We start from the raw sequence: 55,690 nt of genomic DNA, 5'->3' as shown, positions 1-55,690 counted from the left end.
TGGTCGCCCAGACGCGCCGCGAACTTGCGGGCGTGGCCGGGGTGGACCCGATCGTCGCGCGTGTTGGTGGTGATGTAGAGGCGCGGATACTTCACCTCGGGCCGCAGCTGCTGATAGGCCGAATAGCGGGCGATGAATTCGGCGTCGCCCGGAATGCGCGGATCGCCGTATTCGCCCATCCACGAGGCGCCCGCCGGCAGCTCCTGATAGCGCAGCATGTCGATCAGCGGGCTTTCGATGACCGCCGCATTGAACAGCTCCGGATGCTGGGTGATGGACACCGAGGTCAGCACCCCGCCGTTCGAGCGGCCATAGATGCCCAGATGGCGCGGGCTGGTGATGCGCCGCTGCTCCAGATCGCGGGCCACGGCAGCGAAGTCGTCGAAGGCGCGCTGGCGGTTCTCGCGCAGAGCCGCCTGGTGCCAGCCGGGGCCGAACTCGCCGCCGCCGCGGATGTTGGCCTGGACGAAGACGCCGCCGTTCTCGAGCCACAGCTTGCCCATCTCGGGCTTGTAGGCGGGCGGGAAGCTGGCCTGGAAGCCGCCATAGCCGAACAGGATGGTCGGGCCGGTCCCGTCCATCGCCAGATTCTTGGGCCGGGTGACGAAATAGGGGATCTTGGTCCCGTCGGTCGAGGTGGCCTCGAACTGCTCGACCACATGGGTCGAGGCGTCGAACTTGGCCGGCGCCGATTTCAGTTCGCTCAGGGCGCCGGTGGCGACATCGGCCAGGCTGAGGGTCGGCGGCGTCAGGAAGCCTTGCGTCGAGACGAAGACCTGGCCCTTGGCCTTGGAACTGTCGCCCAGGCCCACGGCGCTGTTGGCGGGCACTGCGATGTCAGTCGCGGTCCAGCCGTCAGCCGTCGGAACGAAACGCTTCAGCGTGCCTACGACATTGTCGGCGATGACGGCGACGATGCTGTCCTCGAATACGCTGACGTTCTGCAGGGACTGACGCGCGCCCGGGGCGAAGATGGTCGCCGTCTTCGCGTCGATGCGGATGCTCTGGCGCACGTCGCCCAGCACGCCCATCGGCATGGCGACCAGAGACCCGGCGGCATAATCCTGACCGTCGAAGCTCCACGCCTGCTCGGGCGAGAAGATCAGCTTGTCGCCCAGCACGCCCTGAACCGCCACGCGCTCTGGCAGGTTGAGCCTGTAGGGCTTGCCGTCGGAGCCCAAAGCCCAGATTTCCGACCGGAAGGTGTCCAGCGGGCGGCTGAACAGCACGGCCTCGACCGCGCCCGCCTTGTCGCGGAACACCATGGGAGAGACGCCGTAGCCGCCGTCGCCCTGCTGGCCGCGATAGACCTCGGTCGCGTGGGCCAGCGGATGGCCGCGCGTCAGAGATTTGACGATGAAGGGATAGCCCGACTCCGTCAGGCTGCCGGGACCGAAGTCGGTGGCGATCAGCAGGGTGTCGCGGTCCAGCCAGCTGATGCGGTGCTTGCCCTCGGGGATGACGAAGCCGCCGTCCACGAACCGCTTGGTCGTCAGGTCGAACTCGCGCACCGTCACGGCGTCCTTGCCGCCGTCCGACAGGTTGATCAGGCAGCGGGTCTCGTCCGGCGCCAGGCAGTTGGCGCCCTTGAACACCCAGTCCTTGCCCTCGGCCTTGGCCAGGGCGTCGATGTCCAGCAGGGTCTCCCACTGGGGCTGGGCCGTGCGATAGGAGTCCAGCGTCGTGCGGCGCCAGACGCCCTTGGGATTGGCCGCGTCCTGCCAGAAATTCCCCAGGCCTTCGCCCAGGAAGCTGACGCCGGGGATGCGGTCGGTCGCGGTCAGGATGGCCTCGGCCTGCTGGCGGAAGGGCTCATAGCGGCGGTCGCCGGTCAGGGCCGCCAGGGCCTTTTCATTCGAGGCGGCGACGAAGGCGCGGGCCTCGGCGCCGTCCACCTCTTCCAGCGCCAGATGATCGTCGGCGGCCTTGACCCCCTCGGGCGACAGGTCGCGCGGGAAGTGCGGCGGCAGGGTCGTCGCCGAGGCGGCGGCGGGATCGGACGCGACGCTCTCAGCTAGAGCGGGCGCGGCGGCCAGCATCAGGGCGGGCAGGGCGACGGACAGAAACAGGGACTTCATCATGATCTCGGGCTCCGTCGATTACCGCTGGGCCGGCTGATCCATCAGCCGACGGGTCAGATAGGTGTATTCCAGCGCGATGCGGCGGGCCGTTTCGCGCAGGTTGGCGCCGGCCGCGTGACCGCCGTCGACGTTTTCATAGAAGAGGACCGGGTAGCCCAGCTCTTCCATCCGCGCCGCCGCCTTGCGGGCGTGGCCGGGGTGGACGCGGTCGTCCTTGGTCGAAGTGTGGATGAAGACCTCGGGGTAGGGCTGACCCGCCGCCAGCTTCTGGTAGGGCGAATACTGCTCGATCCAGGCCCGCTGTTCGGGGATGTCCGGATTGCCGTATTCGCCGATCCACGAGGCGCCGGCTAGCAGCTTGTGGAAGCGCAGCATGTCGAACAGGGGCACCTGGATGACCGCCGCATTGATCAGGTCCGGGCGCTGGGTCAGCATGGCGCCCATGAAGAGGCCGCCCTGCGAGCCGCCCATGATCCCGAGGTGCGGCTGAGAGGTGACGCCGCGCGTGATCAAGTCTTGGGCTACAGCCTGGAAGTCCTCGTGCGCGCGCTGGCGGTTCTCCTGCTGGGCCGCCTGGTGCCACTTCGGGCCGAACTCGCCGCCGCCGCGGGTGTTGGCGATCACATAGACGCCGCCGCGCTCCAGCCACAGCTTGCCGACCGTCGGCGAATAGCCGGGCAGCAACGACGACTGGAAGCCGCCGTAGCCGTACAGTAGCGTCGGGTTCGATCCGTCCATCGCCATGGCGTCCTTGTGGACGACGAAATAGGGGATCATCGTCCCGTCAGCGCTGCGCGCCTCGAACTGATCGACGCGCATGCCGCTGGCGTCGAACTTGTCCGGCAGGGCCTTGGTCAGGGCGACCGCGCCGGTCGCCGCATCGGCCAGATAAAGGCTGGATGGGTTCAGATAGCCGGTGACGCTGACGAAGATCTTGTCGTCGCGCTCCGACGCCGAACCGACGCCGACCGAGACGTTCTGCGGCAGGTCCAGGCGCGTGCGGCTCCAGTCGGCCGGGTCATAGACGTAGACCGAACCGCGCACGTTCTCGTACAGGGCGACGACCAGCTTGTTGCGGGTGGCGTTGACGCCCTCGATCGCCTCGCGCTCGCCGGGACGGATCACCAGTTGCGCCGGGGTCTTGGGATCGGCCAGCCAGGCCTGCAGGTTCCAGGCGATCACATCGCCGGTCTTGAAGTCCTGGCCCGACGGCGCGGTCCAGTCCTGGTCCGTCGTCACCACCAGCTGGCCGGCGACCAGGGCGTTGATGTTGGACTTGAGCGGCAGTTCCAGCCTGGTCGTCGAGCCGTCGGCGTTCAGGCGCCAGGTCTCGCTCTCATAGAAGTTGATCCCCCGGTTCAGCAGCACCGCCTGCACCACGCCGTCGGCGTCGCGCAGGGTGTAGCCCGAAACCGAGACGTCGGTCTGCTGACCGGCGAAGACCTCGACCGCCTGATCGACGCTCTGGCCGCGCTTCATCAGACGCACCGTGCGCGGATAGCCCGAGTCCGTCAGCGAGCCCTCGCCGAAGTCGCGCGAGATCAGCAGGGTGTCCTTGTCGATCCAGCTGGCGCCGCCCTTGGATTCCGGCAGGCTGACGCCGCCCTCCACAAAGGTTTTCGTGACGCTGTCGAACTCGCGGACCGTCACCGCGTCCTTGCCGCCGTTCGACAGGGAGATCAGGCAGTAACGCTCGTCCGGCGGCAGGCAGGACGCGCCTTTATAGACCCAGTTGGCGCCTTCGGCCGCCGACAGGGCGTCGATGTCCAGGATCGTCTCCCACTGCGGCGCGTCGGTGCGGTAGGAGTCCAGCGTCGTGCGGCGCCAGATGCCGCGCACATGCTCGGCGTCCTGCCAGAAGTTGTCGACGTGGCCGTCATGGGTGAAGCCGGGCGAGGGGATGCGGTCGCGCGACTGCACCAGGTCCAGCGCCTGCTGGTGCAGGCCCTCATAGCGCGGATCGCCCTGCAGCACGCCCAGAGAGGTCTCGTTGTGCGCCTTGACCCACGCCATGGCGCGGTCGCCCTCGACCTCCTCCAGCCAGATATAGGGGTCGGTCGCGTCGCTGGCGGCGAAGCCCGGAGCCGTCGAGGCGGCGCTTGCGGAAACGGTGGCTTGGGCCATGGCGACGGGTGCGGCTCCGGCGGCGAGAAGAAGGGCGGCGACGGACGCCAGCGAGCGGATGGTCATATGTGTCCCCAACGGACGAATGTTTTCGCGCGGCACCTTGGCGAGAGCGAGGGCAGGGGGCAAGCGTCTGTAATCTTACAGGCTTGTAATCTTTCGCCGCAGGGCGCGCCTCAGTCGCCGTCGTCGGGGATGCACAAGATCTGGCCGCAGGCCTTGCAGTGAACGGCGTCGGGATCGTGCTTCTGAAGCCCGCAGGTGGGGCAGGGGAACTTGACCTTATGCGGCCGGATCAGGGTCTGGGCCAGGCGGATGAACAGGGTGATGCCCACCAGCATGACGACGATGGAGATGACCCGCCCCCAATTGCCCGGCAGGGTGATGTCACCAAAGCCTGTCGTCGTCAGGGTGGCGACGGTGAAATAGAGGGCGTCCAGATAGCCGTTGATGTGCTCGGCCTTGCCCCTGAAATAGGCGTAGACGAAGCCGGTCACGACGAAGACGAAGGTGACCAGGGCGGTCAGGGCCCGTGTGACCTCCTCGACCCGCGTGTCGTCGAAGCGGCGGCCGATGGTGCGCCAGAACAGGTCGCTGTTCAGCAGGCTCCAGAACCGCAGCAGCCGCAGGAAGCCCAGATTGGCCAACCAGGCCGGGAACAACAGCGTCGCCAGAACGAACAGATCGACCCAGACGATCGGCCGCTTCAACCACGACCGGATGTCGGAATAGGCATAGGCCCGCGCCGCCAGATCCAGCCCAAGAACGGCGGCGATCAGATAGTCCAAGACATAGAAGGCCCAGCCCGCCTCCTTCAGGATCGGCGTGGCCAGGAAGAAGCCGATGATGGCCAGGTCGATGACGATGACCATCAGGCGGAACTTCACCGCCGCCGGCTGGGAGCCGTGATAGAGGTAGCGCAGGCGCGCCCTCAGCCGCAGCCCGTCGGATTTGGCGGTTTGGCTCTGGTCAGACGTCATCGCCGCCACCGATACATGAACCGGCGAAAAATCCTATATGAAGGCGATCATGAGCCAGCCCGCCCGACCCTACATCCGCATGAACGGCGCCGGAAACGCCTTCATCGTCGTCCAGGCCTTCGAAGAACCCTTCCACCCGACCGAGGATCAGGTGCGCGCCCTGGCCGATCCGGCGACGGGTCTGGGCGGTTTCGACCAGTTGATCGGCGTCGAACCGTCCGAGACGGCCGACGCCTTCATGCGGGTCTGGAACGCCGACGGCTCCATGGTCGAGACCTGCGGCAACGCCCTGCGCTGCGTCGGCTGGCTGCTGCTGCAGGCGACCGACAAGGAAGAGGTGGTCATTGACACCCTGGGCGGACCGACCACGGCGCGCCGGGCGGCGGGCCGCGTCGGCTCTGGAGACCCCGAAGGATCGACGGCCGCGACCCATCAAGTCACCGTGGACATGGGTGCGCCGCGCCTCGACTGGTCCCAGGTGCCGCTGTCGGAAGACATGGACACGCGCGGCATCGAACTTCAGGTCGGACCGATCGACGCCCCCGTGCTGCACACGCCGGGCGCGGTGTCGATGGGCAATCCCCACGTCGTCTTCTTCACCGACCGGCTGGACGACGCCTTCGTGCGCGGCTCCGGCTCCCTGGTCGAGCACCACCCCCTGTTCCCCGAAGGGGTCAACGTCGGCTTCGCTGACGTGCTGGCCCGCGATCACATTCGGTTGCGGGTGTGGGAGCGCGGAGCGGGCCTGACCCTGGCCTGCGGCACCGGCGCCTGCGCGGCCCTGGTCGCCTCGGCGCGGCGCGGCCTGACCGACCGAAAGGCCGCCGTGACGGTCGACGGCGGCGAACTGACCATCGACTGGGACGAGGCGTCCGGCCACGTTTTCATGACCGGCCCGGTCGAGGTCGAAGGGACTGGCTTCCTGCCTGCCGCGTGACGGAGAAACCACGCAATCGGCCTTGACCCAGCGTCAGCGGTTGTCCCCGTCCATCCCACGATCTAGGAACGAAATGCGCCTGCCCCTTCCCGAGATCGAAATGCCCGAATTGACCGATAAACAGACCTTCTCCGACGACGACGCTCTGGAGTTCCACAGCGATCCGACGCCGGGCAAGATCTCCATGGCCCCGACCAAGCCGATGGCGACCCAGCGCGACCTGTCGCTGGCCTATTCGCCGGGCGTGGCCGTGCCGGTCCTGGCCATCGCCGCCGATGCGGACAAGGCCTACGACTACACCGCCAAGGGCAACATGGTCGCCGTCATCTCGAACGGCACCGCCATCCTGGGCCTGGGCAACCTGGGCCACATGGCGTCCAAGCCGGTGATGGAAGGCAAGTCGGTGCTGTTCAAGCGCTTCGCCGACGTCGACAGCTTCGACGTCGAGGTGAAGACCACCGATCCGGATGAATTCGTCACCGTGGTTAAGAACATCGGCGACACCTGGGGCGGCATCAACCTGGAGGACATCAAGTCCCCCGAATGCTTCGAGATCGAAGCCCAGCTGCAGGATCTGCTGGACATCCCCGTCTTCCACGACGACCAGCACGGCACGGCCATCATCTCGACCGCCGGCCTGATCAACGCCGCCCATATCGTCGGCAAGAAGCTGGAAGACCTCAAGGTCGTCCTGTCGGGCGCCGGCGCAGCGGGCCTGTCGTCCATCGCCCTGATGAAGGCCGCCGGCGTCAAGGCCGAGAACACCGTCATCTGCGACCGTCAGGGCGTGATCTACAAGGGCCGCGACAACGTCTCCCAATGGCAGGCGGCGCACGCCACCGACACGCCGCTGCGCACCCTGGCCGAGGCCATGGTCGGCGCCGACGTGGTGCTGGGCCTGTCGGCCAAGGGCGCGATCTCCAAGGAGATGGTCGCCTCCATGGCGCCCAATCCGATCATCTTCGCCATGGCCAACCCGGACCCCGAGATCACGCCGGAAGACGTCAAGTCGGTGCGCTCGGACGCCATCATCGCCACCGGCCGCTCGGACTATGTGAACCAGGTCAACAACGTCCTGGCCTTCCCCTATCTGTTCCGCGGCGCGCTGGACGTGCGCGCGCGTCAGATCAACCACGAGATGAAGATCGCCTGCGCCCACGCCCTGGCGGCGCTGGCCCGCGAAGACGTGCCGGACGAGGTCGCCGCCGCCTATCGCGGCCGCAAGCTGAAGTTCGGCCCTGAATACATCATCCCCACCCCGTTCGACCCGCGCCTGATCTGGTACATCCCGCCCTTCATCGCCCAGACGGCGATGGACACCGGCGTGGCGCGCAAGCCGATCAAGGACATGGAGGCCTATCGCATCGCCCTGCGCCAGCGGGTCGATCCGTCCGCCGCCCTGATGCAGAAGATCCAGGCCAGCGTGCGCTCGGGTCCGAAGCAGCGCGTCGTCTTCGCCGAGGGCGAGGAACAGGTCGTCATCCGCGCCGCATGGGCCTTCAAGCAGGCGGATCTGGGCACGCCGATCCTGGTCGGCCGCGAGGAGTTGATCCGCCACAACGCCGCCGAAGCCGGTCTGAACTTCGACGAATTGGGCATTCAGATCATGAACGCCCGCGTATCGGATCGAAACGCCGAATACGTCGACTGGCTGTACGCCCGCCTGCAGCGTCGCGGCTATCTGCGCCGCGACGTCCAGCGCATGATCAACCAGGACCGCAACTATTTCGCCGCCGCCATGGTCGCGCGGGGCGAGGCGGACTGCATGGTCACCGGCGTCACCCGCAACTTCAACATGGCCCTGAAGGAGGTCCGCCGCGTCCTGGACGTCACGGACCGGATGATCGGCCTGTCGATCCTGCTGGCCAAGGGCCGCACCCTGTTCGTGGCCGACACCTCGATCCACGAACTGCCCAACGCCGCCGAACTGGCCGAGATCGCGGTCAAGGCCGCCGCCACGGTCAAGAAGCTGGGCCGCAAGCCGCGCGTGGCCTTCCTCAGCTATTCGACCTTCGGCGACCCGCCCGGCGATCGCGGCGAGAAGGTGCGCGAGGCCATCCGCATCCTGGACTCGATGGATGTGGACTTCGAGTACGAGGGCGAGATGCCGCCGGCCCTGGCGCTGAATTCCGAAGCCCGCGCCAACTATCCCTTCATGCGCCTGACCGGCGACGCCAACGTCCTGGTCATGCCGGCCATCCATTCGGCGGCCATCTCGACCCGCCTGGTCCAGTCTCTGGGCGGGGCCACGGTGATCGGCCCCCTGCTGGTCGGCCTGGAGAAGTCGGTGCAGATCGTGCCCCTGGGCGCCTCGGTCGGCGAGATCATCACCGCCGCCACCTTCGCCGCCTACGCCGAGGGCGTGGAAGTCGAGGACTGACCCTCCGCTTGATCACGACGACCTCGAGAGGCGGCCTTCGGGCCGCCTCTTTGCGTTTCCGCCCCTAGGCGTCGAGGTTGAGACGACGGCGCTCCATCGTCTGACGCCCCCACTCCATCGCACAGAAGACCACCGCCACCACGCCCAGCCATGCGGCGATGACGAACATGGCGGCATAACCCTGGCGTTCGATCAGCTCGCCCAGGGCCCCGCGCCCCAGGGTGCCGATCAGCAGGGCCAAGGAGGTGAAGACGGCGAACTGCACCGCCCCGAACATCTTGTTCGACAGGGCCGACAGATAGGCGACGAAGGCCGCGCCCGCGAAGCCGCCGGCGATGTTCTCGCCCGCGATGGCCAACATCAGCCGCGCCAGGGGCTCGCCTACCCCGAAGGCGCCGAACAGCTTGTAGAGGCCGGTCGCGCTCATGAAGCCGCCGATCACCGGCGCCCCCAGAGCCAGGTCCATCATCAGCAGATTGGTCGCCGCCGACAGGGCTGCGCCCAGCAGAAGACTGGCCATCCGGCCGATGACCAGCAGCGCCCATCCGCCCAGGGCGATGCCGACGATGGTCATGACCACGCCGAAGGTCTTGGACGCCAGGGCGATCTCGGTCTTGGTGTGGCCCAGCGCCCCGCCCGTGTCCCCCATGTAGAAGGGGAAGGCGAACGGGCCCCAGACGCCGTCCGTGATGCGGTAGCTCAGGATCAGCCCCAGCACGATCACCGCGCCCCAGCCCAGGCGTCCCATCAGTTCGACCAGCGGCGCCAGGATGGCGTCATACAGGGTGTTGGCGAGCGCCGGCCCCTGATCGGCCTCGGACGCCGCCCCCGCCTTGCCCCCGCGCCAGACGATGATCCCGGCCAGCACGGCGGGCAGGATCACCGCCATGCCGACGATCCACGGCCCCCAGACGGCGGTGAACTCTCCGGCGCTGGGCGCAGGCTTGACGGTCAGAGCCGTAACCATGAAGCGCACCAGCATGAAGGCCGCCCAGGCCCAGGCGGCCAGGGTGACGACCAGGGCGGTCATCCGCAGACGCGGCGAGCCGATGCGTTCGCGCGCGATGGCGGCGCGCGGCGCCGCCTTGGGCTCGGGTGCGATCAGCGTGCCCAGAACGCCCAGACCCATCAGCCCCGCGCCGATGACGAAGGTCGTCGACCAGCCCAGTTGATCGGCCAGAACCAGGGCGCCCGCACCGCCGACCAGGGCCGCGGTGCGGAAGCCCAGCTGATAGACCGTCGACAGCAGATCCACCGGGGTCCGCTCGTCCGCCACCTCGATCCGCCAGGTGTCGATGACGATGTCCTGGGTCGCCGAGGCGAAGGCGCCCAAGGCCGCGGCGCCCGCCAGCACCACGATGGCCCCCGTGCCCGGATGCGACAGGGAAATGGTCAGAAGCGCGCCCGCCAGCACGATCTGGCACAGGATCAGCCACGACCGACGCCGCCCCATCCGGCCGATCACCGGCGGCGTCAGTCCGACCGCGGGCGACCACAGGAATTTGAAGGCGCCGAACAGCCCGACCCACGACAGGACGCCGATCGTCGCCACCGATACGCCCGCGTCGGACAGCCAGGCGTTCAGGGTGCCGAACAGCATGGCGAAGGGCAGACCGGCCGAGAAGCCGAGCAGCAACATGGCCAGGGTGCGCCGCTCGCGGAACGCCGCCTTGAGCACGCCCAGCCCTTTGGGCGACGGCTGCAGCGCCGCGACCTCGGAAGCGGGCGTCTTGGAATCGGTCATGCGTGGCTCCGGCGGGGCGCCGCCGGGCGATGCGGACGACGGACTACTGGCAGATCAGGAAACGGCGACCTTGGCGCGGTTGGCGGCGTTCGTCCAGCGGGCCAGGACCACGCGCAGGGCGTCCGCCTCCAACGGCTTGGCCAGATGATCGTCCATCCCGGCCTCGAGACAGGCGACGCGATCCTCGGCGAAGGCGTTGGCGGTCAGGGCGATAATCGGCGTCTGATCCCCGCGCGCCCGCAGCGCCCGCGCCGCGCTCGGTCCGTCCAGGCGCGGCATCCGCATGTCCATGAAGACCAGATCAAAGCGCGCCGCCTTCAGGGCGTCCAGCGCCTCCTGGCCGTCAGCGGCGGTCTGAACCACGCAGCCCTCGCGCCGCAGCAGGGTCTTGGCCAAAAGAGCGCCGACCGGATTGTCCTCGACCAGCAGCACCCGCACGCCCTTGAAGGCCACATGGGCCACGCGATCGTCGTCGCCAGATCGGACCGGCGGCGTGGGCAGACCCCGACGCGGCGCGGCGGCCGCCCTGACGCGCTCGGCCAGAGACTCGCGGCGCAAGGGCTTGATCAGATAGCCGCAGAAGCCCGCCGCCCGATAGCGGCTGATCAGGTCGCGCTCGGATGGGCGCAGCAGGATGATGGCCTGACCCTGGCCCGGTCGAACGGCCAGGGCTCCGCCTTCGGCGCCTGCATGGTCGATCAGGGTCACCCCGGCCTGGCGCGCCACCCGGCCGCCCGAGGCCTCGACCTGATCGGTCGCCGCCCGGCGCACGAAGGGGTTCGGCGAACGGACCGCCACAACCAGCCCCTCCAGCAGGCGCGTGCGCGCCTCGACGTCGGCCGCGACGGGAAACTCGGCTTCAAAGCGAAACCGGGCGCCGGGACCGTCCGGCCGGTCCTCGACCACGGCGTCGCCGCCCATGGCGCGGGCCAGCCGCCGCACCACCGCCAGACCCAGGCCCGCCCCGTCGAACCGGGCGGCGTCCGAGACGTCGGCGTGGCCGAATTCTTCAAAGATGCGGCCGCGCGCCTCTTCGGGCACGCCGGGGCCGGTGTCGTCGACGATGAAGGCCAGGCGCGCAGGCGCCCCTTCCATGCGCTCGCCGACCGCCTCAACCGCCAGGCGCACCCCGCCCCGGTCGGTGAACTTCACGGCGTTTCCCGCCAGGTTGAACAGGATCTGCCGCAGGCGGCCCTCGTCGGCGACGACGTCCGGGGCGTCGGCGGCCACCGACCAGACGATCTCCAGCCCCTTGTCGTGCGCGCGCGGGCTCAGCAATTCGGCCACGCCGCGCACCAGACCCTCCAGCTCGACCGGCGCCGGATCGAATTCCAGCGCCTCCGCCTCCAGCCGGGCGTAGTCCAGCAGGTCGTTGACCAGGCCCAACAGATGCTCGGCCGACTTCTGCGCGGCCTCCGCATAGGCGCGCTGGGCGCCGTCCAGACGGGTGCGCGACAACAGGCCCAGCATGCCGATCACCCCGTTCAGGGGCGTGCGCATCTCATGGCTCATCAGCCGCAGGAACTGGTGCTCGGGCGAGGCGCCGCCTTCAGGCGTCGACGTCGCAGCCTGCCCCGCTTCGGGCGCGGCAGGGAAAAGGTCGCTCTGCGGCGACGGCTTGCGACGGGTCTGTCCCATAAGGCCACGCTAGGGCCGAGGGGTTAATTCCAGACGAACGGCGTTTGTCCCGCCCCGCTTTCCTGCACGGGAAACAACGCGCGGCGACTGGCCTGGCGGTCGAAGTCCTCATGGGCGCCGACCGTGCTGCGTCGATACATCAGCGCCTCGGCCACATGGCGGCGCAGCACGCCGTCCGCGCCGTCCAGATCCGCGATGGTGCGCGCCAGACGCAGGGTGCGGGTCCAGCCGCGCGCGGTCAGCCCCCCGGCCTCGCCCGCCTTCATCAGCAGCGCGCGCCCCGCCTGATCCGGGGCGGCGAACCGTCCCAGCGCCTCGCCCGAGGCCCTGGCGTTGAGCGCCTGCATTCCCGTCAGCCCCGCCTCGACCATGCGGGCCTCCTGCATCTGCATGGCGGCGGCGACGCGGGCGGCGGCTTCGGCCGTGCCCTCGGCCGGGCGGGCAGGATCATGTCGGCGGCCGTCACCGCCGGGGTCTCCACCGTCAGGTCGATGCGATCGAACATCGGGCCGGAGATGCGGTTCTGGTAATCCTTCTGGCAGCGCGGAGCCTTGCCGCAGGCGCCGCGCCCCGGCCCGCCCACGCCGCAGCGACAGGGGTTCATCGCCGCCACCAGTTGGAACCGCGCCGGATAGCGCACATGGGCGTTGGCCCGCGCCACGACGATCTCGCCCGTCTCCAGCGGCTGGCGCAGGCTGTCCACCGCCTGGGGCGAGTACTCGGGCAGTTCATCAAGGAACAGCACGCCGTTGTGCGCCAGGGAGGCCTCGCCCGGCTTAGCCTTCAGCCCGCCGCCCGTCAGGGCCGCCATCGACGCCGAATGATGCGGCGCTCTGAACGGCCGCTCGCGCGTCAGCCCTCCGCGCTCGATCAGCCCCGCCACCGACCAGACCATCGACGTCTCCAGCCGTTCCATCGGCGTCAACGGCGGCAGCAGGCCCGGCAGGCGCGCCGCCATCATCGACTTGCCTGATCCCGGCGGGCCGACGAACAGCAGATTGTGGCCCCCGGCGGCGGCGATCTCCAGCGCCCGCTTGGCGCCCTCCTGTCCCTTAACCTCGCGCAGGTCGGGCACGGCGCGCCCTTCCAGCACCGGCCCCGGCTGGGGCGGGCGCAGCACCTGGGTTCCGCGGAAATGGTTGATCAGGCCAATCAGGGAGCGCGGCGCCAGCAGCCGCGCCTCGCCCGCCCAGGCCGCCTCCGGCCCGTTGGCCTCAGGGCAGATGAGGCCCAACCCCATGGCGTTCACCGCCATCGCCGCAGGCAGGGTTCCGCCCACCGCAGCGATCTGACCGTCCAGACCCAGTTCGCCCACCGCAGCCCAACCGTCCAGAGCGTCCGGTCCGATCACCCCCATGGAGGCCAGCAGGGCCAGGGCGATGGGCAGGTCGAAATGACTGCCTTCCTTGGGCAGGTCGGCGGGGGCCAGATTGGCGATCACCTTCTTCGCCGGCAGCGCCAGACCAATGCCCGCAAAAGCGCCGCGCACTCGTTCGCGGCTCTCGGCCACCGCCTTGTCCGGCAGGCCGACGATGGCGAAGGCCCCGGCGGGCGAGCCGACCTGCTGCACCTCGACGTCGACCCGGCGCGCATCGACGCCATCGAAAGCCACCGTCACCACCCGCGCGACCATGCCGTTCCCTCCCGCAGTCGAGGGAACAAATCACGAACCAATCAACACTACAAGAGCGTTGTTCGGTCAGTTCGTCGGCAGGTCGGCTTCCGGCGCGATGGTGTGGACCACCTGCCCCTCGGCGTTCAGGAACTGGATGGCGCCGAAGCCCTCCTCGGTCACGGTCAGGCGCAGGCGCGGCTTGTCGTTCCTGTCCGACAGGGCGACGGCGGGCGTCCCGTCGGCGGCCAGCGACAGGCGCATCCGCGTCGGCGTCTGCACGCCGGGAACCAGCGCCCCGCCCAACCCCGGCTCGCGCACCAGCGGCGGCGCCTGGTTGAAGACGAAGCTGACCGATCCGTCTGGCGACACGCGCCAGCCGACCGCATCCATCGCCGGGTGATCCAGCGCCAGCACGGCCATGCCGCCCTCGACGTCGGCCGTGCCGAAGCCGCCGCGCTCGCTGCCCTTGTCGTCGTAGAGGATCAGTCCGGCGACGTTGAAGGCGCGCTTATATTGAACGCCGTCGATGATCGGGGGCGGGGTCGCGCCCGACAGGGTCATGCGGATGGTCCCGTCGGCGTCGACAATATCGATGCGCCGGGCGCTGATACGGTCATGGTCCGGCGTCTCGATCCGGGTCTGCGGCGTGCGGGTCTCGATGATCCGCTCCAGCACCTCCAGCGACGGGCGCTTGTGCGCGACGTCGGGCGAGGCTTCCTGGGCCGCCGCCGGGCAGGCGATCGCCAGCGCCAGGACAGCTGACGCCCCGGCCTTCTTCAGTACGCTCATAAAGTCCCCTCCCATGCAGCGCGGGGTCAGGCGGCCGCGCGTTTCCTTTGCTCGATGACCTCCCACATGCGCTCGGTCGCATCGACGCCGGCGAAGTTCAGCAACTGCTGGGCGCCGGTGGGGGAGGTGACGTTGATCTCGGTCAGATAGTCGCCGATCACGTCGATGCCGACGAAGATCAGGCCGCGCTCCTTCAGATAGGGACCAATGGCGGCGCAGATCTCCCGGTCGCGCGGCGTCAGCTCGACCGGCGCCGCCGTGCCGCCGACGCGCAGGTTGGAGCGCACCTGATCCTTGGCCGGAATGCGGTTGATGGCGCCGACCGGCTCGCCGTCGATCAGGATGATGCGCTTGTCGCCCGCCGAGACGGCCGGGATGAATTTCTGGATCACCAGCGGATCGCGCGACCCGGCGGCGTGAATCTCGATCAGGGCCTCAAGGTTCGGATCGTCCGCCTTCAGCCGCACCACGCCCGAACCGGCCGCGCCGTGCAGGGGCTTGAGCACCACATCGCCATGACGGCGGTGGAAGTCGACCAAGGCCTCCGGGTCGGACGACACCAGGGTCGGCGGCTGCAGGCCGGGGAAGAGGGTGGCGATCAGCTTCTCGGGCGCCGAGCGCACCTCGGCCGGATCATTGACCACCAGGGTCTTGGGATGCACCCGCTCCAGCAGATAGGTGGCGGTGACATAGGCCATGTCGAACGGCGGATCCTGACGCATCAGGATGACGTCGACGTCCTCGGCCAGGTCCAGCCGCTGCTCGGGGCCGAAGTCGGCGTGGTTTCCCTGCTTGCGCTGCACCGTCACCGGACGGGCGCGGCAGAACAGGCGGCCGTCCTCCAGCGCCAGGGTGCGGAAGTCATAGACCCACAGCTTGTGGCCGCGCGCCTGCCCGGTCAGGGCCATCAGGAAGGTGGTGTCCGACTCGACGTTGACCGCCTCGAGCGGATCCATCTGGATGGCGACCTTGAGCATGGGGTGTCCTTCTTTGTGGCGCTATCGCTCGCGCCGCGGGCGCTCGCTGCTTGAGCTGGTTTTAGTGGCGCTAACGCTCGCCCCGCAGGCGCGCGCTGCTTGAGCGCCGAAGCGCCGTCAGTGCCTACTTGAGGCGCGAGGCTGCGCGCCGCAAGGCCGCGCTTCAGTTCAACCGCATCCGCACCCGGTCCAGCCGGGCGTCGCAGGCGGCGATCGGCTCGCCCAGGGTGCGGGCGCGCGACAGGGCCTGCATGGCCCCGATCAGCGCGCCCTGCTTCTCGCGGGCGGCGGCCACGTCCAGCCAGGGACGGTGATCCTCGGGATCCAGCAGGGCGCGACGCAGGGCCGAACGCTCGGCGCCTTCATAGTCGCGAGCCTGAAGGGCGCGGGTGAACAGGATATTCTGCAGACGGATCAGAGCCTGACGTTCGCTGACCGGCGCCATGAGCAGGTCCAGACGGTCGGCCACATGCGGGGTCAGCCCCGCCAGCAGGGCGCGGCGCGTCAGCTCCGACGGCAGGACCAGCCGCCCCTGGCTGAACGGGTCCAGCGCCACCGGCCCCTCGGGCGTCTCGACCCGCAGCAGGACGTGGCCGGGAAAATCGACCGGCGCCGCCGTCAGCCCGGCCCGCCGCGCGGCGTCCAGATAGAAGATGACCAGCACCGCCGACAGCCCGCGCCGACGCTCGGCCACGTCAATCACGTCGGTGTTGGCCGGATGGTCGTAGTTCAGCAGGTCGCCGTTCAGCCGCAGGTCGCCCGCCAGGGCCTCGGTCAGGGCGTCGTCGGGGCTTTCGTTGGCGGCCCGCTCCTTGAGCCTTTGGGCGGCGTGATCGGCCAGAATGCGCACCCCGTCGGCGTCGCGGAACGGATAGTCGTGGATGGCGCAGGCGATGGCGCAATCCAGCAGGGGGAAGGCTTCGTCCGCCCCCTGTCCCGCCTGGGCCAGCACCGCCTCTGCTTCCTCGCGCGTCAACGCCGGTCCGCTCCCGTGGAGATCACGCCGCGAAGATGACGCGGAAAGCGTCCGGGGGCCAGCGCCACCATGTCGATTCTCAACTCCAGACCCGACAGGGCCGGTCGCCCGCGCGCCGCCGCCTCGGCCGCGCGGATCAGGCGCTGGTGCTGGTCCGGCCCCAGGGCCAGGGTCGCGGCCTCCAGCGTCGCGCGGCGCTTGACCTCGACGGCGGCCAGGACGCGCCCGCGCCGGGCCAGGATGTCGATCTCTCCGCCCCGGCCCTTCAGGCGGAAGGCCAGAACCTGATAGCCCTTGAGCATCAGCCACAGGGCGGCGATCCACTCGGCGTCGTGCCCCTGACGGTGCGACCGTCCGCCTAACGCCTGGCGCCAGCCCGCCTTGGGCGTCTTCGGCGGCGGATGCGGGCGCGGCGCGAGGCTCACCGCCCCTTCAACTCCAGCGCGCGCTTGTAGAGCGGCTTGCGCGGCAGGTTCAACGCCTTGGACACTTCGGCAGCCGCCTCGCCGGGCGGCAGGCGGGTCAGGGCCTCGGCTAGGGCGGCGTCGGCGTCGGCGGCGCTGGCGACCTCGGCCTCGCCGGGGCCGACCACCACCACGATCTCCCCCTTGGGCGCGTCCAGGCGCGGGTCGACGGCGAGTTCAGCCAGATCGCCGCGCACGCATTCCTCATAGAGCTTGGTCAGTTCGCGGGCGACGGCGGCCGGACGGGCGCCCAGCACCTCGGCCATGTCGGCGAGGCTGTCGCGCAGGCGCGGCCCGCTCTCGAAGAAGACCAGGGTCTGACGGCCGGGCCGCAGCTCCTCCAGCGCCGTGCGGCGCGCCGCCGACTTGGGCGGCAGGAAGCCCGCGAACAGCACCCGGTCGGCGGGCAGGCCGGCGATGCACAGGGCGGCCAACAGGCTGGACGGACCGGGCACGGGATGAACCGGCAGCCCCTCGGCCACGGCCGCCCGCGCCACCACATAGCCGGGGTCTGACACCAGAGGCGTGCCCGCATCCGACACCAGGGCCACCACCTCGCCCGCCTTCAGCCGCTCGACGGCGATCTCCGCGGCGCGGTTCGAGGCGTGGTCGTCGCACCGCTCCAGCTTCGCCTTCAGACCATAGGCGGTCAGCAGCTTGGCCGTGACCCGCGTGTCCTCCGCCAGCACCAGATCGGCCGCCGCCAGCACGTCCAGCGCCCTCAGCGTCATGTCGCGCAGATTCCCGATCGGCGTCGCCACCAGATAGAGGCCCGGCGAAACGGGGCGCGCGGGCGGGGCGGTCGGCGGAAACAGGGAGGCGTCGGACATGGCTCCATCCTAGTGGGCGTCACGGTGTCGTGAAAGCCGCCAGAGTCAGGGAACGCCGCCGCCGGTTCGCGCACTGCGATCCGCATCGACCCTTCTGTCGTCCAGAACGGAATCCGCCCATGTCGAAGTCCGCCTCCATCGTCCTCGTTCACGGCTTCTGGGGCGGCGCCGCCCACTGGGGCAAGGTCATCACCGAACTGGCCAAGCGCGGCTACACCTCTCTGCACGCGGTCGAGATGCCGCTGACCTCGCTTGCCGACGACGCCGAGCGGGTGCGCAAGATGGTGCGCCAGCAGGAAGGGCCGGTCATCCTGGTCGGCCACTCCTACGGCGGGGCGGTGCTGTCCGAGGCCGGCGACCTGCCGAACGTGGCGGCCCTGGTCTTCGTCGCCGCCTTCGCGCCCGACGCAGGCGAAAGCCCCGGCGCCATCACCCAGCAGGATCCCCCGGTCGCCGCCCCCAACCTGGCCCCCGACAGCGACGGCTATCTGTGGATCAAGGCCGACAAGTTCCACGAGAGCTTCTGCCAGGATCTGACGGCGGACGAAGCCCTGGTCATGGCGGTGACGCAGAAGGCGCCCCTGGCCGCCGCCTTCGGCGACGCGGTCACGGCGCCCGCCTGGCGCAGCAAGCCGAGCTGGTATCAGGTCTCGAGCCAGGACCACATGATCGCCTCGACCAATCAGCAGCGGATGTCGGCGCGGCTGAACGCCCGCAAGGTCATCACCCTGGACGCCAGCCACGCCTCCCTGGCGTCGCACCCGTCCGAAATCTGCGACCTGATCGAAGAGGCGGCGGCGACGGTCTGATCGTCTAGACCAGCAGGCTCTTCAGCACCGCGTCCAGCAAGGGACGGCCGGTCGCCGTGGCGGCGATGCGGCCGTCTTTCAGACTCAGGAATCCGTCGGCCAGCAGATCGGCCAGCCGGCCCTCAACCGCCGACAGGCCCAGCCGCTGCAGCAGGGCCAAGGGCACGCCCTCGACCGTGCGCAGGCCCAGCAGCACGCGTTCCTCGTCAGCGTCCTGCGGCTCCAGAACCTCGCGCTCGGCCCAGGGCGATCCGGCGGCGACGCCCGCGACATAGTCGCCGATGCGGCGCGCGGCCACGGTGGCGACCCGCCCTTCAGCCAGCGTCATCCGCCCATGCGCTCCCGGCCCCAGGCCCAGATAGTCCCCGCCGCGCCAGACATGCAGGTTGTGGCTGGAGCGGGCGGCCACGTCGCGAGCGTGGTTGGACACCTCATAGGCCTCGAACCCCGCCGCCTCGAGCGTCGCCTGCGTGGCTTCATAGAGGGCGGCGGCCAGATCCTCGTCCGGCGGCGCCCAGGCGCCGCGCGCCACGGCCCGGCCGAAGGCCGTCGTCCCCTCGATGGTCAGTTGATAGGGCGAGATGTGCTCGAACCCCAGATCGAGCGCCGTGGTCAGCTCGGCGGTCCAGTTCGCGACGCCCTGGCCCGGCCGGGCGTAGATCAGATCGATCGACAGGCGCGGAAAGGCGCGGCCCGCCAAGGCGATGGCGCGGCGCGCCTCGGCGGCCGAATGGTCCCGGCCCAGGAACTTCAGCGCTGCGTCGTCGAACGACTGCACCCCCATCGACAGACGGTTGATCCCGGCCTGGGCCAGGGCGGCGTAGCGCCCGGCCTCGGCGTCGGTGGGATTGGCCTCCAGGCTGATCTCAATATCGCCAGAAGGAGGGAACAACGCCCTGGCCCGCTCGACCACCGCCGCCACGGCGTCGGGCGGCATCAAGGACGGCGTGCCCCCGCCGAAGAAGATCGAGGCCAGGGCGCGCGGCCCGACCAGGGCGGCCTGCGCCTCCAGGTCGTTCAGGATGGCCTGCGTCAGCTCCGCCTGCTCCTGCGTCCGCCCCCGGTCGCGCACCACGTTGAAGTCGCAATAGGGACAGATGCGCGCGCAGTAGGGCCAGTGGACGTAGAGGGCGATGGAGTCTTTTTCGTCCCTATCGCCGCCCTCGCGGAGGGCGGCTGCTTGAGGGACAGATGACTGCTCGCCCCTATCGCCGCCTTGGCGCAGGGCCGCGGCTCGTGCGGCGGGCGTCTCAGTCAATCAGCGCCGCCTTGAGGCGGGCGAAGGCGCGCGCGCGGTGGCTGAGAGCGTCCTTCTCGACCGGATCCATCTCGCCGAACGTCAGTTCCGAGCCTTCCGGCCGGAAGATCGGATCATAGCCGAAGCCCCGGTCGCCGCGCGGCGGAAAGACCAGTTCGCCGTCGATCCGCCCCTCGACCACCACGCAGGGGCCGTCGGGCCAGGCCACGGCCAGGGCCGAGGTGAACCAGGCGCGGCGGTCCGTCGAGCCGATCTCCTCCAGCCGCTGCTCGACCTTCTTCATGGCCAGTGCGAAATCCTTGGTCGGCCCGGCCCAGCGCGCGGAATAGATGCCCGGCGCCCCGTCCAGGGCCGCAACCGACAGGCCGGAATCGTCAGCCAGGGCGACCTCGCCCGAGGCCTGGGCCGCGTGACGCGCCTTCAGCATGGCGTTGCCGACGAAAGTGCTCTCCGTCTCGTCCGGCTCGGGCAGATTCAGCTCTCCGGCGGTGACGATCGTGTAATGTCCATCCAGCAGCGCTTCGATCTCGCGCGCCTTGCCCGGATTGTGGGTGGCGGCGACGAGCCGCATCCCCTTGATCAGCTTGAGATTCATGGCGCGACCTTAGTCCCGTCCGGTCCATTGCGAAATGGTAACATCGTTAAACGATATGTAAGTTGGCTTTCGTCGGCGCACGACCTATCTTCATTTTCAAGGACGGACGGCCGCACCGTTCAAACGAGAGAAATATCTCGCAACAATGATCCAGCGGCACAACAAATACGCACAAAAAACGTGCATTGATGGAGAGACCGATATGCAAGCCATGCACAAGACCAATCTGATGGACCGTCTGGCTCACAGCCTGGGCAACGCCTTCCTGCTGGCCGCCCTGCCCGTCGCGGCGATCGCCCTGATCGTTCAGAGCTTCTGATCCTGCAGAGTTCGAGGGGGACTTTGACGATCGCCATGAACGCCGTGAAGAATAGAGCCGTGCGCGGGTCGGCCGGACCCGCCGCGGCGACGGCGCCCCTGTCCCCGGCCTGAGACGCCCGATGACGCGCTTGCGGAAACCGAACCGGCTCGCCACCGCCGCCCAAACCCCGCTTCGCGCCGCCCAACTGCGGACGCCGAACCTGAGGACCATCGGTCCCGGCTCCGTCGCCAGCCTGCTGAAGATCGCGCTGGACGTGGCCTATGTGGTGATGATCCTCGTCACCGGCCTGCTGCTGCTTCTGTGGGTCGCCTCCATCTTCATACCCATCGACAATCTGAACGTGACCGTCTCGGACGGCGCGGACGGCCGCGAGATGCCGCTGACGCGTCCGCTGCTGCTGTTCGCCCTGGGCGCCCTGAGCGCCTATTTCGGCGGCTTCCTGATCATCCTGCGCCATCTGCGCAAGATCTTCCGCACCCTGACCCTGGGCGACCCGTTCCAGCCGGACAATGTGCGCCGCCTGCGCCATGTCGGCCTGATCCTGGCCGTCGTCACCGGCGGGGTGTGGATCGTGCAGGGGCTAGTGGCGTCGCGCCTCGCCCCCGGCGTCATGGAGCCTCAAGGCGTCAGCGACCTGCTCACGCCCGTCTTTTCCGTCCTGGTCGTCTTCGTCCTGGCCGAGGTGTTCCGCGAAGGCGCCCGTCTTCGTCGCGAATCCGAACTGACGATCTGATCGAGAAACGCTAAAGCTCCCCCCATGGCCATCCGCGTCCAACTCGACCGCATCCTCGCCCAGCGCCGCATGTCGCTGACGGAGCTCGCCGACCGCGTCGGCGTGACCGTCGCCAACCTGTCCATCCTCAAGACGGGCAAGGCGCGCGCCGTGCGCTTCTCCACCCTGGACGCCCTGTGTCGCGAGCTGGACTGCCAGCCCGGCGACCTGCTGGCCCATGAGCCCGGTCCGCCGGACGCCTTCGACGACGAGGGCTGAGCGTGGCCCGCCCCCCTTCGGGCAAGGGACCGCCGAAAGCTGCGACCGGCGACGACGACAAGCGCATCTGGAACCGCGTGACGTCCACGGTGACGCCGCCCGTGCGCCGCAAGGCCGCGCGCGTGACGCCCGGCGCCGTCATTCCTGCGCTTGGAGAGGAAGCCGCGCCTCTCGTCGCGCCGCTCCCGCGCGGCGTTACGGGCAAGAAACGCGCGACGGCCCTGACGCCCGCCTCGGCCGGACGCTCAGCGACGCCTCCGCCCCCGAAGGCCGCGGCGCCACGCCCGCGCCACGCGCCCGAAGAGCTTGAGCCGCGCCGTCAGCGCCGCCTGTCGCGCGAACGCGATCCGATCGAGGCGCGCATCGACCTGCACGGCTTCGGCCGCTTCGAGGCCGAGGATCAGCTGCGCGGCTTCCTGATCGGCTGCCAGATGCGCGGCCTGCGCTCGGTGCTGGTCATCACCGGGCAGGGCAGGCGCGGCGGCGGCGTCATCCGCGCCTCGGTCCATGAATGGCTGACCGGGCCGCATCTGCGCGGCGTCGTGTCCGGCTTCGCCTCGGCCCATCAGCGCCACGGCGGCGACGGGGCGCTCTATGTGACCCTGAAACCGCGCTAGCCCTGCGCGTTCTTGACCGCCGCCGCGCCCGCAACCGGCGCGATCACCAAGGCGAACAGGACATAGGCGCCCAGCAGGGCCAGCGCCGAGGCCGGGCTCTGCCCGCTGGCGGCGCGGGTCAGGGCGCCCGCGCCGAACACCACCGGCGGGATGAACAGCGGCAGCACCACCACGGCGATCAGCAGACCGCCGCGCCGCGCGCCCAGCGCCAACGCCGCGCCCAGCGCCCCGGTGAAGGCGAACCCCAGACCGCCCAGCGCCGCCGAGGCGCCAGTCAGCACGATCAGTTCCGGCGGCTGGCCCAAGGCCAGGGCCGCGACGGGCGCGGCCAGCGCCAGCGGCAAGCCGGTCGCCAGCCATTGCGCCAGAGCCTTGATCGCCACCAGGGCCTCCAGCGGCAGCGGCCCGGTCGCCAGCAGATCCAGCGCCCCGTCCTCCAGATCGCGCTCGAACATCCGCTCTAGCGACAGCAGGGAGGCCAGGGCCAGCGCCATCCAGCTGGCCCCCGAGGCCGCCGGGGCCAGAACGCGCGGATCGCCCCCCGCCGCCAGCGGCAGGATGGCCGTCAGGCACAGCAGGAAGCCGCAGGCCAGCAGCGGCCCGCCGCCGCCGCCCCAGGCCAGCGACAGTTCGCGCGCGAACAGGGCGCGCACGGCCGTCATCGGGCGCCTCCGAGATCAAGAGGGCGGGCCGGAACCGGCAGGGGGTCGTGCACGGCGGCCAGGATCATGCCCCCGCCCGCCAGATGCTCGGCCATCAGTTCGGCGGCGACGCCGCGCCACGCCTCGTCCAGCGGGGCCAGCGGCTCGTCCAGCAGCCACAGGGCGCGCGGGGCGGCGACCAGACGGGCCAGCGACAGCCGCCGCCTCTGCCCCGCCGACAGCTTGCGCGTCTCCAGATCCATCAGGGGCGCCAGCTTCAGCCGCTCGACGGCCGCGTCCATGGCGGCGGCCGATCCGCCCAGCCATTCGACCTGAAAGCCCAGTTCCTGCCGCGCCGTGCGCTGGGGCTTCAGACCCTCGTGATGGCCCAGCAGGTGAAGCGCCGAGCGCCGGGCCGTCTCGGCCTCCACCGCACCGTCGGCGTCATGAAAAACGACCGCGCCCGCATCGGGCCGGATGAAGCCCGCCACGGCGCGCAACAGGCTGGTCTTGCCCGCGCCGTTGGCCCCGGTCAGGGCCGCCGCCTCGCCCGCCGACAGGGCGAAGGACAGGTCGCTGAACAGCCGGCGTTCGCCGCGCGACAGGCTCAAGCCCTGAATGTCCAGACGGATCAGCACTTGCGAGTCTCTATCAATGTCCACGTCGAAGGTGTGGATACATGGACGGCCCTCGCGCGCGGGACTATATGCGCTAGCGCCGCAGCAGGCTTTCGCCGCGCGCGCCGGGGACCTGTGCGCCCCGACGTCCAGCGCGCGAAGGCGCAACCGAATTGTCGGGCGGCGTTTGTCAGAGGACTACTCTCCATGCCGTCGATTGACAGCCTCAAGACCCGCCAAGACCTCGCGGTCGGGCGCAAGAAATACGCCTATTACAGCCTTCCCGCCGCCGAGGAAGCCGGTCTGGCCGGGATTTCCCGCCTGCCGCGCTCGATGAAGGTGCTGCTGGAGAACCTGCTGCGCAACGAAGACGGCGTCTCCGTCACCGAGGACGACCTGAAGGCCGTCGCCGCCTGGATCGAGAACAAGGGCGCCGTCGAGCACGAGATCGCCTTCCGTCCGGCCCGCGTGCTGATGCAGGACTTCACCGGCGTTCCGGCCGTCGTCGACCTGGCCGCCATGCGCGATGCGATGGACAAGCTCGGCGCCGACGCCAAGAAGATCAACCCGCTGGTCCCGGTCGACCTGGTCATCGACCACTCGGTCATGGTCGACCACTTCGGCAACGCCCAGGCCTTCGGCCAGAACGTCGAGCGCGAGTATGAGCGCAACATCGAGCGCTACAACTTCCTGCGCTGGGGTTCGTCGGCCTTCAACAACTTCCGCGTCGTGCCCCCCGGCACCGGCATCTGCCACCAGGTGAACCTGGAGAACCTGGCCCAGACCGTCTGGACCGCCGACGAAGGCAAGAAGACCGTCGCCTATCCGGACACCGTGGTCGGCACCGACAGCCACACCACCATGATCAACGGCCTGGCCGTCCTGGGCTGGGGCGTCGGCGGCATCGAGGCCGAGGCCGCCATGCTGGGCCAGCCGATCCCGATGCTGATCCCCGAAGTCATCGGCTTCAAGCTGACCGGCAAGCTGCCGGAAGGCGCGACGGCTACCGACCTGGTGCTGACCGTCACCCAGATGCTGCGCAAGAAGGGCGTGGTCGGCAAGTTCGTGGAATTCTTCGGTCCCGCCATCGCCGGCATGACCATCGAGGACCAGGCCACCATCGCCAACATGGCCCCGGAATACGGCGCCACCTGCGGCTTCTTCCCCGTCTCGCAGGCCACCATCGACTATCTGACGGCCACCGGCCGCGAGAAGGCGCGCGTCGCCCTGGTCGAAGCCTACGCCAAGGCGCAAGGCCTGTGGATCGACGAGACCTCGGAAGACCCGATCTTCACCGACGTTCTGGAGCTGGACATCTCGACGGTCGTGCCGTCGCTGGCCGGTCCGAAGCGTCCGCAGGACCGCGTTGAACTGACCGTCGCCGCCCCGTCGTTCGAAGAAGCCCTGACCGGCGTCTTCGCCCGTCCGGCCGACGCCCCGCGCGCCGCCGTGGAAGGCGAGAGCTTCGACATCGGCGACGGCGATGTGGTGATCGCCGCCATCACCTCCTGCACCAACACCTCCAACCCGTCGGTGCTGATCGCCGCCGGTCTGGTGGCGCGCAAGGCCAACGCCCTGGGCCTGAAGCCCAAGCCCTGGGTCAAGACCTCGCTGGCCCCCGGCTCGCAGGTCGTCACCGACTATCTGACCGACGCCGGTCTGCAGAAGGATCTGGACGCCCTGGGCTTCAACCTGGTCGGCTACGGCTGCACCACCTGCATCGGCAACTCCGGTCCGCTGGATCCGGCCGTGTCCAAGGCCATCAACGACAACGCCCTGGTCGCCACCTCGGTGCTGTCGGGCAACCGCAACTTCGAAGGCCGGGTGAACCCAGACGTCCAGGCCAACTACCTGGCCTCGCCGCCGCTGGTGGTGGCCTACGCCCTGGCCGGTTCGATGCGCATCGACATCACCAAGGAGCCGATCGGCAAGGACAAGAAGGGCAATGACGTCTTCCTGAAGGACGTGTGGCCGACCTCGGAAGAGATCGCCGCCATCCAGAAGAAGTCGGTCACGCCCAAGATGTTCGCCAAGCGCTACGCCGACGTCTTCAAGGGCGACGAGCACTGGCAGGCGATCGCCGTCACCGGCGGTCAGACCTATGAGTGGGAAGACACCTCCACCTACGTCCAGAACCCGCCCTACTTCGAGGGCCTGACCATGGAGCCCGCTCCAGTCACGGACATCGTCGAGGCGCGTGTGCTGGGCATCTTCGGCGACTCGATCACCACCGACCACATCTCGCCGGCCGGTTCGATCAAGAAGGCCTCGCCCGCCGGTCAGTACCTGACCAACCACGGCGTCGACGCCTTGGACTTCAACAGCTACGGCGCCCGCCGCGGCAACCACGAAGTCATGATGCGCGGCACCTTCGCCAACATCCGCATCCGCAACAAGATCACCCCGGACATCGAGGGCGGCGTCACCAAGCACTTCCCCTCGGAAGAGACGATGTCGATCTACGATGCGGCCATGCGCTATCAGTCGGAAGGCCGTCCTCTGGTCGTCTTCGCCGGCAAGGAGTACGGCACCGGCTCATCGCGCGACTGGGCGGCCAAGGGCACCCGCCTGCTGGGCGTCCGCGCCGTCATCGCCGAGAGCTATGAGCGCATCCACCGCTCGAACCTGGTCGGCATGGGCGTCGTCCCGCTGCAGTTCAAGGAAGACGGCTGGCAGAAGCTGGGCCTGACGGGCGAGGAGATCGTCACCATCCGCGGCCTGACCGACGCCAACGTCGGCAAGCTGAAGCCCCGCCAGGATCTGTGGGTCGAGCTGTTCCGTCCGTCGGACGGCAAGATGGCCCGCTTCCCGGTCCGCTGCCGCATCGATAACCAGACGGAGCTGGACTACTTCAAGGCCGGCGGCGTCATGCCCTACGTCCTGCGCAACCTGGCGCGCGGCGACGAGAAGTAAGCGATCTCAAGCCGCGCAAAAGCGCGTTAGACCAACCAGAATGAAGGCCGGCGGAGCGATCCGCCGGCCTTTTTTTCTTGGACGCCGGTCTACACATTCCGCTCATTCCGGCGTGCTCTTGCCCCCTCGTCGATTGACGCCCATATTGTCGTCATATGACGAAAGCCGCCGCCATGACCGCCCTCGACCTCTACGCCTCGCCCGAGACCCTGCCCGCCAGCGACGCGGCGCGGATCGGCAAGCTGCTGGGCCTGAACGACAATGAGACGATGGACGACGTGGCCCTGGCCGAGCGGGTGTCGCAAGGCTTGAAGCCCGCCGCCGCCGCCGCCCTGGGCCAGGTGATCGGCATGCCCCGCGTGGTCGGCCAGATCATTCCGGAGGCCACGCTGCGGCGCGCCCGCACCAGCCGCAAGCCCCTGTCGCGCGAGATGAGCGAGCGCCTGTACGAGGTCGGCCGCGTAGTCGACGCCGTGGGCCGCGCCTATCGCGGCGACAGCGCCGCCGTCGTCCGCTTCCTGAACCGCCCGCATCAGCTGCTGAACGGCCGCACCCCCCTGGCCATGGCCCAGTCCAGCTCGGCGGGAGCCGAGGCGGTGATCAATCTGGTGCGCCGCGCCGACGCCGGCTTCGCGGTCTAGGTCCGGCATGCACCGTCGGCTGGACGACGCGCTCAAGGGATTCCGCATCGGCGACCCGCGCGGCGAATATCCCATCTGGAGCGACGGCGGCTCGCGCCGGGCGTCCGGCCGCTGGCATGAGGCAGGGCAGCGAGTGATCTACGCCGCCGAGCACTATTCCACCGCCATGCTGGAGAAGCTGGTCCATTTCGGCGGCGAACTGCCGTTGGGCCAGCACCATGTGGAGATCCACATCCCGGCGGGCGTCTCCTATGAAGTGGTCAATCCGGACCTGGTCCCCGGCTGGGCCGAGCCGGGCGGGGCGGCGGCGCGCGCCTTCGGCCGCGCCTGGCATGCGGAAGCCCGTTCGGCCCTGCTGATCACGCCCTCGGTCGTGGCGCGGATGGAGCGCAACTTCGTCTTCAACACCGCCCATCCCGATTTCGCCCGCATCAAGCCGGGGCTGGAGACGCCGGTCTGGTGGGACAGCCGCCTGTTCGGCTGACGCGGCTCAGTCCAGCTTCAGCGCCTCGGCCAGCAGACGCGCCTCAGCGGCGCGGCTGGACCCGGCGCGCCAGGCGACGACGATCTCGCGACGCGGAGCCTCCGCCGAAATCGGGCGGATCACCACGCCCGGATTGTCGGCCAGCCCCGCCTGAACCGCCATCTGCGGCAGGAAGCTGACCCCCAACCCCGAGGACACCATCTGCACCAGGGTGTGCAGGGAGGTTGCCGCGAAGACGTCCTCGCCGCGCGGCGCCTCTATATTGACCGCCGCCAGCGCCTGGTCGCGCAGGCAGTGGCCGTCCTCGAGCAGGATCAGGTCTTCGGCCTTCAACATGCCGTCGGGGATCGGCCCGGCCCCCGCCAGCGGATGATCCACCGGGGCCGCGGCCATGATCTCGTCGTCGCCGATGCGGGCGTGGTCGATGCCGGAGGCCTCATAGGGCAGGGCGATGACGGCGGCGTCCAGATGGCCCGCCTTGAGTCCGGCGATCAGACGCGGCGTCAGATCTTCGCGCAGGAACAGGCGAAGGCCCGGATAAAGGGTCTTCAGCCCCGGCAGGGCGCGCGGCAGCAGGAAGGGCGCGACCGTTGGAATGACGCCCAGACGAAACCGGCCCGACAGCGGCTTGCCCGCATTCTGGGCCGCCTCGACCAGATCCTCGGCGCGAGCCAGCACGTCTTCGGCCCGGCGCACCGCTTCGGCGCCCACGGCCGTCAGGATCACCGCGCCGCGCGTGCGTTCCACCACCGCCGCGCCCAGCACCCGCTCCAGCTCCTGCACCCCCGACGACAGGGCGGGCTGGCTGACGTGGGCGGCCTCGGCGGCGCGGCTGAACGAGCCATGCTCGGCCAGGAGCTTCAGATATTGCAGCTGACGCAGGGTAGGCAGGACGGACATGACTTCACACAGCTATGCGGCCAGAGCTGACATAGGACAAATCTATCATCAGGCCTGAACCAATCGAACTGTCTTATACCAGTTTCGCCTCGATCATAATATAAATCTATTCCATCGAGCAAAATGATCGATTTGACTTAAGCTGCGCCAGGGGCCATCTCATGGCTTCGACGGTTCGCACTCCCCGCGATCCGGCGGTCCATTTTTCTGCATCTAGGAGAAGCGCGATGCTCGGCGTCGGTCAAAAACTGCCTGATTTCAAAATTATCGGCGTCAAGCCGGGCTTCAACAGCCACGAGGAAAACGGCGTGTCGGCGTTTGAAGCCGTCACGCAGGACAGCTTCGAAGGCAAGTGGAAGGTCATCTTCTTCTACCCGAAGGACTTCACCTTCGTCTGCCCGACCGAAATCGCCGCCTTCGCCAAGCTGGGCAAGGACTTCGAGGACCGCGACACCGTGGTCCTGGGCGGTTCGACCGACAACGAGTTCACCAAGCTGGCCTGGCGTCGTGACCACGCCGACCTGAACAAGCTGCCGATCTGGCAGTTCGCCGACAACGGCGGCAAGCTGGCCCGCGCCCTGGGCGTGCTGGACGAAGAAGAAGGCGTGGCCCTGCGCGCGACCTTCGTCGTCGACCCGCACAACGTCATCCAGCACGTCTACGTCACCAACCTGAACGTGGGCCGTTCGCCGGAAGACACGCTTCGCGTGGTCGATGCTCTTCAGACCGACGAGCTGTGCGCCTGCAACCGTCCGGTCGGCGGCGACACCCTGGCCGCGTAAGTACTGGCCCAAGGGTCGCAACGACCAGGCCCGGACCGCGTGAGTAGGGTCCGGGCCGCCCCTCGAAAGAGGCGGCGGCGGGCGACTGTCGCCGCCTTTTTCATGCCTGATGATTTTATTTGGGCGCTATGCTCGGCTCACAGAGCCTCGCGACTTAAGCGCCCATCACGAAATACGGCCCCAAAAGACGGCTCAAGAAGTAAGCGACCGCGTCGCGAACGATAGCCGCTCTTTGAAGCGTCGCTTCCTGAAAGGAACACGAAAATGTCCATCGACGCCCTGCGCGACCTGATCCCGGCCTATGGCAAGGACATCTCGCTGAACCTGTCCTCGCTCGCCAATGAGACCGTGCTGAACGACCAGCAGAAGTGGGGCAGCTTCCTGGCCTCGGCGCACGCCATCGGCGTCGGCCCCGTGGTCAAGCTGATCGAGGCCCAGGCCGCGACGGTCATGACGCCCGAAGCGATGAACGCCGCCAAGGCCGCCGCCGCCATCATGGGCATGAACAACATCTACTATCGCTCGCTACACCTGATGAAGAACCAGGAGTACACGACGCTGCCGGCCAAGCTGCGGATGAACGTCATCGCCAATCCGGGCGTCGACAAGCTGGACTTCGAGCTATGGTCGACCGCCGTCTCGGCCATCAACGGCTGCGGCGCCTGCCTGGACGCCCACGAGGGCGAGCTGCGCAAACACGCCGTGCCGAACGTCCAGATCCAGGCCGCTCTGCGCATCGGCGCCGTGGTCCACGCCGCCAGCCGCATCGTCGCCTCGGAGACGGCGCTGACCGCCTGATCTCAAGCGAGCTCCAAGTCAGGAAAAGGCGCGGATCGCTCCGCGCCTTTTTCTTTGTCCGCTGGCTCGCGACGCCTTCAGCCGTCGTTGTCGACGCCGTCTTCGACCAGCTCGCGCATCAGATCGACCACCAGCTTCTGCTGGCGCGACGACAGGCGCGGCGCCAGACGGCCGATCTCTATGGTCTGACGAGTGGCGGGAAAGTCGTGCACGAAGGGCTCCGCCTCGCCCTCGGCCATACCCGGCTGGACCGCGCCGGTCAGCCCCTCGAAGAAATAGCCGATGTCGACGCGAAAGAAGCGGGCGATGTCCCACAGCTTGGACGCCGAGATCCGATTGGCGCCCTTCTCGTATTTCTGCACCTGCTGGAAGGTGACCCCCAGCGCCTGGCCCAGATCGGTCTGATTATAGCCCAGAGCGATGCGCTTCTCACAGACGCGCCGTCCCACATGCCGATCCACCAGATGGGGACCATCAGCCCCGGAACCCCTGACCATGTCCTGCCCTCTTCCCTGTTTTTCTTGTCGACATGCCGCCGCCCCCGGCCTCTGTCATGCGTTTTCGCGTCTCAGGGGCGCAGTCGCCCCTCACGATATGGTTAACGCGCCGGTCTCCCAATTCCGGCGCGGCCCCGCCCCGCGATCAGCATTATAATCAGCAAGACGGCGAACCCCATATCGCCCCACCGGCCGTAGAGCGTCGGCGGCGCCGCCTGCGGCAGACGCACGTCGATGATCCCCGCCTGGCCGGGGTCCAGCCGCTTGCCCTCCACGATCCGTCCCCAGGGGTCGATCATGGCCGAGACGCCCGTCGGCGTGGCCCGCGCCACCGGCAGACCGGTCTCCAGCGCGCGATAGGAAGCCAGGTTCAGATGCTGGCGCGGACCCGACGTCTTGCCGAACCAGGCGTCGTTGGAGACGTTGACGATCCACGCCGGGCGCGTCGCCGCCGTCGCTGGCGTAAAACCGGGATAGAGGGCCTCGTAGCAGATCAGCGGCTGCACCGGCGGGGCGTTGACCAGGCTAATCGGCGCGGGCGTCGGTCCGGCTGTGAAATCGGCGGGGACGTGGACCAGGCTGCGCACCCCGATCTTGCTCATCAACGCGCCCATCGGCAGGTATTCGCCGAACGGCACCAGCCTGTGCTTGTCGTAGATCGGGCCGATGCGCAGGCCCATCGCCCCTTCGTCATGCAGGGCGAACAGGCTGTTATAATAGCGGGCGCCGGTCTCGGCGCTGGGATCCGGCTCGCCTCGGCTCAGGCCCGCCAGCAGCGTCTGGCCTGTCTGCAACGCAGCGGCCACGGCATAGGCGTCATTGGTGGCGAACAGATCATTGGCCGTGGTCGGCAGGGCGCCCTCGGGCCAGATCACCACGTCGGGCAGGGCGGCGGCGGGCTGGGCGGTCAACTCCAGATAACGACCCAGGATGGCGTGATAGGCCTCGGGGCTCCACTTGTAGTCCTGGGCGATGTCGGCCTGGACCAGGCGCACCAAGGTCGGCGTCTGCACCACCTGCGCCGATGACAGGCGCACGGCGCCGAAAACGAACAAGCCGATCAGGGTCAACGCGCCCAGCCCCGCCGCGATCAGGCGCGGCCGTCGCGGCCCCGCATCCGCCAGAGGCGCCAAGGCGCTGACCGCCGCCACCGTGATCAGGCCCAGCCCATAGACCCCGCCGATCGAGGCGAACTGCGACATGGCCGATCCGGCCGCCCAGCCGGCGCCCGCCGGGTTCCACGGAAAGCCCGTCAACACATGGCCGCGCGTCCACTCCAACAGGGCGAACAGGGCCGCGAACAGCAGGATGCGCCGCACGCCTGCCGGGCTAAAGCGGCGATAGGCCATGGTCGCCAGCCCCCAAAACAGCCCCATGCCCGCCGGCAGCAGGCTGGCCGCAAACGGCGCCATCCAGGCCTGAGCCGGATTGACCAGAAAGGCCTCGGCCACCCACCAGCAGCCGATGAAGAAATAGGCGAAGCCCGCCAGCCAGCCGACCCAGAAACCGCCCTTCATCCCGCCTGAACGATCCGCCAGCAGCAACAGCAGCGGATAGCCCAGCAGCCCCGGCAGGAAACCGAACGGCGGATGGACCAGGGCGGCGCCCGCCCCGGCCAGAAGCGCCAGAGCGATCCGGCCCCAGCGGTTGTTCAGAAGGCCCGCGAACCGGGCGGCGAGCGCCCCGCTCACGCGGCGCCCTCATGCTCGATCGCACCATTCTCGGCGGCATAGGGATCGGCGACGCCCAATTCGCCCAGGATCTCGCGCTCCTCGGCCTCCATCTCCTCGGCCTCGGCGTCGTCCTCGTGATCACGGCCCAGCAGGTGCAGCACCCCGTGGACGACCAGATGGCTCAGATGATCCGACAGGGTCTTGCCCTGCGTTTTAGCCTCCGCCGCGCAATAGGCGTAGCCCAGCACCACGTCGCCCAGATGCGGAAAGGCGCTCTCGGCGGCCGGAAAGGACAGCACGTTCGTCGGCCGGTCCTTGTCGCGAAAGCGCGCGTTCAGATCCTGCACCGCTGCGTCGTCAGCCAACAGCACGACCACATCGCCTTCGATCGTTCCCAGGGCCGCGCTCGCCGCGCGTTCGGCGATCGCCGCCGCCTCGGGCAGGACCTCGGTCCAGCCCTCGCTGTCGATCTCGACCTCGATCATCAGGCGTCGTCCTCAAGGTCGGGGAAGGGGCGGCTGCGCGCGGCGTCGCTGTCATAGGCGCGCACGATGCGCTCGACCATGGCGTGGCGCACCACGTCCTCGGACTTGAACTGCTGCACGCCGACGCCCTCCACGTCCTTGAGGATGCGCAGGGCGTGGGCCAGGCCGGAATCGCGCGGGTTCAGCAGATCGACCTGCGACGGATCGCCCGTCACCACCATGCGCGCGCCCTCGCCCAAGCGGGTCAGCACCATCTTCATCTGCATCCGCGAGGTGTTCTGCGCCTCATCGACGATGATGAAGGCGTGGCTGAGCGTGCGGCCGCGCATGAAGGCGATGGGGGCGGCTTCGATCTCGCCCTTCTCGCGGCGACGGCGCACGTCGTCGACGCCCAGGATGTCGTTCAGCGACTCCCAAATCGGCGCCAGATAGGGGTCGACCTTCTCGTTCAGATCGCCCGGCAGGAAGCCCAGCTTCTCGCCCGCCTCGACCGCCGGGCGGGTGATGACCAGCCGGTCCACCTGCCCCCGCTTCAGCAGGGAGGCGCCGTAGGCCGCCGCCAAAAAGGTCTTGCCCGTGCCCGCCGGGCCGACGCCGAAGGTCAGTTCGCAACGGCCCAGCATCTCCAGATAGCGCGCCTGAGACGCCGTCTTGGGGGCGATAGCGCCGCGACGGCCGACGGGCAGGGCGGCGCCTTCGGGCACGCTGCGTCCCCCGCTGCGGCCCGCCGGTTCGGCGCGGGGCTGGGTCACGGCGGCGCCCAGGGCGGTGCGCACGTCGGCCTCGGTGATCTCGGCGCCCGCCTCGGCCCGGTTCGACAGGGCCTCGATCACCCGGCGCGCCTGGGCGCGATCCCGCGTCGAGCCGTTGATCGACACCCCCCCGCCCGGCGTCTCGACCAGCACCTTGAAGGCGTCCTCGATCAGAGCCAGGTGGCGGCTCTGCGGCCCGATGACGGCGCGCAACGCCTCATCGCTGAGGGACAGGAACTCGGACTCTCGCGCCATGAGATCTCCTTAAGAGTCCCTGTCGCCTCGCATGCGGTGCGAGGCTGCTTGAGGGACGTTATTGCGTGCTCCTGTCCCGCACACGGCGCGTGGCGAAACAGGCGTCAGTTGGTCTGAATCAGGCGGCCGGACAGGCTGTTCTGCTGGCCGCTGATGATCTCGACCGGAACGATCCGGCCGATCAGTTGATCCGCGTCCTCGACGTGGACCGATTGCAGATAGGGCGAGCGGCCGATGGCCTGGGCGCCGTGGCGGCCCTTCTTCTCGAACAGCACCGGCAGGATGCGCCCAGCCAGCGACTGATTGAAGGCGACCTGCTGCTCGGTCAGCAGGCCCTGCAGGGCGTGCAGACGTTCCTTGGCCACGGCGTCCGGCACCTGGGCCGCCATGGTCGCGGCGGGCGTGCCGGGACGCGGCGAATACATGAAGGAGAAGGCGCTGGCGTAGTTCACCCGCCGCACCAAATCCATGGTGTCCTCGAAATCGCGATCCGTCTCGCCGGGGAAACCGACGATGAAGTCGCCCGACAACGCCATGTCCGGCCGCGCCGCGCGGATGCGGTCGATCAGGTCGAAATACTTCTGACGCCCGTGCTTGCGGTTCATCAGGCGCAGGATGCGGTCCGAGCCCGCCTGCACCGGCAGGTGCAGATAGGGCATCAGGGCGTCCAGCTCGCCGTGCGCCGCGATCAGATCGTCCGACATGTCGTTCGGGTGGCTCGTCGTATAGCGGATGCGGTCGATGCCGGGGATGTCCGCCAGGGCGTAGGCCAGCTTCGCCAAGGTGAACGGCTTCCCGTCCGGCCCCTCGCCGTCATAGGCGTTGACGTTCTGGCCCAGCAGGGTGACTTCGCGCACGCCCCGGTCGGCCAGGGCGCGGGCCTCGTCCAGCACGGCCGCCACCGGCCGCGACCACTCGGCGCCGCGCGTATAGGGCACCACGCAGAAGGTGCAGAACTTGTCGCAGCCCTCCTGCACCGTCAGGAAGGCCGTCACCCCGTCCGTGCCGCGCGCAGCGGGCAGGGCGTCGAATTTTTCGTTGGGGGCGAAGTCTGCGCCGATGCGCTCGCCGCGCGCCCGCGCGGTGCGGGTCAGCAACTCCGGCAGCTGGTGATAGGCCTGGGGCCCCACCACCAGATCGACCGCCGGCTGGCGCTTCATGATCTCCTCGCCCTCGGCCTGGGCGACGCAGCCGGCCACGGCGATGGTCATGCCGCCGTCGCGCGCCTCCTTCATCTGCCGCAGCTTGCCGAGTTCGGAATAGACCTTCTCGGCCGCCTTCTCGCGAATGTGGCAGGTGTTCAGGATGACGAAGTCGGCGTCTTCCGGCGTCTCGGTCGGGGCATAGCCCAACGGCCGCAGCACATCGGCCATGCGCTCGGAGTCATAGACGTTCATCTGACAACCGTAGGTCTTGATGAACAGGCGCTTGGGCGCGACGCTCGCGTCAGATGCGCCAGCGTCCGCCGGGGCGGGAAGGTCGAGCGTATCAGTCATGCACGGCTTATGATCGCCGAAATCGACGACGGCAAGACGACGCGAACGCCGACGGCGGTCAGTCTTCGGTCTCGTCGCGCGGACGGCGCTTATAGATTAGGCCTTCGCGCTCCACCGGCTCGGCGCCGGGGATGACGTGGCCGTAGAGCTCCAGCTTATGGCCGACCAGCTCATAGCCCAGCTTGCGCGCGATCTCGGCCTTCAGCCGTTCGATCTCGGCGTCGAAGAATTCAATGACCTCGCCCGTCTTGGTGTCGATCAGGTGGTCATGGTGATCGTCGCCCGCCTCTTCATAGCGGCTGCGGCCGTCGCCGAAGTCGTGCTTTTCGACCACGCCCGCCTCTTCGAACAGGCGTACGGTGCGATAGACGGTGGCGATTGAGATGTGCGGGTCGATCGCCGAGGCGCGGCGATACAGCTCTTCCACATCGGGGTGGTCTTCGGCGTTCGACAGGACGCGGGCGATCACCCGACGTTGCTCAGTCATGCGCATGCCGCGTTCGGCGCAAAGTTTTTCGATCCGGTCCATGGCGGCGAAGATAGGCTGTACCGTCGCCTTATGGAAGCTATTCAGGGAAGTTCAGGACAAGCGTCAGCGCGTCCTCCCGGCGTCCGTCCGTATGCGAATAATAGCCGCGACGGCGGCCCATCTCGACGAAGCCGCTTCGGGCGTAGAGGGCGCGGGCGGCGACGTTGCCCTCGGCCACCTCCAGGAACATCCGCTCGGCTCCCAAGGCGGCGGCCCGCACCACCGCCGCCTCGACCAGGCGAACGCCCAGGCCCGCGCGACGCGCAGAAGGCCGCACCGCCAGGGTCAGGATCTCGGCCTCGTCGACCACGACGCGGATCAGGATGAAGCCGTCCTCCTCGGCCACGGCGAACACGCCCGGCGAAGTCAGCAGTTCGGTCAGGGCCGCTTCATCCCACGGCGCCGCAAAAGCCTCGGCGTGGATCGCGGCGAGACGCCCAGGATCGGCCGTCGGGAAAAGCGGCGCGCTCACGCGGCGGGCTGGCGCGGCTGGCCCGGCAGGCGGCTGGGCGGCGTAGCGTCGGGCGCGCGCAGATAGAGCGGCTGCGGCGGCGACGTCGCCGGATCGGCGGCCAGGGTCAGCGCCGCCACCGCCTCTGGCGTCGGCGCGGGCAGGGGGTGCAAGGCCGCGCCCGCCAGCTCAGGGAAGGTCTCGGCCAGAAGCGCCGCCCCGCTGCCGACCAGGGTCGGCTGTGCGGCTCCGGCGGCGGCCAGGATGCGGTCGCGCGCCGTCTCCAGCGGCAGGGCCTCAGCCTCGCCCAACGGCGCGCCGTCGCAGAACAGGCGCGCATAGACCTGGCCCCGACGCGCATCGATCACGGCGGCGACCATCCCCTTCGCGGGAACCGAGGCGGCCAGGGCGTCCAGCGTAGAGACGCCGACCACCGGCCGATCCAGCGCCGCGCCCAGACCCAGCGCAAAGGCCAGACCGACCCGCAGGCCGGTGAAAGAGCCCGGCCCCACCGTCACGCCGATGCGGTCGATCCCGTCGAAGCCCCCCGCCTCGGCCGCCGCATCGCGCGCCAGACCGCCCAGACGCTCCTGATGTCCCTTGGCCATGACCTCCGCGCGCAAGCCCAAGGCGTAGGGCGGGGCCGCATCCGCCTCGCCCGTGAACACCCCCGCAACGCAGGCGCCCAGCGCCGTGTCGATGACCATGACCTTCATGGTTCTGTCCCTAATGCGAAACCGCTTCGGATGCGACCGCCACGACGCCGGGCGTCGATCAGGCGCCCGCCATGGCCTGGGCGACCCGCGTCAGGGCCCGGCGCGCGCCTGCGTCGGGAATGCGGGCGAAAGCCTCGGCCAGACCCCGCCCCTCGGCGCTGGCCAGAACCGGATGGACCAGCTCGACCTCCCCCTCGACACTGGGGCGCGCGGGAAAGAAATCGGCCACCGAACATCCCATGGCGGTCGCCGCCTGATGCAGGCGCGAAGCAGAGACGCGGTTGGCCCCCGTCTCATATTTCTGAATCTGCTGGAAGCTGACGCCCAGTTCCCGTCCGAGAACGGACTGAGACCAGCCCAGGGCGGACCGCCGGGCGGCGATGCGCAGGCCGACGGCCTGGTCGATATGATGACTGCGACGCGACATGACCCCTCCGATTTCAACCAGAGAGTTTCATGATCTACGCCAAAATACAACTATTTTGTTTCATTCATCGTCGAGGCGGCTGATGATCGCCGACATCGACTGGATATGCGAGCGCGCGATCCGCTCCGACCGATCCAAGCCGCCCGCGCCGAAGACCACCACTTCAGCGTCATCGGCGCGATCATAAAGACGAACCTTCTGAACACCGTCGTCCATCTGGATAATGCAGCCCTGTCCCCGGCGCGGCCAACGCCCCGGCGCATATTCCAGCACCGTCCCGGCGGAGGCCCAGGGCGCCAGCTCATCCGTCTCCAACCGCAGCCGACGCGACGCGATGGGAGCGCCCTCGAACGCCCGGCCGCGCGCCGAAACTCCATTGGCGGCAAGGACTTCAGGTGAAGCCGGCTCGCCTTCCAGCTGCAGGACCAAGGCTTCAGGCGTGGCGTCCAGGGCGCCGGTCAGGCGGCGCTGAACGTCTGGACGGAACAGGCTGGAGCGCTTGCCCGCCTCATACAGGCCCCAGCCCTGGCTGGTCATGCCGATCCGCTGGCCCGCCTCAGCCTGGCTCAGGCCGCGCTCGCGCCGCAGCGTCGCCAGGGCCTCGCCCAGGGCGCGCGCCTGGGATGTCTCGTCCGAACCGCTCATGGCGCCATCATGCCCGACGACGCGCCGTCCGACGAGTGTTTCATGTGAAACAGGGCGGCGCTTACAGCACCTGTTCGACGCTGGTCACTTCGGGGACGTAGTGGCGCATCATCTGCTCGACCCCGGCCTTCAACGTGGCGGAGGAGGAGGGGCAGCCGGCGCAGGCGCCACGCATCCGCAGGCGCAGCACGCCGGTCTCCTCGTCGAAATGGTCGAACAGGATGTCGCCGCCGTCCTGAGCCACGGCCGGACGGATGCGGCTGTCGAGCAGGCTCTTGATCTCGGCCACGATCTCCGTGTCCTCGCCGGCGTCCTCGGTCGCCGTTTCGCCCTCGCGCACCAGCGGCGCGCCCGAGACGAAATGATCCATGATGACCGACAGGATCGGCGCCTTCATCTCGGTCCAGTCCGGGCCGTGGGCCGCGCGGGTGACCGAGACGTAGTCGGCGCCAAAAAAGACGCCCTCGACCCCTTCCAGCTCGAACAGAGCCTCGGCCAAGGGCGAGGCCGCCGCTTCATCGATCGTGCGATATTCCAACACGTCCTGAACCGCGACGTCGCGGCCCGGCAGGAACTTCAGGGCGTTGGGATTGGGCGTGGCTTCGGTCTGGATGAACATGAACCCCAGATGCGCCCTGCGGCGCCATGGTTCAAGTGGGCGTTAAGCCCCAAGGACAGAGCCGACGACGCAACTCTCCATCAACGCCGCTCGGCCTCATGGTCCCGCCCAGGTCGCCCAAGCCGCGAGGCCCCGCGGCCGAGCATAGCGAATCCGGATTACGCCAGATCCAGAATCTCGGCCTCGGTCAGTTCGCCGGGAACGATGGTGACGGGCAGCTTTCGGCCGGTGAGGGCGGCGCCCTGTTTCAATACCGCCGAGACCAGGGGGCCAGGGCCGCGCCCGTTGGCGCCCGCAGCCAGGATCAGGATCTTGATGTCGGGATCATCGCCGACCGCCTTGCGAATGGCGGCCTGGGGATCGCCTTCCTCGATCAGATAGACGGGAGGAGCGCCGGACGTCTCGGCGACCTTTTCGCCCAGCCGGGCCAACAGAGCCTCGGCCTCCTCGCGTTGTTGGCGTCGGATTTCATCGCGGACGCCCGACCAGTGCTCGTCCGATCCGCCGACCAGGGCGCGTAACAGCACCACATGGCCCCCGGTCGAACGCGCGCGGCGCGCGGCGTAGGCCAGGGCCGCGTCCAATTCGGGAGTGTCGTCGACGACGACGAGGAACTTCCTGGGCATGGGCCCTCCGGTTCGCTGAACAGCAAGGGCCACCTAAACCGACCCCGCCCCAAACGCCAAGGCCCGCCCGCCTCGCCAAACGACGAAACGGACGGGCCTTAAAAGCGACTTCACGACCATCGCTCACTTTTCAAACGCCTCATGCGCTCAAGCAGTGAGCGACCGCGTCGCGAACGTAGCGCGTGACGCCGGGCTCTCGCCCGGCGTCACCTCGCTTAGGAAGCTGAAGCCAGCACCTCGCGGATCTCGCCGTTGGCGATGGTCAGCTTGGCGAAGGTCCAGCCGGAGCCCGAAGTCTCGATCTCATCGACCGAGGCGCGCAGGGCTTCCACCTGATCCATGCGGGCGCCGATCCAGGCGTCGACCGCCTGTTCGGCGCTGTCCTCGCCGGCGCCAGCCGCCTGGGCCGAGGCCTTGGCCACGGCGCGGGTCAGCTGCTGCTGCTCGGTCATCAGATCCTGGATCAGGCGACGCACGGCCAGGCGATCGAAGCGATCGCCGGACGGCACCGACCCGGCCGCCACGCGCAGGCGGTCGAAATCGAAGGCGGCGCCGACCTGGTGATAGACGCGGGCCATGGCCGGGGCGTCCCAGCCCAGTTCGCCCGACAGGTCGCCGATGTCGGCCGTGGCCACCATCGGACGCAGCATGGCGATGTCGCGGGCCAGCTCTTCCGGCGCGCCCAGACCGATGAAGGTCTGGACCCGGCCTTCGTAGCGAGCGTGCTCATAACGCGACAACACTTCCGGACCGGCGGCGCGCAGGGCGTCGGCGGCGGGCTGATAGGCGGCGATCATGCCGCCGACCGTCGTCTCGGTGCGAGCCGCGCGGCGCGCCAGCCAGAAGGTCTGGCGACGCAGGACTAGGGCGATCTCCTGATAGAGGGCCGTCTGGGCCTCGGCCGGAATCTTCAGGTCCAGGGCCGACACCGCCTTCCAGGCCTCGTCGAGGCGGAAGACGTGACGCGCGGTCTCGAAGGCCGTGACCATGGCGGCGGTGTCGCATTCCGCCGCCGCACGCAGGCGATCGGGGAAGGTCGGCCCGGCCATGTTGACGATCTCGTTCGACAGCACGGTGGCGATGATGTCGCGACGCAGGCGATGGCCCTTCATATCCTCTTCGAACTGAGCCAGCGGCGCCGGGAAGTATTCCAGCAGCAGGCGTTCGAAGAAGGCGTCGTCCGGCGCCGTCGAGCCGACGATCTCGTCGAACAGCTCGAGTTTGGAATAGGCGGTCAGGACCGCCAGCTCCGGCCGAGTCAGGGCCTGGCCCTGCAGCTTCATCTCGGCGATGCGGGCGTCGTCGGGCAGGTATTCGACCGCCCGGTTCAGCTTACCGATCGACGACAGGTGCTGCATGAAGGCCTGCTGAGAGTCCAGCGCGGCCGCGCCTTCGGCCTGTTGCAGGGTCAGGGCCAGGGTCTGATCGTAGTTGTGGGCCAGCACCTTGTCCGCGACCTCGTCGGTCATCGACTTGAGCAGGGCGTTGCGGTCCTCGGCCTTCAGATGGCCCGAGGCGATGGCGCCGCCGGTCAGGATCTTGATGTTCACCTCGTGGTCCGAGGAGTCCACCCCGGCCGAGTTGTCGATGGCGTCGGTGTTCAGACGCACGCCCGCGCGGGCGGCTTCGATCCGGCCGAGCTGGGTCGCGCCCAGGTTGGCGCCTTCGCCGACGACCTGCGCCCGGATCTCGCCGCCGTTGATGCGGATGGCGTCATTGGCCTTGTCGCCGACCTGCAGGTTCGTCTCGCCGGCGCCCTTGATGTAGGTGCCGATGCCGCCGAAGTAGAGCAGCTCGGCGCGGGCCTTGAGGATGGCCTGCATCAGGGTGACCGGATCGACGCTGTCGGCCTCGATATCCAGCAGCGCCTTGATCTGCGGCGTCAGGGCGATCGACTTGGCCGAGCGCGAGAAAACGCCGCCGCCTTCCGAGATCAGAGCCTTGTCATAGTCCTGCCAGCTGGTGCGCGGCGTCTCGAACAGGCGCTTGCGCTCGGCCCACGACTTCGCCACGTCCGGGTTCGGGTCGATGAAGATGTCGCGGTGATCGAAGGCGGCCACGACCTTGGTCGCCTGCGACAGCAACATGCCGTTGCCGAAGACGTCGCCCGACATGTCGCCGACGCCGACCACGGTGAAGGGCTCGGTCTGGATGTCCTTGCCGAGCTCGCGGAAGTGACGCTTGACCGCCTCCCAGGCGCCGCGCGCCGTGATGCCCATTTCCTTGTGGTCGTAGCCGGCCGAGCCGCCCGAGGCGAAGGCGTCGTCCAGCCAGAAGCCGTAGGATTGGCTCACGCCGTTGGCGATGTCCGAGAAGGTCGCCGTGCCCTTGTCGGCGGCCACGACCAGATAGGGGTCGTCGCCCTCCCAGGCCACGACATTGGCCGGACGCACCGGCGCGCCGTCGCCGACGATGTTGTCGGTGATGTCCAGCATGCCGGACAGGAAGGTCTTATAGGCGCGGATGGCCTCGGCCTGCGTCTCCTCGCGCGTGCCGCCGACCGGCAGCTGCTTGGGATAGAAGCCGCCCTTGGAGCCGACCGGCACGATGACCGAGTTCTTGACCTGCTGGGCCTTCACCAGACCCAGAACCTCGGTGCGGAAGTCGTCGCGACGGTCCGACCAGCGCAGGCCCCCGCGCGCCACCGGGCCGAAGCGCAGGTGCGAGCCCTCGATGTGCGGCGCCCAGACGAAGATTTCTCGGAAAGGCTTGGGCAGGGGCAGGTCGGCCAGTTCCTGACCGGCGATCTTGATCGAGATGTGGGCCTTGGGCGCGCCCTCGGCGTCGACCTGATAGAAGTTGGTGCGCTTGATGCCGTCGATCAGGGCCGCGATGCGGCGCAGCGCCCGGTCGTGATCCAGGCTCTTCACGTCCTGCAGCAGGGTCTCGATCCTGGCGTCCAATTCGGCCACGGCCGCTTCACGCTCGGCGACCGAGCCGCCGTGCGCCGGATCGAACTTGGCCTTGAACAGCGCCAGGATGGCGCGCGCCACGTCGGGATACTCGCGCAGGGCGGCTTCCTGCACCGACTGCGACGGGTCCAGACCCGTCTGCTGGCGATAGCGGGCCAGGGTGCGTATCAGGGCCGCCTCGCGCCAGTCGACGCCCAGCTCGAGCACCAGGCGGTTGAAGCCGTCGCTCTCGGTGCGGCCGTTCCACACGGCCTTGAAGGCCTCTTCGAACGGGGTCTTGAGATCGGCGAACACCAGGTCGGCGCCGCGCGGATCTTCCAGCAGGAAGTCGTGGATGTAGATCGGCTCCTGGCCGATCGTGCGCACGACGTGGTCGGATTCCTCCAGCGTCTTCAGGCCCATGTCGGCCAGGATCGGCAAGACGTCCGACAGCGGCACGGCCGCCCCACGGCGATACAGCTTGAAGCGGAACTGCAGATTGGTCTCGTCGGCCGTACGGAAGGCGCGCACGGCCACCGGCTCGGCGTGGACGCCGTCGGCGGCCGAGCCGTCGTTCAGTCGGTCGAACTGCTCCAGGTCGGCCACGGCCTCGGCCGCGTCATAGCGGGCGCGGAAAGCCACGCCGAAGCCCTCGGCCCAGCGGGCGCTGGTCGGGCCGACAGCGGCCTCGTCCACCCCGGCCAGGCGCAGGGCGCGCTCGAAGCGGTCGATCCAGCTGCGGCCGGCCTCGGCCACCTCGGCCTCAAGCGCCTTCAGATCCGGGATCGGATGATCGCCCGGCGTCACGCCGATGATGTAGTGGACGCGGGTCAGCGGCTGATCGGTCAGCTGCGGATACCAGGCCGAGACGCGGCCGCCCCAGGCCTGGGCCAGGATTCCGCCGATGCGCTGGCGCAGACCGGCGTCGAAACGCTCGCGCGGGATGAAGCACAGCACCGAGACGAAACGATCGAACGGATCGCGGCGCGTGAACAGGCGGATGCGCGGGCGGTCGTACAGGTGCAGGATGCCCAGCGCCGTATCCAGCAGCTCGTCCTCGCCGATCTGGAACAGTTCGTCGCGGGGGTAGTTCTCGAGGATGTTCTTCAGGCGCTTGTAGTTGTGGCTGCCCGGCGTCTTGCCCGCGCGCTCCAGCGCATTGGCGACCTTGCGACGGATCAGCGGCACTTCCTTGGCCATCTTGTCGTAGGCCTCGGCGGTGAACAGGCCGACGAAGCGGGTCTCGCCGGTCGGCTTGCCGTCGGCGTCGTAGCGCTTGACCCCGACGTAATCCATGTAGGCCCGGCGGTGCACGCGCGAGCGCATATTGGCCTTGGCCACGGTGACGGGATCGCTCTCGTCCATCTGGCGCTGCATGGCGGCGGTCAGGACGGCGGGCTCGGAGGCGCGGCGCAGGACGCGGCGCTCGGGATCGCTGAGCACGCCCAGGCCGTCGCTGGACTGGTTCAACGGCGCCTCGGCCTCATAGGAGCCGGACGCGTCACGCGGATAGTCGTAGTCGCGCGCGCCCAGGAAGACGAAATGGTCGCTCTTGGCCCAACGCAGGAACTCGAGGTTCTCCTTCAGCACCTCCGGATCGACGCCCTTCGGCGGGGCGGCTTCAAGACGCTGGACGGCGTCGCGCATGGTCTGGACCATGGCGCCGTGGTCGCGCACGGCGACGCGCACATCGGCCATGGCCTGCGCCAGGCCCTCGCCCAGGGCGTCGCGGCGTTCCTGCGGCAGGGGGTCGATGACGACGATGATCAGGGAGTCGCGACGACCGGCCTCGACCTCGACGATGGGGTGGAACAAGGCGCGGACGGTGACGCCCGCCTCAGCCAGTTCGCCCAGGACGCTGTCGACCAGGAAGGGGTTGTCGTCCTGCAGGATCAGGATCTGGTCATAGCCGGTGTTGACGCCGGCGGCGTCGGCCAGCGGACCGACGGTGATGCGGGCGGGCTCGCCCGCCTTGCGGGCCTCGGCGCCGCGCCAGGCGCCGGCCAGCAGGACCGCCAGGTCGTCTCCGCCCAGCTCGGGCGTCTCATCCGCCGAATAGTCGTCGAAGGCCTGAGCCAGCAGGGTCTTCTCCGCCGCGCCCGGCGGCGCCGCAATCCGCGCGTAGGCCGCCTCCAGCGCTCCCAGGTCGGCGGGAACGGCGGGAACGATGCGCGAAGCAGCGGACATGACTCAGGTCTCGAACGGCGCGGTGGAAAACCGCTGGGGAAAACAGCCGCACCTTAGCGTCCCCGGCGAGAACGGCTAGGCCGCCGACGCCCCGAAAGACAGGGAATTTCAGTGTGCACCGCACCATGTGGCGCAGGAGGCCCAGTTGTGGACTGTTTTAGCCAAGCCCGCCGCAGAACAGAGAAATAAAAGCCCCAATTCAGCCGTGATCGGACAGAAGCGCGCGTCGGCATGAAGGAAAATCGGCCCCAGAAACGAACAAGGCCGTCGAACGGAGTCCGACGGCCTGCTCGGTCCGGCGCTCAGGAGGGGGAGGGGAAGCGCCGGCCTGGGACGTCGCGGTCCGGGAGGGGGAGGGGAGGACCGCGTCGTCGTGTGAGGATGAGATAGGCGTCGATTGCGGCAGTTCAAGGACAAGAAGACGAATATTTCTAGCTTTAAGCCTGCGGCGGGACGTCGCGCCCCCAGTATACGATTCAACAGGGTAGAACCGCCCCGATTCTTGGGTGAAGATTCAGTTTTCTTATCCGGTTTCTTCGTTTGCTTGGCGGCATAGGGCTCGCCGTCGCCCGACAACAGCACGGCGATCCAGCGCGAGCCCTTGAACTCCGCCAGGATGGCCATGGCCATCACCGCCAGCGGGGTCGACAGGAACATCCCCGCCACGCCCCACAGCTTGCCCCAGAAGGCCAGGGCCAGCAGCACCACGATAGGGTCGATATTCTGATTGTCGCCCTGCATCCGCGGCTGGACCAGATTGCCGACCAGGAAGAGCAGGGTCTGAAGACCGACGAAAAGGATCAGGGCGGGCCAGTAGCTCTCGAACTGGACCAGGGCGAACAGCGGCGGAGCGCAGCCCGCCACGGCGCCGCCCAGCACCGGAATGAAGCCGACGATGAAGATGACGAAGGTCCAGAACTCGGCGTTCTGAAGCCCCACCGCCCGCATCAGCCCCCAGGCCACGGCGCAGATCATGGCTCCGGTCACGGCCTGGACCCACAGATAGCCCTCGACCCCGCCGCGCACGCGTTCGAACACCTCCAGCGCCTCCTGGCGCGGGGCCGCGCTCGGGGAACATGCCCACCATCTTCTTGCGGAACCCCGCCTGCGAGGCCAGCAGGAAGCCCAGGTAGATCATGACGAAGAAGGCGCCGGTAGCCGCGCCCTGCACCTGGAAGGCCGTCGTGGTCAGCCAGCCGCGCATGTCGATGCCTGCGATCATGTCGTGCAGGGTCGGCGGATCGCTGATCCCGACCAGGGCCGAGACGTCGCGGCTGATCTGGTCGATGCGCGGGCCGATGCTGCCCGCCACGCCCGAGGCGTCGGTGAAGAAACCCGCCGCCCCGTCGACGATGATCCAGATCGAGGCCAGAAAGCCCAGCACCACCACGATCAGGGCCGCCGCCCCCGCGAAACGCGACGGGATCGGCGTGCGTCGCTCGATGGCGCGCTTCACCCCGTCGATCATGATCATCAGGAAGACGGCCATGGCCAGAGGCGTCAGGATGTCCCTGAGCCAGTAGAGGGCCGCGCCTGCCGCCACGACGGCGATCAGCACCACCGCATTCGTGGCCGGGGAGGAATGACTGACGGTAATGGGAAGCTTCATGGCGGAAGTGTCGTCGTGGCCGGGAACGGCGTCAATCGCTGTAAACCGCGGCGGTTCCGCCTTGCGGCGACGGCGCGGTCGATTAAGCATGGAACAAGCACGCAGGAGACCCTCTTCATGACCGACGCCCCCGCCCTGTTTCTCGGCCAGTCCTTCGAGGGCGCGGCCGAACGGCTGCTGCTGAACCGGGCCAACCGCCACGGCGTCGTCGCCGGCGCCACCGGCACAGGCAAGACCGTCACCCTGCAGATCATGGCCCAGGGCTTTTCCGAAGCGGGCGTCCCGGTCTTCTGCGCCGATGTGAAGGGCGACCTGTCGGGCATCAGCCAGGGCGGCGGCGTCGAAAAGTTCGCCGAGCGCGCGGGCAAGATGGGTCTGACCTTGAACGGCAAGTCGGCCCCGGTCGTCTTCTGGGATCTGTACGGTCAGAAGGGCCACCCCATCCGCGCCACCGTGTCCGACGTCGGTCCCGTGCTGCTGGCCCGAATGCTGGAGCTGAACGACGTGCAGGAGGGGGTGCTGACCGTCGCCTTCCACGTCGCCGACAAGGAAGGCCTGCTGCTGCTGGACCTTGAGGATCTGCGGGCACTCCTGGCCTATGTCGGCGAAAACGCCCAGACCATCGGCCGCGAGGTCGGCAACGTCTCTCCAACCTCCATCGCCGCCATCCAGCGCGCCCTGCTTCAGCTCGAACAGCAGGGCGGCAAGGCCTTCTTCGGCGAACCGGCCCTGCGTCTGGAGGACATGATGCGCACCGCCCTGGACGGCCGGGGCCAGGTGAACGTGCTGGACGCCACGCGGCTGATGAACAGCCCGCGCCTGTACGCCGCCTTCCTGCTGTGGCTGCTGTCCGAGCTGTTCGAGCAGTTGCCCGAGATCGGCGACCCGGAGAAGCCGCGCCTGGTCTTCTTCTTCGACGAGGCCCACCTGCTGTTCAACGACGCGCCCAAGGGCCTGCTGGAAAAGGTCGAGCAGGTGGTGCGCCTGATCCGCTCCAAGGGCGTCGGCGTCTATTTCGTCACCCAGAACCCGGCCGACATTCCCGACAGCGTCCTGGCCCAGTTGGGCAACCGCGTTCAGCACGCGCTGCGCGCCTATACCCCCGCCGAGCAGAAGGGCCTGCGCGCGGCCGCCCAGAGCTTCCGCGCCAACCCCGCCTTCGACACGGCCGAGGCCATTCAGGCCCTGGGCGTCGGCGAGGCCCTGGTGTCGACCCTCGATGAAAAGGGCGCGCCGACCGTGGTGGCCCAGACCAAGATCCGTCCGCCGGATTCGCGCCTCGGTCCGGCGACCGAGGCCGAGCGCGCCGCCACCATGGCCGCAAGCCCCGTACGCGGCGTCTATGACACGGCGGTCAACCGCGAGTCGGCCGAAGAGGTGCTGAACGCCCGCCGCGCCCAGGCCGACCGCATCGAAGCCGAAACGGCCGCGGCGGCTGCCGAAGCCAAGGCGGCGGAAAAGGCGGCGCGTTCGGCTCCGGCGCCGCGCGCGCCGGCCTCGCCCCGTCCGCGCGCCTCGTCCAACCGGCAGACGCCGATGGAGGCCCTGACCAAGTCGGTGCTGCGCACCGCCGGCTCGACCATCACCCGCGAACTGCTGCGCGGCGTGCTGGGCAGCCTGAAGAAGCGCTAGGGCCTCAACTCAGCTCGACCGGACGGCCGTCCTTATAGACGTCCGTGACCTTGATCCCGGCCAGGCGGTCGGGATCGACGGTCATGGGGTCCGCATCCAGCAGGACCATATCCGCCAGCTTGCCGGACGTCAGCGAGCCCTTGCGGTCGTCCTCATAGTGCTGCCAGGCGGCCCACAGGGTCATGGCCTTCAGGGCGACCTCGACCGGCACGCGCTCGTCCGGCCCCAGGATGTCGCCCGAGCGGGTGCGGCGCGTGACCGTGGCCGACAGCACCCGCAGGGCGTCAGGATTGGCCACCGGGGCGTCGTGGTGGCTGGTGAAGCGCATCCCGCGCCGCCAGGCCGAGCCGCAGGGCGAGATGAACTCCGCCCGACGCGGCCCCAACACGGAATCCCGGTGCCAGTCGCCCCAGTAGAAGGTGTGCATGGGGAAGAAGGAAGGCACGATTCCTAAGGCCTTCAGCTCGTCCAGTTGGTCCATCCGCGTCGTCTGGCCGTGGATCAGCACCGGGCGGCGGTCGCGGGCGCCGTGCTTGCGCGCGGCCTCGCGCACGGCGGCGATCATCAGGTCGATGGCGGCGTCGCCGTTGGCGTGGACTTCGATCTGCCAGTCGTTGGCGAAGGCCAGGTCCACGGCGTCCAGGGCCTGCTGCTCCGTCACCGCCGGATAGCCGCGCCAGGAGGCGGGCTGACCTTCGGGCGGGACGAAATAGGGCTGGGACAGCCAAGCCGTCTTGGCCTGGGGCGAGCCGTCCAGCGTCAGCTTGACCCCGCCGATGCGGAACCGGCCCTCATAGCTCCGCCGATACAGGGGCGTGGCCATGACGTCGGTCGAGGTCAGGATGTCGGGGAAGGACAGGATGTCGATGGGCAGGGCGCCTGCCTCGGCCAGTCCCGCCATCATGCGGCAGGTGTCGGTGGAGGACCGCCCGTCCTGGGCCGTGGTGTATCCGAAACGGGCGTAGTAGCGAGCGCCCTCGACGATCATCTGACGGTTGGCCTCGGCGTCCAGACGGGTGAACAGGGCGCCCATGACGGCGAACAGGGCGGTTTCCTCCAGCACGCCGTTGGGCTCGCGCGAGCCGTCCTTGCGTCGGATCACCCCGCCGTCCGGATCCGCCGTATCCGTCCCGACGCCCGCCGCGGCCAGGGCTGCGCCGTTGGCCGCGCCCAGATGCCCCGACTGGTGCAGGAACAGCACCGGCACGGCGTCGGATATGGCGTCCAGTTCGTCCCGCGTGGGGTGCCGCCGCTCCTTCAGCTGGGAATCGTCATAGCCGAAGCCGATGACCAGACCGGTGTCGCGCACCAGCGCCTCGTGCCGGTTCATCCAGTCGCGCGTGATCCGCTGCAGGGCGGCGATGTCATTCCCTTCGCCGTCCGGCGCAGGCAAGAGGTTGGCGTAGCGCGCCTGCAGCCCGACCATGGAGACGTGCCCGTGCGGATCGAAGAAGCCCGGCAGCAGGGTCCGCCCGTCAAGATCCACCAGGCGCGCGCCTCGCCCCGCCGCCGCGCGCACCGCGTCCAGGGCGCCGACCGCCAGGATGGTCTGCCCGCGCACCGCCACGGCCTCGGCCGACGGCTGCGCATCGTCCATGGTGCGGATCGGACCGCCGTGGAAGACCGTCGTCGCCGTCGCGCGGGCCTGGACGGCGCCCGCCGACATCAGACCGCTGGCGGCGGCGCCGGCCATAAACAGCCGCCGGTCCAGATAGCTCCAGGCCCCCTTCGGCATAACCGTTTCTCCCTGTTCGAAAGGCAAAGCCAGAACCCGCCTTCGCGTCAGACGGTTCCGCCATTGGAAATCCGGCGATCTGTAAAGCGGCCTGAGGCCAGGAACCAATGCCTGAGGCGGACATTCATCACGGTCTCAAGCTAGGCCATACTGGACCTCCCCATGTTGTTCACGCCGCTCGCCTCTCTCGCCCTCCTGGCTCTCGCTCCCCCGCCTCCCCAGGTCGGCAGCGTCGATCTGGGGCCTGACCTGATCGAAATCGCCGGCGAGGGTCACAAGCGGACCATTCCGTGCGAGGGCCGCCGCGTCGAAATCCAGGGGACCAATCACGACATCACCCTGACGGGCGTATGCGCGGGCCTGGAACTGGCGGGCGTTGACAACAAGGTCTCCATCACCCTGACGCCTGACGCGGTTCTGGAGGTTTCGGGCGCGGGGCAGGTCGTGCGCTGGCGCTCCTCGGGCCACCCGCGTCAGATCGTCGACGGCATCGACAATACGGTTACGCGCGTCCGAGACTGACGCGAACGGCGGCTGATCTAACCGCGCGGGATCAGCCGCCACATGCGCAAGGGGTGGCGCACGGCGCCCGCCTCATGCCCCGCCGCGTCGCCGCGCCCGATATAAAGATCCGCGCGCACCGGCCCGCGAATGGCCGAGCCGGTGTCCAAGGTCATGACCAGGCCGCGATAGCTGGCGCGGGCGCCTCGCAGATTGCCGCCGTCCGCCTCGATCCAGGCCGCCTCGCCGTAGGTCCAGCGTGAGGGATCGACTGCCACCGAGCGTCGCGCGGGCAGGGGCACGCCCGCCGCGCCGGTCGCCTCATTGCCGTCGTCGGCGCTGGTGGTGAAGAAGATGTAGCGCGGGTTCAGCGCCATCACGCGCCGCGCCTCAGGCCCGCGATGGGCGGCCAGCCAGGCGCGGATGGCCTCGCCCGAGGTTCCGTCTCTCGGCAGCAGACCTTCCTCGGCCATCGGTCGGGCGATGCCCACGAACTTGGCCCCGTTGTCGGCGGCGTAGGCGGCGCGCAGGCGGGCGCCGTCAGGGAAGGTCAGAGTTCCCGAGCCCTGAATCTGCAGGAAGAACAAGTCTTCGGCCTTCATCCAGGCCAGGGCCGTGGACTGGGCCGATCCCGCCTCGATGGCGGCGCGATCGCCCACGCTGGACAGATTGGCCGGGCGGCTGAGAACCGGAGCGTCGAACTCGGCGTCAGGCGTGCGACGGGCCGGATACTCGGGCGCGAAATAGGCGGTCAGCAGGCCGCGCCCGCCGTCGTCGGTGCGGACTTCGGTCGCCGTGAAGCGGCTTTCAAGGAAGGCGCGGGCGTCGCTGGGATTGGCGCGGCCGGCCAGGGCGCGGGCGTCGCGGCAGGTCTCGACAGCGATGCGCGACGGGCCGCAACCGGCGGCGTAGGCGCGCAGGGCCGCCAAATGGTCCTCCTCGGCCCAGCCGGGCAGTGAGGCCAGATTGAGGTCTCCGGCGACAGGCGGAACCGGCGGCGACACCGGCGGCGGCAGGGGGATAGGACCAGGCGTCGGCGGAACCGGACGCGGCGTCGAGGCGCAGGCCGCCGCCAGCAAGGTCAGGGCCAGAGCGCCGGACAGGCCGCCCAGTCGCTCAAGCGGAGCCGTAAGGAGACGGGCCGCGCCCGTCTGATCGAGGGGCGCGGACCGTGCGATCATCAGGCGGTCGCCGGCTCGACGCGGGCCAGGGCCCAGTTGGGATCCGAAGCGCCCAGGCGGCGCTCGAAGGTCCAGATCTCGGCGGTGCGGCGCTCTTCGGTGACGGTCTCGCCGCCCGACGGCGTCAGCGAGCCGCGCACCTCGGCCAGGAAGCGCACCTTGGCCAGGGCGCGGTCGCCCTCGGTCGTGGCCAGCTCCAGATCGGCGCGCGGGGCGTGGACCAGTTCGACGCTCTCGGCGTCGCCGCGCGCCTCTCGCGCCGCGATCCCGGCCTCGAACGAACCCATGACCTTGTCGGTCAGCAGCGGACGAAGGGCGTCGCGGTCGCCCTTGGCGTAGGCGCGGACGATGGTCTCATAGGCCTGACGCGCGCCTTCCAGGAAGCGGTGGGGGTCGAAGTTCGGATCGCGCGTCTTCAAGCCTGCGATGGCGGCCGTCAGCGCGGGGTCGACAACGGGGCCGCGCGCGGCTTCAGGCGCGCCGGCAGGGGGTGCGGGGACCGGAACGGGCTTGGGATTGTCCTCGGGCTGACGGCCGACCTTCTTGCCCAGCACATTATAGAGTTGGAACAGCAGAACCGCCGCTATGACGGCGAAGATCACGATCTGAAAGGTCACCGGCACGGTGGGTTCCTCGACTAGTCAGGCCTCATCTTCCCGACAGGGAAGCGCCTCGGGTTTCTCCCCAAAGGCGAAAGGGCAGCTCATACAACGTGATTAGGGGTCGATCCGGGCGGGCGCAAGGCGAAGCGAGAGGCGAACGCGGGTCTCGGCGTTGCGACACAGGGTCTCGCCATGCTACCGCCGCCCCCTCAGACCCGCCTCCAGGGGGAGCGGGACGCCTCATTCCTATAAGACGGTTTCCAGACTCATGACCGACGCCACGCTGCCCGCCGACGCCAATGGCCAGACGCACGATCAAGCCCAGCCTCAGGGCGGCCAGCCGCAAGGCCCCGGCTTCCGCATCCTGGCCCAATACGTCCGCGACCTGTCGTTCGAGAACCCCAAGGCGCCGGACAGCCTGCGCATCGACGGCAAGCCCGCCATCGACATGGGCGTCGAGATGAACGCCCAGGGTCGCCCCGACGGCCTGTTCGAAGTCGACCTGAAGCTGTCGATCAAGGCCACGGCCGACGACAAGACCCCGGTGTTTCACGTGGAACTGCTCTACGGCGGCCTGTTCGCCCTGCAGGGCGTCCAGCCGCAGGACATCGAGCCCCTGCTGCTGATCGAGTGCCCGCGCTACCTCTTCCCCTTCGCGCGCCAGGTCATCGCCCAGGCGACCTCGGACGGCGGCTTCTACCCGCCCTTCATGGTCGATCCCATCGACTTCGCCGCCATCTACGTCGCCCGCCAGCAGCAGATCGCCGGCGCCCCGGCCGAAACCGGCCAGGCGTAATTTTTTGTCGCTCACGCGAGGCGCGCGCCTCGCTGCTTGGGCGACTATCTATAGGAGAGAGGGGCGTCTGGTCGGGCGCCCCTTTTTCTTGCGCAGGAGGGCCGATGCTCAAGGTCATCGCCGAGGACTTCATCAAACCCGAGCATGTCGAGACGGTGAGGCCCCTCTATGCCGAACTGGTGCGCCTGACTCGGCAGGAGCCCTTGTGCCGCGCCTATGATCTGTTCGAGGATCGCAAACAGCCCGGCCATTTCATCTTCATCGAGGAATGGCCTGACCAGGCCGCGCTCGACGTCCATTGCGCCAGCGAACATTTCCGGCGCCTGGTCCCCCAGATCGACGCCCACCAGATCCGGCCCGGAACCTACATACTGATGAACCCCGTCCCGACGGACGCGCCGGTTCAGGCGGCTTCTTCAGCCTCGGTCTCGACCGTCACCCCATAGCCCGCCCACAGGCTGAAATCCTTGATCGTCGCCTTGAGGAAGGCCAGGTGGGCGGCCTCTTCCTCGGCCGTGACGAAAGAGGGCAGGGGACGCGGCCGGGCGCCGTAGGCGACGCGCTCCGCCGTTTCGGCCGCGCCGCCGCGCGTCGAGGTCAGGTCCAGCGCCCGCTCCTTGCCGCCGCGCAACTCCAGATAGACCTCGGCCAGCAGACGGGCGTCGATCAGGGCGCCGTGCAAGGTGCGCTCGACCAGGCTGATCTTGTAGCGCTTGCACAGGGCGTCCAGCGAATTGGCCATGCCCGGAAACCGCTTCTGGGCCAGGGCCAGGGTGTCGATCCAACGATCCTGCGGCGGCGGCTTGCGGCCGATGCGGCCGATCTCGAAATCGATGAAGTTGCGGTCGAAGTTGGCGTTGTGCGCGATCAGGGGCGCATCGCCCAGAAACTCCATCAGGTCATCGACGACCTCATGAAACTTGGGCGCGTCCTTCACCTTGTCGTCGGTGATGCCGTGCACCTTGATGGCGTCCGGCGGGATCAGCCGCTCGGGGTTGATGAAGCGGTGAAAAGTCCGCCCCGTCGGCAGCAGATCCTCAATCTCGATGCAGCCCACTTCGATCAGCCGGTCGCCTGTCTTGGGATCGAAGCCGGTGGTTTCAGTGTCGAGGACGATTTCGCGGGCCATGCCCCTTAATGCCGGGGTTCGGCCTTCAGCGAAAGGGTTCAGCCCTCCAGGGCGCGACGGATCGCCCGCGCGACCGCCAGACTGCGTTCCGCCTCCTCGTGGTTCTCGTCCTCCAGATGCCAGGCGGCGGAGAGGCAGGCGTGGCAGAAGCCCCAGGCCATGACCGCCTGGGCGGGCCGCCCGACCGCCGGCCCCAGGGCCTCGGCCAGGCGCCGCGCCCGTGCGGGATCGGTCCGGAGATCCTGCCGCTCCAGCGGATTGTAGAGCAGATTGGCCGCATCATAGGCCGGGTCGCCCAGGACGCCGTGCGGGTCGATCGCCAGCCAGCCGCGCGGACCGTGCAGGACGTTGTCGTGATGAAGGTCGCCGTGCAGCGGCCGGATCGGCGTCCCCTCGGCCATCAGGCCCGCCGCCATGACGGCCGCCTCGCCGAACAGACCGCCCTGTCTCGTCGCCTCAAGCCCCAAGGCGGCGAAGCGGTCCGCCATGGTCTGAAGACCTTCGGCCGGGCGATCCGAAGGCGCATGAAGGGCGCGCAGCACGTCGGCGGCGATGTGGGTCGCGGCCTCGTCACCCTCCGTCTCCAGCACGGCGGACAGAGGGCGGTCTCCGGCGTCCTCAAGCCATTGCCAAGGGCCCTGAGCGCCCAGCAGACGGATCGCGCCCGACCCGTCGCGCCAACGCAGCCAGGCCAGGGCATGGGGCGCATCCGGCGCCGCCTGCGGGCTTAGACGCTTGAGCACGCTGGTGCGGCCGTCGGGCGCGACGGCCCGCCAGGCCGTTCCGCCCACGCCTTCGGCTAACAGGCTCAGGCGGCCCAGGCCCCAGGCGGACGGCGGCGCAGGCTTCCAATCCGGTTCGAGAACCTTCGCCACGACGGCGCGCACCTGGTCGCGCGCGGCCTCCAGGCCATGTCCGGTATCGATCAGGAAGTCGGCGCGGGCGCGCTTTTCCGCGTCCGGCGTCTGGCGCGCCAGGATGGCGTCGAACCGCTCGCGCGTCATGCCGGGACGCGCCAGAACACGCTGAGCCTGAATCTCGGCGTCGGCCGTGACCACCGCCACGGCGTCGACGAAGGCGTCGCCCCCCGTCTCGAACAGCAGGGGGATGTCGACGACCGCCAGACGCGCCCCGCCTTCCGCCGCCGCCTTCAGCGCCTCGGCGCGGTCAGCCGCGACCAAAGGGTGGACGATGGCCTCCAGCCGCTGGAAGGCGTCCTCGTCGCGGCCCAGGGCCTCGGCCAGGCGCAGGCGGTCGACCGCGCCGTCCACGACCACGCCGGGGAAGGCCTGCGCCAGCGGCGCGACCGCCGCGCCGCCGGAGCCATAGAGGCGATGAACGGCGGCGTCGGCGTCCCACACCACGGCGCCCTCGTCGGCGAACATCTGGGCGGTCGTCGACTTGCCCATGCCGATCGAGCCGGTCAGGCCCAGGACGATCACGCCGTCTCTCCCAGATGGTTCAGCAGGATGGCGCGCAGGTCCAGCGTCGGCGGCGGGCGGCGGAAGATGGCCTCGAACGACGGCGCCGCCTGGCCGATCAGCATGGCCAGCCCGTCCACCGTCGTCAGCCCTCGCGCGCGGGCCGCCGCCAACAGAGGCGTGACCACGGGCTTGTAGGTCATATCCATGACCACGGCCGAAGGCTTCAGCGCCGCCAGCGAAATGTCCGGCGCGACGCTCAAGGCGTTGATGACCAGATCCGCGCCTTCCAGCACGCCCGCGTCCGGAGCCACCGACACCGCCGGACCGAGATCGGCGGCCAGGGCCTCGGCCCGTTCCCGCGTGCGGTTGAGAATGGACAGGGCGGCGCCCGCCTCAATCAAGGCGCCCGCGCCCGCCCGCGCCGCGCCGCCCGCGCCCAGCATGACGACGGAGGCGCCGTCCAGCTTCAGCTTCGGCGCCTGTTCGGCCAGTGCGTAGAGCACGCCCGCGCCGTCGGCGCTGTCGGCCCGCACCCGGCCATCCTCGAAGACTAGGATGTTGGCCGATCCCGTCATCTGCGCCGCCGCCGCAGCCTCATCCGCTAGGGCGAAGGCCTGCTCCTTGAACGGCGCCGTGACGTTGACGCCCGCGATCAGCCCCGCGCGACCCGCCGCGACCAGGGCCTCGAACCCCGCCGCATCCTTGGGCGCAAAGGCGACGTAGGCGCCGTCGACGCCGCCGGCCTCCAGCCAGGCGTTGTGGATCACCGGGCTGAGCGAATGGCTGACCGGATTGCCGACGATCCCGCCCAGCAGGGCGGCGCCCGTGATGCGGCCGACCGGCGTTCCGCTCATGACGCGATCACGCCCGCGCGCCGCAGTTCGGCCAGGACAGGCCACAGCGGCAGGCCCAGAACGGTGAAGTAGTCA

The 55,690-nt window shown here is 69.0% G+C and carries 51 protein-coding genes and 3 pseudogenes (2 of these 54 cut by a window edge); 16 read left to right on the top strand and 38 right to left on the bottom strand.

Annotation, left to right across the window (positions count from 1 at the left end):
- From FGL25_RS16100 to FGL25_RS16090, 3 genes are all read right to left on the bottom strand, one after another.
- Positions 1-2,081 carry the 5' portion of a prolyl oligopeptidase family serine peptidase gene (locus tag FGL25_RS16100; RefSeq protein WP_138142261.1) on the bottom strand. 124 nt of this gene lie to the left of the window's left edge, so 2,081 of the gene's 2,205 nt are visible here — the first part of the coding sequence; it begins with the start codon at positions 2,079-2,081; the stop codon falls past the left edge of the window.
- Between the two features lie 18 nt (positions 2,082-2,099).
- Positions 2,100-4,271 (bottom strand): prolyl oligopeptidase family serine peptidase, encoded by a 2,172-nt coding sequence (locus FGL25_RS16095; RefSeq protein ID WP_138142260.1) that lies wholly within the window; start codon positions 4,269-4,271, stop codon positions 2,100-2,102.
- A 110-nt stretch (positions 4,272-4,381) separates the two neighbouring features.
- Complete coding sequence (locus FGL25_RS16090; RefSeq protein WP_040346413.1) at positions 4,382-5,185, bottom strand: potassium channel family protein; 804 nt, start codon at positions 5,183-5,185, stop codon at positions 4,382-4,384.
- 49 nt (positions 5,186-5,234) lie between these two features.
- On the opposite strand from FGL25_RS16090, the gene dapF reads away from it, so the two are divergent.
- Positions 5,235-6,122 (top strand): diaminopimelate epimerase, encoded by an 888-nt coding sequence (gene dapF / locus FGL25_RS16085; RefSeq protein ID WP_223850634.1) that lies wholly within the window; start codon positions 5,235-5,237, stop codon positions 6,120-6,122.
- 100 nt (positions 6,123-6,222) lie between these two features.
- Positions 6,223-8,502 (top strand): NADP-dependent malic enzyme, encoded by a 2,280-nt coding sequence (locus FGL25_RS16080; protein WP_138142479.1) that lies wholly within the window; start codon positions 6,223-6,225, stop codon positions 8,500-8,502.
- Positions 8,503-8,566: 64 nt separating this feature from the next.
- On the opposite strand, the gene FGL25_RS16075 is transcribed toward FGL25_RS16080, so the two are convergent.
- From FGL25_RS16075 to rsmI, 8 genes and pseudogenes are all read right to left on the bottom strand, one after another.
- Positions 8,567-10,246, bottom strand: coding sequence for an AmpG family muropeptide MFS transporter (locus tag FGL25_RS16075; RefSeq protein ID WP_138142259.1), 1,680 nt, complete (start codon positions 10,244-10,246; stop codon positions 8,567-8,569).
- A gap of 54 nt (positions 10,247-10,300) precedes the next feature.
- Positions 10,301-11,884 (bottom strand): response regulator, encoded by a 1,584-nt coding sequence (locus FGL25_RS16070; protein ID WP_138142258.1) that lies wholly within the window; start codon positions 11,882-11,884, stop codon positions 10,301-10,303.
- 23 nt (positions 11,885-11,907) lie between these two features.
- A pseudogene (locus tag FGL25_RS16065) lies at positions 11,908-13,517 on the bottom strand (YifB family Mg chelatase-like AAA ATPase).
- A 66-nt stretch (positions 13,518-13,583) separates the two neighbouring features.
- Positions 13,584-14,288 (bottom strand): hypothetical protein, encoded by a 705-nt coding sequence (locus tag FGL25_RS16060; protein WP_138142257.1) that lies wholly within the window; start codon positions 14,286-14,288, stop codon positions 13,584-13,586.
- A gap of 26 nt (positions 14,289-14,314) precedes the next feature.
- On the bottom strand, positions 14,315-15,265 hold the full coding sequence (gene gshB, locus FGL25_RS16055) for a glutathione synthase (protein ID WP_138142256.1): 951 nt from the start codon (positions 15,263-15,265) through the stop codon (positions 14,315-14,317).
- Between the two features lie 163 nt (positions 15,266-15,428).
- Positions 15,429-16,241 (bottom strand): SirB1 family protein, encoded by an 813-nt coding sequence (locus FGL25_RS16050; RefSeq protein WP_138142255.1) that lies wholly within the window; start codon positions 16,239-16,241, stop codon positions 15,429-15,431.
- Entirely contained in the window at positions 16,238-16,666 is a 429-nt protein-coding gene (locus FGL25_RS16045) for a YraN family protein (RefSeq protein WP_088410747.1), read from the bottom strand. The genes FGL25_RS16050 and FGL25_RS16045 overlap by 4 nt, the downstream gene beginning before the upstream one ends.
- Positions 16,663-17,535: a 16S rRNA (cytidine(1402)-2'-O)-methyltransferase gene (gene rsmI / locus FGL25_RS16040; protein WP_138142254.1), complete on the bottom strand. Its 873-nt coding sequence runs from the start codon at positions 17,533-17,535 to the stop codon at positions 16,663-16,665. The genes FGL25_RS16045 and rsmI overlap by 4 nt, the downstream gene beginning before the upstream one ends.
- Before the next feature lie 119 nt (positions 17,536-17,654).
- On the opposite strand from rsmI, the gene FGL25_RS16035 reads away from it, so the two are divergent.
- The gene (locus FGL25_RS16035) at positions 17,655-18,344 is read left to right on the top strand and encodes an alpha/beta hydrolase (RefSeq protein WP_138142253.1); all 690 of its coding nucleotides are present in this window, start codon (positions 17,655-17,657) and stop codon (positions 18,342-18,344) included.
- 4 nt (positions 18,345-18,348) lie between these two features.
- Here FGL25_RS16035 and hemW read toward each other — a convergent pair whose 3' ends face one another.
- Complete coding sequence (gene hemW, locus FGL25_RS16030) at positions 18,349-19,479, bottom strand: radical SAM family heme chaperone HemW (protein WP_138142478.1); 1,131 nt, start codon at positions 19,477-19,479, stop codon at positions 18,349-18,351.
- A gap of 115 nt (positions 19,480-19,594) precedes the next feature.
- Positions 19,595-20,197 (bottom strand): RdgB/HAM1 family non-canonical purine NTP pyrophosphatase, encoded by a 603-nt coding sequence (rdgB, locus tag FGL25_RS16025; protein ID WP_128719172.1) that lies wholly within the window; start codon positions 20,195-20,197, stop codon positions 19,595-19,597.
- 440 nt (positions 20,198-20,637) lie between these two features.
- On the opposite strand from rdgB, the gene FGL25_RS16020 reads away from it, so the two are divergent.
- The 3 genes from FGL25_RS16020 to FGL25_RS16010 are packed head-to-tail and all read left to right on the top strand — an operon-like array spanning position 20,638 to position 22,127.
- On the top strand, positions 20,638-21,252 hold the full coding sequence (locus FGL25_RS16020; RefSeq protein WP_052748002.1) for a DUF2975 domain-containing protein: 615 nt from the start codon (positions 20,638-20,640) through the stop codon (positions 21,250-21,252).
- Positions 21,253-21,276: 24 nt separating this feature from the next.
- Complete coding sequence (locus FGL25_RS16015) at positions 21,277-21,510, top strand: helix-turn-helix domain-containing protein (protein ID WP_003166522.1); 234 nt, start codon at positions 21,277-21,279, stop codon at positions 21,508-21,510.
- A gap of 2 nt (positions 21,511-21,512) precedes the next feature.
- Complete coding sequence (locus FGL25_RS16010; RefSeq protein ID WP_088491475.1) at positions 21,513-22,127, top strand: Smr/MutS family protein; 615 nt, start codon at positions 21,513-21,515, stop codon at positions 22,125-22,127.
- On the opposite strand, the gene ccmB is transcribed toward FGL25_RS16010, so the two are convergent.
- Both ccmB and ccmA read right to left on the bottom strand, forming a co-directional pair.
- Entirely contained in the window at positions 22,124-22,789 is a 666-nt protein-coding gene (ccmB, locus tag FGL25_RS16005; protein WP_138142252.1) for a heme exporter protein CcmB, read from the bottom strand. The two genes, FGL25_RS16010 and ccmB, sit on opposite strands and share 4 nt — an antisense overlap.
- The gene (gene ccmA / locus FGL25_RS16000) at positions 22,786-23,406 is read right to left on the bottom strand and encodes a heme ABC exporter ATP-binding protein CcmA (RefSeq protein ID WP_138142251.1); all 621 of its coding nucleotides are present in this window, start codon (positions 23,404-23,406) and stop codon (positions 22,786-22,788) included. The genes ccmB and ccmA overlap by 4 nt, the downstream gene beginning before the upstream one ends.
- Positions 23,407-23,592: 186 nt before the next feature.
- Between ccmA and acnA the strand changes: the two genes are divergently transcribed.
- The 3 genes from acnA to FGL25_RS15985 all read left to right on the top strand — a co-directional run bounded on the left by acnA (position 23,593) and on the right by FGL25_RS15985 (position 27,423).
- Complete coding sequence (gene acnA, locus FGL25_RS15995; RefSeq protein WP_046652657.1) at positions 23,593-26,298, top strand: aconitate hydratase AcnA; 2,706 nt, start codon at positions 23,593-23,595, stop codon at positions 26,296-26,298.
- 173 nt (positions 26,299-26,471) lie between these two features.
- Positions 26,472-26,939 (top strand): antitoxin Xre/MbcA/ParS toxin-binding domain-containing protein, encoded by a 468-nt coding sequence (locus FGL25_RS15990; protein WP_165906558.1) that lies wholly within the window; start codon positions 26,472-26,474, stop codon positions 26,937-26,939.
- 7 nt (positions 26,940-26,946) lie between these two features.
- The gene (locus FGL25_RS15985) at positions 26,947-27,423 is read left to right on the top strand and encodes an RES family NAD+ phosphorylase (protein WP_046652659.1); all 477 of its coding nucleotides are present in this window, start codon (positions 26,947-26,949) and stop codon (positions 27,421-27,423) included.
- Between the two features lie 6 nt (positions 27,424-27,429).
- Here the strand turns inward: FGL25_RS15985 and FGL25_RS15980 are convergent, their stop codons facing one another.
- Complete coding sequence (locus FGL25_RS15980; RefSeq protein ID WP_046652660.1) at positions 27,430-28,323, bottom strand: hydrogen peroxide-inducible genes activator; 894 nt, start codon at positions 28,321-28,323, stop codon at positions 27,430-27,432.
- Positions 28,324-28,550: 227 nt separating this feature from the next.
- On the opposite strand from FGL25_RS15980, the gene FGL25_RS15975 reads away from it, so the two are divergent.
- Both FGL25_RS15975 and FGL25_RS15970 read left to right on the top strand, forming a co-directional pair.
- The gene (locus FGL25_RS15975; RefSeq protein WP_128719178.1) at positions 28,551-29,105 is read left to right on the top strand and encodes a peroxiredoxin; all 555 of its coding nucleotides are present in this window, start codon (positions 28,551-28,553) and stop codon (positions 29,103-29,105) included.
- Positions 29,106-29,369: 264 nt separating this feature from the next.
- Positions 29,370-29,903, top strand: coding sequence for a carboxymuconolactone decarboxylase family protein (locus FGL25_RS15970; protein WP_128114734.1), 534 nt, complete (start codon positions 29,370-29,372; stop codon positions 29,901-29,903).
- A 77-nt stretch (positions 29,904-29,980) separates the two neighbouring features.
- On the opposite strand, the gene FGL25_RS15965 is transcribed toward FGL25_RS15970, so the two are convergent.
- The 14 genes from FGL25_RS15965 to FGL25_RS18045 form a co-directional block, all read right to left on the bottom strand.
- On the bottom strand, positions 29,981-30,400 hold the full coding sequence (locus FGL25_RS15965; protein WP_138142250.1) for a helix-turn-helix domain-containing protein: 420 nt from the start codon (positions 30,398-30,400) through the stop codon (positions 29,981-29,983).
- A gap of 101 nt (positions 30,401-30,501) precedes the next feature.
- Positions 30,502-32,091, bottom strand: a complete 1,590-nt coding sequence (lnt, locus tag FGL25_RS15960) for an apolipoprotein N-acyltransferase (protein ID WP_088410758.1) — start codon at positions 32,089-32,091, stop codon at positions 30,502-30,504.
- The gene (gene ybeY / locus FGL25_RS15955; protein WP_138142249.1) at positions 32,088-32,558 is read right to left on the bottom strand and encodes an rRNA maturation RNase YbeY; all 471 of its coding nucleotides are present in this window, start codon (positions 32,556-32,558) and stop codon (positions 32,088-32,090) included. Before ybeY ends, lnt begins: the two co-directional genes overlap by 4 nt.
- Positions 32,558-33,565, bottom strand: a complete 1,008-nt coding sequence (locus tag FGL25_RS15950) for a PhoH family protein (RefSeq protein ID WP_088491473.1) — start codon at positions 33,563-33,565, stop codon at positions 32,558-32,560. The genes ybeY and FGL25_RS15950 overlap by 1 nt, the downstream gene beginning before the upstream one ends.
- Positions 33,566-33,669: 104 nt before the next feature.
- Complete coding sequence (miaB, locus tag FGL25_RS15945) at positions 33,670-35,061, bottom strand: tRNA (N6-isopentenyl adenosine(37)-C2)-methylthiotransferase MiaB (protein ID WP_138142248.1); 1,392 nt, start codon at positions 35,059-35,061, stop codon at positions 33,670-33,672.
- Positions 35,062-35,119: 58 nt separating this feature from the next.
- Positions 35,120-35,590 carry a Fur family transcriptional regulator gene (locus FGL25_RS15940; protein ID WP_003166535.1) on the bottom strand — a complete coding sequence of 157 codons (471 nt, stop codon included), beginning with the start codon at positions 35,588-35,590 and terminating at the stop codon, positions 35,120-35,122.
- 37 nt (positions 35,591-35,627) lie between these two features.
- Positions 35,628-36,062 (bottom strand): ribosomal protein S18-alanine N-acetyltransferase, encoded by a 435-nt coding sequence (rimI, locus tag FGL25_RS15935; RefSeq protein WP_138142247.1) that lies wholly within the window; start codon positions 36,060-36,062, stop codon positions 35,628-35,630.
- The gene (tsaB, locus tag FGL25_RS15930; protein ID WP_138142246.1) at positions 36,059-36,757 is read right to left on the bottom strand and encodes a tRNA (adenosine(37)-N6)-threonylcarbamoyltransferase complex dimerization subunit type 1 TsaB; all 699 of its coding nucleotides are present in this window, start codon (positions 36,755-36,757) and stop codon (positions 36,059-36,061) included. Before tsaB ends, rimI begins: the two co-directional genes overlap by 4 nt.
- A gap of 58 nt (positions 36,758-36,815) precedes the next feature.
- A complete protein-coding gene (locus tag FGL25_RS15925; RefSeq protein WP_046652671.1) occupies positions 36,816-37,184 on the bottom strand; it encodes a helix-turn-helix domain-containing protein in 369 nt (122 codons plus the stop codon).
- A gap of 60 nt (positions 37,185-37,244) precedes the next feature.
- Positions 37,245-37,829 (bottom strand): helix-turn-helix domain-containing protein, encoded by a 585-nt coding sequence (locus FGL25_RS15920; RefSeq protein WP_252970228.1) that lies wholly within the window; start codon positions 37,827-37,829, stop codon positions 37,245-37,247.
- Positions 37,830-37,890: 61 nt separating this feature from the next.
- On the bottom strand, positions 37,891-38,448 hold the full coding sequence (locus FGL25_RS15915; RefSeq protein WP_046652673.1) for a NifU family protein: 558 nt from the start codon (positions 38,446-38,448) through the stop codon (positions 37,891-37,893).
- 158 nt (positions 38,449-38,606) lie between these two features.
- Positions 38,607-39,074 carry a universal stress protein gene (locus FGL25_RS15910; RefSeq protein ID WP_046652674.1) on the bottom strand — a complete coding sequence of 156 codons (468 nt, stop codon included), beginning with the start codon at positions 39,072-39,074 and terminating at the stop codon, positions 38,607-38,609.
- A gap of 215 nt (positions 39,075-39,289) precedes the next feature.
- A complete protein-coding gene (locus FGL25_RS15905) occupies positions 39,290-44,152 on the bottom strand; it encodes an NAD-glutamate dehydrogenase (protein WP_138142245.1) in 4,863 nt (1,620 codons plus the stop codon).
- 108 nt (positions 44,153-44,260) lie between these two features.
- Complete coding sequence (locus FGL25_RS18045; protein WP_354702812.1) at positions 44,261-45,190, bottom strand: AI-2E family transporter; 930 nt, start codon at positions 45,188-45,190, stop codon at positions 44,261-44,263.
- Between the two features lie 98 nt (positions 45,191-45,288).
- Between FGL25_RS18045 and FGL25_RS18040 the strand changes: the two genes are divergently transcribed.
- The gene (locus FGL25_RS18040) at positions 45,289-45,675 is read left to right on the top strand and encodes a hypothetical protein (protein WP_354702811.1); all 387 of its coding nucleotides are present in this window, start codon (positions 45,289-45,291) and stop codon (positions 45,673-45,675) included.
- Between the two features lie 203 nt (positions 45,676-45,878).
- Positions 45,879-47,393 carry a helicase HerA-like domain-containing protein gene (locus FGL25_RS15895; protein WP_138142244.1) on the top strand — a complete coding sequence of 505 codons (1,515 nt, stop codon included), beginning with the start codon at positions 45,879-45,881 and terminating at the stop codon, positions 47,391-47,393.
- A gap of 4 nt (positions 47,394-47,397) precedes the next feature.
- On the opposite strand, the gene FGL25_RS15890 is transcribed toward FGL25_RS15895, so the two are convergent.
- The gene (locus FGL25_RS15890; RefSeq protein ID WP_197733859.1) at positions 47,398-49,128 is read right to left on the bottom strand and encodes an amidohydrolase; all 1,731 of its coding nucleotides are present in this window, start codon (positions 49,126-49,128) and stop codon (positions 47,398-47,400) included.
- A gap of 162 nt (positions 49,129-49,290) precedes the next feature.
- On the opposite strand from FGL25_RS15890, the gene FGL25_RS15885 reads away from it, so the two are divergent.
- Positions 49,291-49,650 carry a DUF3060 domain-containing protein gene (locus tag FGL25_RS15885; RefSeq protein WP_138142243.1) on the top strand — a complete coding sequence of 120 codons (360 nt, stop codon included), beginning with the start codon at positions 49,291-49,293 and terminating at the stop codon, positions 49,648-49,650.
- Between the two features lie 17 nt (positions 49,651-49,667).
- On the opposite strand, the gene FGL25_RS15880 is transcribed toward FGL25_RS15885, so the two are convergent.
- Together FGL25_RS15880 and timA are read right to left on the bottom strand one after the other, a co-directional pair.
- The gene (locus FGL25_RS15880; RefSeq protein ID WP_128719190.1) at positions 49,668-50,810 is read right to left on the bottom strand and encodes an MltA domain-containing protein; all 1,143 of its coding nucleotides are present in this window, start codon (positions 50,808-50,810) and stop codon (positions 49,668-49,670) included.
- Positions 50,810-51,427 (bottom strand): TIM44-related membrane protein TimA, encoded by a 618-nt coding sequence (gene timA, locus FGL25_RS15875; protein WP_138142476.1) that lies wholly within the window; start codon positions 51,425-51,427, stop codon positions 50,810-50,812. The genes FGL25_RS15880 and timA overlap by 1 nt, the downstream gene beginning before the upstream one ends.
- Positions 51,428-51,680: 253 nt before the next feature.
- Between timA and secB the strand changes: the two genes are divergently transcribed.
- Both secB and FGL25_RS15865 read left to right on the top strand, forming a co-directional pair.
- Positions 51,681-52,208, top strand: coding sequence for a protein-export chaperone SecB (gene secB / locus FGL25_RS15870; RefSeq protein WP_138142242.1), 528 nt, complete (start codon positions 51,681-51,683; stop codon positions 52,206-52,208).
- A gap of 104 nt (positions 52,209-52,312) precedes the next feature.
- Positions 52,313-52,654, top strand: a complete 342-nt coding sequence (locus tag FGL25_RS15865; RefSeq protein WP_046652675.1) for a putative quinol monooxygenase — start codon at positions 52,313-52,315, stop codon at positions 52,652-52,654.
- Here FGL25_RS15865 and dnaQ read toward each other — a convergent pair.
- The 5 genes and pseudogenes from dnaQ to FGL25_RS15845 form a co-directional block, all read right to left on the bottom strand.
- Positions 52,612-53,337: a DNA polymerase III subunit epsilon gene (dnaQ, locus tag FGL25_RS15860; RefSeq protein WP_076224497.1), complete on the bottom strand. Its 726-nt coding sequence runs from the start codon at positions 53,335-53,337 to the stop codon at positions 52,612-52,614. The genes FGL25_RS15865 and dnaQ overlap by 43 nt on opposite strands.
- 38 nt (positions 53,338-53,375) lie before the next feature.
- Positions 53,376-54,128 (bottom strand): annotated as a pseudogene (locus FGL25_RS17750) (aminoglycoside phosphotransferase family protein); the annotation flags it as partial.
- A gap of 63 nt (positions 54,129-54,191) precedes the next feature.
- Positions 54,192-54,779 (bottom strand): annotated as a pseudogene (coaE, locus tag FGL25_RS17745) (dephospho-CoA kinase); the annotation flags it as partial.
- Complete coding sequence (locus FGL25_RS15850) at positions 54,776-55,615, bottom strand: shikimate dehydrogenase family protein (RefSeq protein ID WP_138142241.1); 840 nt, start codon at positions 55,613-55,615, stop codon at positions 54,776-54,778. The pseudogene coaE and the gene FGL25_RS15850, both read right to left, overlap by 4 nt.
- On the bottom strand, positions 55,612-55,690 hold the 3' end of the coding sequence (locus tag FGL25_RS15845) for a Maf family protein (RefSeq protein ID WP_003166548.1). It continues 521 nt past the right edge of the window; the window shows 79 of its 600 coding nt (coding positions 522-600); its start codon lies beyond the right edge, outside the window — the gene reads right to left on this strand; the stop codon is at positions 55,612-55,614. The genes FGL25_RS15850 and FGL25_RS15845 overlap by 4 nt, the downstream gene beginning before the upstream one ends.

This window comes from Brevundimonas vancanneytii (genome assembly GCF_901421975.1).
In the GTDB taxonomy this organism is placed as follows: domain Bacteria; phylum Pseudomonadota; class Alphaproteobacteria; order Caulobacterales; family Caulobacteraceae; genus Brevundimonas; species Brevundimonas diminuta.
This window is presented reverse-complemented; position numbering and strand designations above follow the sequence as displayed.

What these genes read in the sequence shown, in the direction of transcription:
- FGL25_RS16095 (WP_138142260.1), bottom strand. Translation starts at nt 4,271, where the DNA reads ATGACCATCCGCTCGCTGGCGTCCGTCGCCGCCCTTCTTCTCGCCGCC.
- FGL25_RS16090 (WP_040346413.1), bottom strand. Translation starts at nt 5,185, where the DNA reads ATGACGTCTGACCAGAGCCAAACCGCCAAATCCGACGGGCTGCGGCTG.
- dapF (WP_223850634.1), top strand. Translation starts at nt 5,235, where the DNA reads ATGAGCCAGCCCGCCCGACCCTACATCCGCATGAACGGCGCCGGAAAC.
- FGL25_RS16080 (WP_138142479.1), top strand. Translation starts at nt 6,223, where the DNA reads ATGCCCGAATTGACCGATAAACAGACCTTCTCCGACGACGACGCTCTG.
- FGL25_RS16075 (WP_138142259.1), bottom strand. Translation starts at nt 10,246, where the DNA reads ATGACCGATTCCAAGACGCCCGCTTCCGAGGTCGCGGCGCTGCAGCCG.
- FGL25_RS16070 (WP_138142258.1), bottom strand. Translation starts at nt 11,884, where the DNA reads ATGGGACAGACCCGTCGCAAGCCGTCGCCGCAGAGCGACCTTTTCCCT.
- FGL25_RS16060 (WP_138142257.1), bottom strand. Translation starts at nt 14,288, where the DNA reads ATGAGCGTACTGAAGAAGGCCGGGGCGTCAGCTGTCCTGGCGCTGGCG.
- gshB (WP_138142256.1), bottom strand. Translation starts at nt 15,265, where the DNA reads ATGCTCAAGGTCGCCATCCAGATGGATCCGCTCGAGGCGGTCAACGTC.
- rsmI (WP_138142254.1), bottom strand. Translation starts at nt 17,535, where the DNA reads ATGTCCGACGCCTCCCTGTTTCCGCCGACCGCCCCGCCCGCGCGCCCC.
- FGL25_RS16035 (WP_138142253.1), top strand. Translation starts at nt 17,655, where the DNA reads ATGTCGAAGTCCGCCTCCATCGTCCTCGTTCACGGCTTCTGGGGCGGC.
- rdgB (WP_128719172.1), bottom strand. Translation starts at nt 20,197, where the DNA reads ATGAATCTCAAGCTGATCAAGGGGATGCGGCTCGTCGCCGCCACCCAC.
- FGL25_RS16020 (WP_052748002.1), top strand. Translation starts at nt 20,638, where the DNA reads ATGACGCGCTTGCGGAAACCGAACCGGCTCGCCACCGCCGCCCAAACC.
- FGL25_RS16015 (WP_003166522.1), top strand. Translation starts at nt 21,277, where the DNA reads ATGGCCATCCGCGTCCAACTCGACCGCATCCTCGCCCAGCGCCGCATG.
- ccmB (WP_138142252.1), bottom strand. Translation starts at nt 22,789, where the DNA reads ATGACGGCCGTGCGCGCCCTGTTCGCGCGCGAACTGTCGCTGGCCTGG.
- acnA (WP_046652657.1), top strand. Translation starts at nt 23,593, where the DNA reads ATGCCGTCGATTGACAGCCTCAAGACCCGCCAAGACCTCGCGGTCGGG.
- FGL25_RS15990 (WP_165906558.1), top strand. Translation starts at nt 26,472, where the DNA reads ATGACCGCCCTCGACCTCTACGCCTCGCCCGAGACCCTGCCCGCCAGC.
- FGL25_RS15985 (WP_046652659.1), top strand. Translation starts at nt 26,947, where the DNA reads ATGCACCGTCGGCTGGACGACGCGCTCAAGGGATTCCGCATCGGCGAC.
- FGL25_RS15980 (WP_046652660.1), bottom strand. Translation starts at nt 28,323, where the DNA reads ATGTCCGTCCTGCCTACCCTGCGTCAGCTGCAATATCTGAAGCTCCTG.
- FGL25_RS15975 (WP_128719178.1), top strand. Translation starts at nt 28,551, where the DNA reads ATGCTCGGCGTCGGTCAAAAACTGCCTGATTTCAAAATTATCGGCGTC.
- FGL25_RS15970 (WP_128114734.1), top strand. Translation starts at nt 29,370, where the DNA reads ATGTCCATCGACGCCCTGCGCGACCTGATCCCGGCCTATGGCAAGGAC.
- FGL25_RS15965 (WP_138142250.1), bottom strand. Translation starts at nt 30,400, where the DNA reads ATGGTCAGGGGTTCCGGGGCTGATGGTCCCCATCTGGTGGATCGGCAT.
- ybeY (WP_138142249.1), bottom strand. Translation starts at nt 32,558, where the DNA reads ATGATCGAGGTCGAGATCGACAGCGAGGGCTGGACCGAGGTCCTGCCC.
- FGL25_RS15950 (WP_088491473.1), bottom strand. Translation starts at nt 33,565, where the DNA reads ATGGCGCGAGAGTCCGAGTTCCTGTCCCTCAGCGATGAGGCGTTGCGC.
- miaB (WP_138142248.1), bottom strand. Translation starts at nt 35,061, where the DNA reads ATGACTGATACGCTCGACCTTCCCGCCCCGGCGGACGCTGGCGCATCT.
- FGL25_RS15940 (WP_003166535.1), bottom strand. Translation starts at nt 35,590, where the DNA reads ATGGACCGGATCGAAAAACTTTGCGCCGAACGCGGCATGCGCATGACT.
- tsaB (WP_138142246.1), bottom strand. Translation starts at nt 36,757, where the DNA reads ATGAAGGTCATGGTCATCGACACGGCGCTGGGCGCCTGCGTTGCGGGG.
- FGL25_RS15925 (WP_046652671.1), bottom strand. Translation starts at nt 37,184, where the DNA reads ATGTCGCGTCGCAGTCATCATATCGACCAGGCCGTCGGCCTGCGCATC.
- FGL25_RS15920 (WP_252970228.1), bottom strand. Translation starts at nt 37,829, where the DNA reads ATGAGCGGTTCGGACGAGACATCCCAGGCGCGCGCCCTGGGCGAGGCC.
- FGL25_RS15915 (WP_046652673.1), bottom strand. Translation starts at nt 38,448, where the DNA reads ATGTTCATCCAGACCGAAGCCACGCCCAATCCCAACGCCCTGAAGTTC.
- FGL25_RS15910 (WP_046652674.1), bottom strand. Translation starts at nt 39,074, where the DNA reads ATGCCCAGGAAGTTCCTCGTCGTCGTCGACGACACTCCCGAATTGGAC.
- FGL25_RS15905 (WP_138142245.1), bottom strand. Translation starts at nt 44,152, where the DNA reads ATGTCCGCTGCTTCGCGCATCGTTCCCGCCGTTCCCGCCGACCTGGGA.
- FGL25_RS18040 (WP_354702811.1), top strand. Translation starts at nt 45,289, where the DNA reads ATGACGAAGAAGGCGCCGGTAGCCGCGCCCTGCACCTGGAAGGCCGTC.
- FGL25_RS15895 (WP_138142244.1), top strand. Translation starts at nt 45,879, where the DNA reads ATGACCGACGCCCCCGCCCTGTTTCTCGGCCAGTCCTTCGAGGGCGCG.
- FGL25_RS15890 (WP_197733859.1), bottom strand. Translation starts at nt 49,128, where the DNA reads ATGCCGAAGGGGGCCTGGAGCTATCTGGACCGGCGGCTGTTTATGGCC.
- FGL25_RS15885 (WP_138142243.1), top strand. Translation starts at nt 49,291, where the DNA reads ATGTTGTTCACGCCGCTCGCCTCTCTCGCCCTCCTGGCTCTCGCTCCC.
- FGL25_RS15880 (WP_128719190.1), bottom strand. Translation starts at nt 50,810, where the DNA reads ATGATCGCACGGTCCGCGCCCCTCGATCAGACGGGCGCGGCCCGTCTC.
- secB (WP_138142242.1), top strand. Translation starts at nt 51,681, where the DNA reads ATGACCGACGCCACGCTGCCCGCCGACGCCAATGGCCAGACGCACGAT.
- FGL25_RS15865 (WP_046652675.1), top strand. Translation starts at nt 52,313, where the DNA reads ATGCTCAAGGTCATCGCCGAGGACTTCATCAAACCCGAGCATGTCGAG.
- dnaQ (WP_076224497.1), bottom strand. Translation starts at nt 53,337, where the DNA reads ATGGCCCGCGAAATCGTCCTCGACACTGAAACCACCGGCTTCGATCCC.
- FGL25_RS15850 (WP_138142241.1), bottom strand. Translation starts at nt 55,615, where the DNA reads ATGAGCGGAACGCCGGTCGGCCGCATCACGGGCGCCGCCCTGCTGGGC.